We start from the raw sequence: 57,671 nt of genomic DNA on the forward strand, positions 1-57,671 counted from the left end.
TAAGAATCAAAACAATGGCACATAAGGAGGCCATGACCCCAATGATAGCTACGATACTATTCCCTTCAAAAGGATTTTCATAGTCTATTAGTGTTACATTATAGGCGATAAGGGCAACGGCACAAACCACCAATATAATTGATAAAGTCTTGTTCATTTCAATTACTTTAAGTGATAAAAATAAAATCTTTTTTATTGATTGAAAAGCTCGTTTATATTGGCAGCGAATAGCTTAACGGCGATGGCCATTAAGATTACACCAAAAACTTTACGTATAACGTTCACACCTCCCTTACCAAGAATTTTTTCAAGTTTTACGGAGGATTTTAGGACAAGATATACGAAGATTATATTAATAATGATGGATACGATGATATTCTCAACGTAATATTCTGCTCTTAAAGAGAGCAAGGAAGTCAAGGTGCCTGCACCTGCAATCAAGGGAAAGGCAATAGGTACAATGGAGGCACTTTCCGGCTCATCGTCCTTATAAATGGTAATGCCTAATATCATTTCAATGGCTAGAAAGAATATAATAAAAGCACCGGCCACGGCAAAAGAATTCACATCGATACCGATGAGGTTTAAGATTTCTTCACCTAGGAATAAAAAGGCTACCATGATACAGGCAGCTACTATCGAGGCCTTTTCAGATTGAATATGCCCCACTTTTTTTCGCAGGCCAATGATAATAGGGATGCTTCCCAAAATATCGATAACGGCAAACAACACCATACTTGCAGTTGCAATCTCCCTTAAGTTGAAATGAAATGTCATTCTTAAAAATTTATGCAAATCTACGTTTATAAAAGATTTTTGGATGTTATTAAATGGATAATAATAAGGGAGGCAAAGTAAATGGTGTATCTTTCGGGCCTAAATTTTTCACATGTTTCAGTTAGGGAAAACAATTGTGTCAGAAGAAATCATTGAAAATGACTTTGTCTGTAACCTTAATGCCTGTAAGGGTGCTTGTTGTGTGGATGGTGATGCCGGTGCTCCGTTGGAGGAAAGGGAAACAGAGATTTTGGTAGATATTTATGCAAGAGTAAAACCCTTTTTAAGACCAGAAGGTATCTCGGTCATTGAAAATGAAGGAGCTTTTGTAAAAGGGGAAGATGGTGAATGGGAAACTCCTTTGATTAATGGGAGTGAATGTGCTTATGTGACCTTTGATCAAAATAATATCGCAAAATGTGGTATAGAGGAAGCCTATAACCAAGGAAAAATTAAGTGGAAGAAGCCAATTTCCTGTCACCTTTATCCAGTAAGGATTAGAGAGTATACAGAGCTTACTGCCGTAAATTATCACAAATGGCAAATCTGTGACCCTGCCTGTGCCTTGGGGGAGGAACTAAAGGTTCCTATTTACAAATTTGTTAGGGAAGCTTTGATTCGAAAATTTGGAAAGGATTGGTATGATGAATTGGAACAGGTAGCGACAGAACATCTTAAATAGTAGGAATACGTAATAGTATCTTGGTACCCGATGGTTTATTGTCATCGTCATAGATATCGATAATTTCAACATGGAAAGAGTTTTGATAGTCCTTTGAGAAATTTGCCAGTCGCTCTTTTGTAATATTTATTCCTACCGATTTTCTTTTAAGAACCTTTCTTTCCTTAATTTTTTCAGCTGCATCACGGCCCACCCCATCATCCGTAATGGCGATATTGATAAAGCCTTCCTGTCCCTTTGTGACGTCCGGATGTATATTTTTTTCCCCTTCTTTAGAGGAGAGACCATGCCAAAGGGCATTTTCCAAGAATGGTTGAAGAATTAAGGATGGAATTTTTATGCTATGGACATCGATATCATCGGCAATATTTATTTTGAAACTAATTTCGTTTGAGAAACGAATGTTCTCTATGTTCATGTAAAGTTCTACGGTCTCCAATTCCTCGGCCAATGAAATTTCACGTTGGGAAGAGGCTTCCAAAATCTTTCGCACCAGTTTGGAAAACTTGTTCAGATAATGGACTGCATTTTTCTTTTCGTTGTTTATGATGTAAAGTTTGATTGAATTCAAGGAATTGAAAAGAAAATGCGGATTCATTTGGCTACGTAACATGGTCTGTTCCAATGTAAGTAGTTTCTTTTCGCTGCTTAGCTGATATTGTCTATACAGGATATACAAAATCCCGGCTGCTAAGGCTAGTCCTATAAATGTCACAAGCAACATGGTCTTGTTCTTTCGTAAGGTAATGGCCTGGTTCTTTACTTCCTCCTCCAGTGATTTAAGCTGGTCACTTTGCTTTTCGGCCTCATACCTAACGATCATATCGTTTACATACCTAACGTTTAAATTATTGGTAACCTGTTCTTCGTATTTTTTGAATTCCATGTAGAAGTCCATCGCCTTTTTAAAGTCATCTTTTTTCATCCATAATTCGGACAGAAATTTATTGGCCTCTGAAATTTCCGATGGGTAGTTATACATTTTTGCAGTTTTAAGGCCCTCTTGTAAATAAGCCTCTGCTTTTGAAAAGTCTCCTATATTTAGATTGGCCCAACCAAGATTGTTTAAAATAGTAGCAATAATTTCTTGATCTCCCAATGCTTTGGCTCTTTCTAAAGATGATGTAAGCATTGTCAAGGCCTCGTCCATTCTTTTTTGATGGACATAAACATGGGCAATACTGTAGTTGCAGATTACTTTCCCTTTCTCTGAATTTATTTCTTCATTGTAGGAGAGCGATTTTTGAAAACTTTCCAAAGCGGGTTCCAACTTGCCCGTAGCTTCATAACATTCACCTACATTTTGGTGGTTAATGGCAAGGCCCAATTTATTGTCCAGTTCTTCTTCCAATTTCATGGACTCGTTGAACTTTTCTATAGCTAGGTCATACTGTTCCAATAGCTGATAGATGTTTCCAATAGAGTTTAAGGATACGTTGATACTTCTTTTCAAACCTTTGGAACGATCTTCCGGCTTTATCGTTTCTGCCAATTCCAGGGCCTCCTGGCTATAATCCAGTGCCGATTTAACTGCCTCGGTCCTTCTGTAAACTACACTTATCATGTTAAGACTGTATATCCTAAACTCGAGGTTATCGGCTTCAATAGACAATCTTAGTGCTTCTTGAAAAAGATCAAGCGCCTTTGGATAGTTTGAAATATCCCTATAGGCCCTACCTAGATGATTAAGTGCATATATTTCTGCATCTGGATATTGGTTTTTTTTGGCTTGCTCTATTACAAACTTCATTAGGACGGTATCCTTGCGTGAACTTCTAAGAAAACTGTCAATCCTTTCATAGGTTCGGGGAGCCTCATCTATCAATGCTGCAACCTCATTTTTGAATTGATCTGAAATTTTTTGTGATCGAGCGGAATAAAAGAAAAGTAAAACCAAGCAAAATGTGAAAAACCTTCTTAAAAAAAGCGAAGGTTTTAGGTACGGCAAATTCCAATGATTTTTAGACTGGTTCAAAACCATATGTACTTATAATAAATCCAAAAAGTCCGATTTCTTTTGTCTCGGAAACAGGAATCTTGTGATTGGATTTTAAAACCACATATCCATCAGTTTTCAGGAATTCCTTGATCTTGTTTAAGTTGATGATATATGAATTGTGAATTCTGAAGAAACATTCTTCAGGCAACAACTGGTTCACCTCCTTAAGTTTTTTGGTGAGGACTATTTTTTGACCATCTACCAAAAAAATGGTACTATAGTTTCCATCGGATTCGGCATATAATATTTCATCACTTTCCGAGAAAAAGTAATTTACCGTCCGTGTTTAGGGTAATCCTTTTATTGGTAGATCTGGAATTGAAATTAATCAATATCTGCTCCAGTTTTTCAGCGGTAAAGTTCTTTGAATTAAATTTTTTGATTTTTGAGATGGTGTCTTCCAAATCATCGGAATCAATAGGTTTCAATAAATAGTCTATTGCCTCGTTTTTGAGGGCCTTAATGGCATATTGGTTATAGGCTGTGGTAATTACTACGGGAAAGTTTTTATTGGTAAGTTTTTGAATAAATTGAAAACCATCCATTGTCGGCATTTCAATATCTAAAAATAGGCAGTCTGGAGTATTTTTTCCCAAATATTCCAAAGCTTCAAAAGGATTTGTAAAGGAGGCCATCACATGAATTTCTTCGCTGAAATTTGTGAGTTCCCAAGAAAGACTTTGAAGTGCTTTTATTTCATCGTCAACGATAACGGCTTCTAACATATGTACTCTTTACACTTAGGGGAAGTTAATCAAAAATAGCACTTAGAATATAACCGTAGGGCTAATTTGTATCAATGGAACTTATTTGAGTATAACTGGTATAAAATATAAAATTAGCTGTTTATACTAGTGAAAACCATCAAAATATAAGAAAATAACTACAAAATTTTACGTTTTTGCAATTATAGAGATAAACCTCTTCCCGATTATACAAAAAAGAATGCAGATTATACAAGTTGACCTTAGTGGCGTTAAACTTGTCTTAAATTCGTTCTTGCTACTAATTTAGTAGTGTAAAGAATATGATTATGAAAAGATGTTTGCTAATGTTCGGGATTTTGTTGATTGTAGTAATTGTGGCATCTATACTGGAACAAAAAAACTCAGAGCAGATTTTAAATGAAAACTTGGCTATGGGACAAAATGGGCCAAAAATCGTAATAAACCCAAATAACTAGATAATGATGTACGGTCTTGGCATTAAAATTAGCAAGTTTGTTTTCTTGGGTATTATGCCTTTACTATTGATTTCCAGTTCGGGAAATAAAATGGATTTGATCCTTAATCAGGCTATAAACGAAAATTTGATTCCCGCCTATATCGATTTTGAAATGGATTTGGCGGAAACAGAAAATGTGGTCAAATCTAAAAAGTTGAGGCTTCTATTTAGTGATGAAGAGAACCATGGTACGATTGAACTAGTTGTAAGTGCTAAAAATGGGAATACCGATTTTAGTGAAGGTGACTTTATCGTACAAAAGATAGACGGTTTCTTGAATGGTTTTGAAGGTGTGTTTGGGTACTTTACACATAAAGACTTTGGAGAGAAACCATTTTTTGCAAATAGCGGTTTTGTAAAGATATCTCGTTTAGACAATAATCATATCCAAGGTCAAATGGATATAACATTGGTAAACGACTATGGAAGAACAATTAGGATTTCGGATACATTTCGAAATTTTTAGCAATATACGACCCTAGGAATATCTTTATTCCGGTCAATGTTTTGAGCGCCAAAGGTAACCGTAATGCACGGAGCATTGCGTTACAAGTCTAAGAATAGGTTTCGGGGGAACTACCTAGATTAGCACTTGGTGGGCATTTTCATATAATGGAGCATTGAGGGTCGTATTTTTAGATTTAGTTCTGTATTTAGGAGACCAAGCAGCAAAACTCCTTGGTCTTCTTTTTTTATAAAGTAGTCCTGTTACATAACTGGGATACTTTGAAACATAATTGATATTGTCTGTTTCTGTACTTTTTTAGTTTTGGACAAGAAGTAATAATAACCTAAACAACTAAATTATGAGAGTATATCTTTTTTTTAAAATTGCCATGGTTTTCTTAGCCTTGGATTCTTGTGGCGGCTGCGAGCCTGAAGACTTATTGGATGAAGAATGCCTGGCCCAAAAGGATGCAGATATTAGGAAAGCTGAAGATTTTGCTGAAAGTGAAAGGCAAGATATACTAAATAATGATGAGCTTAGTGAAGAACAAGTTCAGTCTTTGTTGAATCTTATTGAAATTGACTTAGAATTGGAAAAGGAAGAAATATTATTTGAATCATGTAAATAACCCAAAAACAATTGGTTTATGTAAACTTTTTGGATTTCGGGAATTGGATTCTATATAATGGAAAAGCCTTTAGTTGAAGTTTGATCCTTTAGTAAACCTATAATACCCCAATTTCTATATTGTTTTTCAACGATGGGGCTAATTGAATTGATATTCTCAACTTCTAAATGTTCAATACAACTAAATAATTGGGGGAAATACAGGTATATTCTCAGCTGGTTCAAATAAAACTGTCCACCTCTTTGTATGCGTTGATTACGGCCGTTTCTCCTTCTTTACCGGATTCCGAATTTCCATGTTCCATACCTAGAACACCATCAAATCCCTTATCATGGATAAATTTAAAGACGTTTTTATAATTGATTTCACCAGTAGTGGGTTCATTTCTGCCAGGGTTGTCCCCAATTTGGATATAAGCGATTTCGTCCCAAGTAAGATCCATATTATGTATTAAGTTCCCTTCTGTTTTTTGCATGTGATAGATATCGAAGAGAATTTTACAAGTGGGGCTGTCCACTCCTTTGCAAATCATATAGGTCTGATCTGAGTTTTGTAAATACAGGTCTGGAGAATCCGATAATGGCTCTAAGACCATTACTAAGCCATGGGGCTCCGGAATCTCTGCTCCGCGTTTTAATGCTTCTATCACGTTACCATCCTGTACTCCTATGGGAAGTTTTCTTTCGAAGCCACCGGGAACTACGGTCATCCATTTGGCATTGACTCTTTTGGCCACCTCAACGGCCCGCTTGCATCCATCCAAGAAGATATCTACATGTTCTTGTTTGCCAGCGGCCAAGGTATTGGCCATATTACCACCCTTATCCACAACAAAAACGCCCATGGTCATTCCTCTTTGGGCAAGGGTCTCACCAATTTTGGTTTGCATGGATACCTCCCTGTTCATGAGGCCATTATCTTCAAAAGCCATAAATCCTTGATCGGCCATGAAGTTTATTTGGTCGATGGGGTCATCACCGGCATGATGTTTAAACATACCTAGATGGGGAGCATATTTAAGATTGAATGTTTCCGCTGTTTCAAGGCCTTTTTTTTGCGATGCATAGGAAAAAGCCCCTCCCAATGAAATGACTCCACTGGAAAGGGCTGTATTTTTTACAAAACTTCTTCGATTCATATTATAAGGACCAAGCTTTACCACCTGTTAACTCCTGAGTATCCGCACAGGCAATATATTCTCCAGGTACAGGAAGGTAGGCCATAACCTCCTCGCCTATATATTCGGAAGTCTTATATCCCCAAATGGTAAGCCCACGTACGTTGTTGGCGAATGCAAATCGAGATGTTTCATCGTCTAGAGTAGCTTCTTTGCCTTCGGCCACCGCTTCTGTATAGGAGGTAATGGACTCGAACATTTTGGCTTCATCTTCTTTACTGTACTTGAGTGAACTAGCCAATACGGGTTCTAAATCCTCCGTTGTAAGATCCTCTACTTTTGATTTTCCGAATCTTGTAATGCCTTGTCCGTGAATTTGCCCATTGCCATTCTAAGAAAATCCTGCTGGTCTTTTTCCAAAACGTCCTTGGCAAACTTATCTATGAAAATGTCTACCTGTAGCTCGGACGCAGATGGTGTATCTGTCTTTGGAAGAATTACATCAACTACCTTGGTCAGTACCGCTCCTTCAGAAGAAGTGAGAAATTCCGGTGTCCATGTCACTACTGGTTCCCCCTTACAACTTTGCATAATACTTATAAGGGTTGGAGTGGCCACAGTATATCCCATAGCCAGCCCCATATTTTTGAGTGCTTTTCTTCTATCCATTATATATTTCCTTTTTTAAGTTCTTCAACGGCATGATTCGCGGCTCTCGCTGTAAATGCCATATAGGTCAACGATGGGTTCACACAACTTGCGGAGGTCATAAAAGAGCCATCCGTTACATAGACGTTTGGCACGTCATGTAAAGCATTGTTTGCGTTGAGTACGGAAGTTTTCCGATCTTTACCCATCCTGGCGGTACCCATTTCGTGAATACCAAGTCCAATAGCGTGGGAAGCTGTGTTGTCATACCCAACAACATCCCTAAGCCCTGCTTTCTCCAACATCTCAACAGCAGAATCCTGCATATCCTTACGCATATTGTATTCGTTTTCCTTGAATTCGGCATCAAAAGTTACCGTTGGAAGTCCCCACTGGTCCTTTTTATCATAATCCAAGGTAAACCTATTTTCCTCATAGGGTAAAATTTCACCAAACCCACCAATTCCAAAGGTCCACCCACCTGGCTTCGTAATCGCTTCTTTCAAGCTCTTGCCATGGGACATTTCTGCTATCATATCTTCCCAGTTGCCACGGCTGGCACCACCTTGATACCCAAACCCACGTTTGTAATCTTTTCTATCAGAATCACCACCTAGGTTTCTGAACCTTGGGATGTAGACACCGCTAGGCTTTCTTCCTTTATAATACTTATCCTCAAAGCCATCGAATTTACCGGATGCACCAACTCCTAAATGGTGGTTCATGATATTGCGACCTAATTGGTCGGAGTCATTACCCATTCCATTTGGAAATCTATCGGATTTGGATTGCATCAAAATAGAAGTAGAGGCTATGGCCGAAGCACAAAGGAAAATTACTTTCGCCTTAAATTCATGGGCCTCTTTGGTAACCCTATCGATTACTTTGACTCCAGTGGCTCTTTTTGTATCCGGGTCGTACATGACCTCATGAACAATGGAGTCCGGTCTTAGGGTCATATTCCCAGTTGCCTCTGCAGCCGGTAATGTTGAGGATAAACTACTAAAGTAGCCTCCAAAAGGACATCCTCTGATACATCTATTTCTGAATTGACATTTGGTTCTGCCATCAAATTTTTTGTCTCCGGTAATGTGGGCAGTTCTACCAGCTGTAATTACACGACCATCAAAATTTTCCGCTACCTTTTCCCTTACATGCTGTTCCACACAGTTCAATTCCATCATAGGAAGGAAATCACTATCCGGTAATTGGGGAAGGTTAAGTGCCTCGCCACTGACTCCGATGTAATTCTCCACCTTCGAATACCATGGGGCGATATCCTTGTAGCGTACAGGCCAATCGACAGCAATGCCATCCCTTTGGTTCGCGGTGAAGTCAATATCGCTCCAGCGATAACTCTGTCTGCCCCATTGAAGGGAACGTCCTCCTACATGATATCCGCGCATCCAATCGAACCTTTTAGTTTCATTGTAAGGATGTTCTAGGTCGTTAACAAACCACATATGGCTAGCCTGACTGGTAGTATAGCCAGTTCTGTGCTGTTTTGGTTGTTGCTCGATAATTTCTTTGGTGGCAACACCTCCATTAGGAAAATCCCAGGGGTCTTTGTTAGCAGTTTCGTAATCCTCAATGTGTTTTACCATTCTTCCTCTTTCAAGGATCAATGTCTTTAAACCATTTTCACAAAGCTCTTTAGCAGCCCAACCACCGCTAATACCAGTTCCAACAACAATCGCATCGTACGATTCTTGTTCCTCGTTATAATAAAATTTACTCATAGAAATTGTTTATTCTCTAAATTTATTAAATATAAAATTAATTCTATACATTTAATCCTTAAACTTATTGAGAATCTAATACTCTATCGTTGTAGAAAGTTTAAAAATTCTATGACTCAAAGCCGAGAACCGGATTAAAATCAATTATATAACCAAAAACATCCATTTGATTTATGAGAAGAAGAAATTTTATTACCAAGACGACAGCCGCTGGTGTTGGTGTAACCTTTTTGGGAGCCTATGCCTGCAAGGAAGCTAAGAAGGATGAAAAAACAGCATCGGAAGTGGAGGAATCTTCAAATGAGGCCAAACCTTTTTTTGAGCTTTCCTTGGCACAATGGTCCATTCATAGAATGATTAGGGAAAATGGGGTTGATCCATACACTTTTGCGGAAAAGGCAAAAAACTGGGGATTCAAGGGCTTGGAATACGTAAGTCAATTATACAATCCTGAATTGTCCGACGCTGATTACTCCGAAGAGGCAATGGCTGCCTTTGTTGAAAAAAGCAACGCCGAGGCACAAAAGCATGGGATGAAAAATGTGCTGATTATGATTGACGGTCAAGGAAATCTAGCCGTAAACGACGAAGCGGAACGTAACGAAACGGTAGAAAAGCATAAGAAATGGGTGGATGCTGCTGCAGCTATGGGTTGCCACGCAATTCGCGTAAACTTAAATGGCAGCAACGAACCAGGAGGAATGGATTGAGAATTCCGTAGATGGATTAACCAAATTGGCCACCTATGCCAAGGACAAAAACATAAATATTTTAGTGGAAAATCATGGTGGGCTCTCATCGAATGGTGAGTTACATGCCCAAGTCATGGAAAAAGTGAATATGGACAACGTAGGGACGTTGCCGGACTTTGGTAATTTCTGTATGACCGAGAAAACCGGATAGTTGGGAATGTGAGGTCATGTATGACAAGTATAAAGGCGTTAAGGAATTAATGCCATATGCTAAGGCGGTAAGTGCAAAATCCAATGTATTCGATGCCGAGGGTAATGAAGAAAATATTGACTATGTGAAAATGCTACAAATGGTCAAGGACAATGGTTACACTGGCTTTGTAGGGGTGGAATACGAAGGTCAGGACCTAAGTGAGGAAGAAGGAATCATTGCTACTAGGGACTTGTTGTTGAAAGCGGCAAAGGAAGTAGTATAATTATGGGGTCTTTTTCAGTATGAAAGCATTTTTTAACGAACTGTTCGATTATAATTTTTATTGTAATAAAAAGATAATCAGTGAATGTATAGAGATACACGATGTTCCAAATAAGACCCTAGAATTGTTTAGTCATATTCTAAATGCCCATCATATTTGGAATGCCCGTATTACGGGGAATTCTTCAAAGTTTAATGTCACGGCAAATTCATGATATAAAAGATTGGTCAGATATTCATTATGAGAATCAAAGGGACTCTTTTGAAATTATAACCAATGCGGACGGTTTTGATAAACGCATCGATTATGAAAATTCTGAGGGGAGATTGTTCACGAATAATATAAAGGACATTCTTTTTCATATTATTAACCATTCAACGAATCATAGGGGCCAAATTGCGGTAGATTTTAGGAACAATAATTTAGAACCCCTTGTTTTGGATTATGTTTTTTATAAAAGATAAGTTGTCATGAGCCTAGGTGTTAGAATGCAACTTTGTCTAATGATGTTCCTTGAATTTTTTATTTGGGGTGGGTGGTTCGTTACCCTTGGTACTTTTCTAGGTAACAATATTAATGCGTCGGATGGGGAAATTGCTTTGGCCTTTTCCACGCAATCTTGGGGGGCTATTATAGCTCCTTTTGTTATAGGATTGATTGCCGATAGATATTTTAATGCCGAACGAATATTAGGAGTGCTTCATTTAATAGGAGCTGGCCTTCTGTTCTTAATGTATAAAACTACATCTTTCGATGTTTTTTATCCCTATGTATTGGGCTATATGATTTTGTATATGCCTACCCTGGCGTTGGTAAATTCAGTCTCATTTAACCAAATGGCAAATCCAGCCAAGGAGTTTTCGTTAATTAGGGTTTTTGGTACCCTTGGGTGGATTATTGCCGGAGTTCTTATTAGTTATTTTTTTAGGTGGGATACCAATACTGGAATTGCTCAAGGACTTCTAAAGAATACTTTTTTAATGACCTCCATAGCTTCGGTGATTCTAGGGGCGTTTAGTTTTACATTGCCGAAAACGCCTCCTAAGGCAAAGGATAGTGGTACAAAGCTAACTGCGCGAGATATTACGGGTCTAGATGCATTAGGACTTTTTAAGGACAGGAATTTCCTGATTTTTTTCATATCCTCCATTTTAATTTGTATCCCGCTTGCTTTTTACTATCAAAATGCGAATCCGTTTTTAGTGGAGGTTGGGATGGAGAGCCCCACTGGAAAAATGACTTTAGGGCAACTATCGGAGATTCTTTTTCTGTTGTTGTTGCCATATTTCTTTACACGGTTTGGATTTAAAAAAACCATATTAGTGGCCATGTTGGCCTGGGTAGTACGCTATCTTTTATTCGCTTATGGGGATGTGGGAGAATTGGAGTTCATGCTGTTAATAGGCATAGCGTTACATGGAATCTGTTATGATTTCTTCTTTGTTTCAGGTCAAATTTATACAGATAGCAAAGCAGGTCCCAAGTACAAAAGCTCAGCTCAAGGATTGATTACATTAGCCACCTACGGTGTTGGGATGTTAATAGGATTTTGGATTGCAGGTGAGATATCCAACACCTACCTTTTAAGTGATGGTATGCATATTTGGGACACTATTTGGTTATATCCAGCGAGCTTTGCCCTAGTTGTGTCGATTTTATTTGCTCTTTTGTTTAAAAGAGAAAAAATCGATTATCAGTCTTAGATTTTTTACATAAATTGAAACCCTTTTAACTTAAAATACGATTACAACATGCCAAAGAAAATTAGATTAGGAATATTAGGAGGAGGAGGAGATTCTCTTATTGGAGTATTACATAGGGTAGCATCCCATATCAATGATAACTATCAGATTACGGGGGCGGTATTCAACCCGGACTATGATGCCAACATGGCTTTTGCTAAGGAAATAGATGTTCCTTTGGACAGAATCTATAAGGACTTTGATACCTTGGTAGAAGAGGAAATGAAATTACCGGAAGATGAGCGTATTCAAGTATGTTCTATTCTTACCCCTAACTTTCTCCACTTTCCAATGGCCAAAAAATTGTTGGACAATGGGTTTCACGTAATCTGTGAAAAGCCTATGACCACCACTTTGGAAGAGGCGAAAATACTGTTGGAGGCCCAACAAAAATCGGGAGCAGTATTTGCGTTGACCCATACCTATACCGGGTATCCTATGGTGCGCCAAATGAGGGAGATGATCAAAGCAGGCGCTTTAGGTAAAATCCATAAGGTCGATGCCGAGATACTATCAAGGATGGATCAATGAAATCATCCATGATAAGGAAAAACGAAATTCAGTTTGGAGATTGGATCCTAAAAAAGCTGGAATCAGTTCTTGTATGGGAGATATTGGGGTACATGCCTTCAATATGGTGGAATACACTACAGGTCTTAAAGTGAAATCCGTATTGTGCGACTTCAACTACTTATACGATGATAACCAAATGGATGTAGATGGTACTGTTCTTATTAGAATGGGTGACCATGTTAAAGGAGTAATTCGGGGTAGTCAGGTAGCTACTGGTGAGGAAAACGGGCTGGCAATACGTATTTATGGAGAGAAAGGTGCTTTTGTTTGGGAACAGGAAAAACCCAACTTCCTCTACAAAATGAGCGACACAGAACCAGTTCAGATTTATAAGCCTGGACATGCCTATAATACCGAATTATCTTTGGATGGCACAAAATTACCGGCAGGACACCCCGAAGGTATTTTTGACTCTATGGCGAATATCTATTTAGGTGCGGCAAGAGCTATCAGAGGTGAAAAATATAATGATGGAGAATTCCCAACGATTATAGATGGCGTGAGAGGTATGGACTTTATTGTTTCTACCGTGGAATCCAACAAAAATGGAAATACTTGGGTGAATTTAGAGGATTAATTAATAAACCCATTTAAAAAAGGACCGGCATTTGCCGATCCTTTTTGCTTAAAATATTTTTTCGAATTCTTGGCATACCACAATCATACTTTCCCTAGGTACTCGCCCAAACGGCTCAAGTTCCCTTGTATAGTAATCCCAATGTGTTTTTTTCCAATATTCTAGACTTTTGTCACCTTCACCTTCCTTTTGTGCATAAGCGGTATCAATACTAAAAAAGGGTTTTAACTTTACAGAAATTAATTTTATAATACATTGAGCCTCGCCCTCCCAATTGGTAACTACCTTAAAATCACCGATTTTCGGTAAGGGTTCATTTCTGTATTGAAGTCCTAAAAGAGAATCTGTCGTGGCTTTTTTAACCCCTTTCTTAACCAAATCTGCACAGATGTTGGCATCGACCTCGTTATCGCAAAAATGTATGACTTCCGGTGCTTCGTGAAAGGCATCCTCTAGATGCTTGTCCAAATAATCTCCCCACATATTTCTCGGCAGAGGTATTTTCCATAATCTTTTGGCTAATGGTTAGTTAGAATACAGTTACTAAAGAACAGGTATTAAAATAAAATCAGTAATTAAATCGGTACATTTTCCAGGTTTCCCGATATATGGTTCTTCCTATGAAAATGAGCCCGACTTAAATTCCTTGGCTGCGTGATTTGCCGCCCTTGCCGTAAAGGCCATATAAGTCAATGAGGGATTAACACAGCTGGAGGAAGACATAAAGGCTCCATCGGTCACATAGACGTTGGGTACCAAGTGCACCTGGTTGTTCTTGTTTACGATAGATTCCTTTGGACTATGCCCCATTCTTGCACCTCCCATTTCATGTATTCCCAAACCTGGTCCTGTTTCTTCGTCATAGGCACTCACATCCTTAAAGCCAGCCGCCTCGAACATGGCTACGATCTGTTTTTTAATATCCTCCCGCATATTATATTCGTTTTCCTTGAATTCTACATCAAAGGCCAATTGGGGCAATCCCCATTTATCCTTTTCAGTGGGACTCAAAGTAACCCTATTGTCATCGTAAGGCAGAAATTCGCCAAATCCTGTGGCTCCAATTGTCCAATTCCCTGGTTTTACGAGGGCATTTTTCAGCTCTTTTCCATAACTCAATTCGCCTATTTCTTCGATCCAATCACCTCTACTTGCCGTACCTTGAAAACCAAAGCCTCTTAGGTAATTTTCGGTTTTGGTTTTTTCATCCAAGTTTACAAACCTTGGAATGTAGAATCCGTTGGCCCTTCTACCTTTATAATATTTATCCGAGATAGCCGTCCACTTTTGCGGTGGCCCCTAATTTATAATGATGGTGCATGATACCCCTACCCAGGGCATCCGAGTCGTTTCCAAGCCCGTTTGGAAAACGCTCGGATTTGGACTGAAGCAAAATACCTACGGATGCCATGGCTGAGGCGCATAAAAAGATAACCTTGGCATTGAATTCCAGTTTTTCATGGGTTTCAGCATCAATCACCTTAACACCCGTTGCCAATTTCGTTGCATCGTCATAAATAACCTCATAAACAATAGAATTGGGCCGTAAGGTCATATTTTCAGTCCTTTCGGCAGCAGGCAATGTGGAAGAGTTGCTACTGAAGTATCCACCGAAAGGGCAGCCCCGTGAGCAACGATTTCGGTTTTGACAAGTGTTTCGACCTTCAAATTTGGCATCCGGGTCAGTGATATGCGCCGCTCTTCCGATGGTGACCAGTCGCCCGTCATCAAATTTTTCGGAAGTTGCCTTTTGAAAAGCCTCTTCTACACAATTCAATTTCATGGCTGGCTGATATTTACCATCGGGTAGTTGTTTCAATCCTAAGTTTTGTCCGCTCACCCCAATGTATTCCTCCACCTTGTCATACCAGGGAGCAATATCCTTATACCTTACTGGCCAATCCACCCCTATATTCTCTTTTTTGTTCGCCTCAAAATCAATATCGCTCCACCTATAACTTTGCCTTCCCCAGGTGAGGGATCTGCCACCTACTTGATATCCACGAATCCAATCGAACCGTTTGGTTTCCACATAAGGGTGTTCCAAGTCGTTTACGAAAAAATGCTTGTTGTCATCTTTCGGGGCCCAATTGACCCTGCTTTGAACATGGTACTTTTTTTTGTCGTCTGAGGAAAGCTCTCCTTTGTATGGAAAGTCCCAAGGGTCATCGTTCATGGTGGGATAATCCTTTATATGTTCTACCATGCGCCCCCGTTCCAGGATCAAGGTCTTTAGTCCATTTTCCGTAAGTTCTTTGGCCGCCCAACCACCACTTATTCCTGTACCTACGACAATGGCATCGTACGTTTCGTCTTGATTCATCCTTGTATTTTTATCTTTTTCTATTGGTATTTCCTATATTTATAGATTGACTATTGATAAATAGCAAATTGTGTAATTAATTCTTAAATATAAGATTAATTCACATATTTATATTGGCAAGATTAACAACGAATTAAACAACAGAATCAAAGATTAAACATGAAAACAATTAAAGGGCCAGGAGTATTTTTAGCACAGTTTGTAGATAGCGAGGCACCGTTCAACACCTTGGACGGGATATGCAAATGGGCGGCGGATTTAGGGTATAAAGGAATTCAAATACCAACATGGGAGAGCTTTCTCATAGATTTGGACAAAGCGGCAGAAAGCCGGACCTACTGTGACGACCTAAAAGGTAAAATAAATTCCTACGGACTGGAGATTACCGAACTTTCTACCCATTTGCAAGGCCAATTGGTTGCTGTGCATCCTGCTTATGATTTGATGTTCGATTCCTTTGCTCCTAAAAATGTACATAATAATCCCAAGGCTAGAACGGAATGGGCCATAGAAACGGTAAAAAAAGCGGCCACTGCCAGTAGAAGGTTGGGCCTTACATCCCACGCAACGTTTTCAGGTTCCCTTTTATGGCATACCATGCACCCATGGCCGCAACGACCTGCTGGTTTGGTAGAAATGGGCTTCGAAGAGTTGGCGAAGAGATGGATGCCCATATTAAATCATTTCGATAAGGAAGGGGTTGATGTATGTTACGAAATCCACCCTGGCGAAGATTTGCACGATGGGGATACTTTTGAACGATTTTTGGAGGCGACCAATAATCACAAAAGAGTGAATATCCTTTACGACCCAAGTCATTTTGTATTACAACAGCTAGATTATATAGAATACATAGATTTCTATCACGAGTTTATAAAATCCTTTCATGTAAAGGACTCGGAGTTTAATCCTACCGGAAAGAAAGGTGCCTTTGGTGGGTATAACGATTGGGGCAACCGTGCGGGAAGATATCGTTCCTTGGGCGATGGGCAGATAGATTTTAAAACTATTTTTTCCAAATTGACCCAATATGGGTGTGATGTTTGGGCCGTGATGGAATGGGAATGCTGTATTAAAAGTCCTGAGCAGGGAGCGAGGGAAGGTGCTATCTTCATCAAAGACCACATTATTGAGGCTACCGAAAAAACATTTGATGATTTTGCAGGTGCAGAAATTGATGAGCAAATGCTAAAAAATATATTGGGACTTTAATCATTAAAACTATAAACACATGAAAAATATACTAAGTACAGCTTTTCTCGCCCTTTTGATTATGGGCTGTAAGGAGGCAAAAAAGGAAACCACGGAGGCCGTTGAGGAAATGGAAGAAGCGGTGGAAATGACATCAGACAATGAATGGACTATGATTTTTGATGGGGAATCCTTCAACGGTTGGCATGAATATTTGAAGGAAGGTGTTTCCGAAAATTGGAAAATTGAGGATGGCGCCATGGTGTTGTATCCGCCGGAGACACGCGAGAACGGAAGTCAATTTAACCTAGTTTCTGATACTGACTATACCGATTTTGTTTTATCTATGGATTGGAAGATATCCGAGGGTGGTAATAGTGGTGTCATGTGGGGTGTAATGGAAATGGAAGATTTGGGACAACCTTATCTAACAGGCCCTGAAGTTCAGGTCTTGGACAATGAGGGCCATCCGGATGGTAAAAATGGGACTAGCCACCAATCGGGGGCGTTGTATGATATGGTGTCGCCTTCAGATGATGTTACCAAACCTATTGGGGAATGGAATAACATGGTAATTACCATCAACCATAAGACGAACGAGGGAAACGTTGTTCTCAATGGAGTAGAGGTTGTTAGTTTTCCAGTGCAAGGTCAGGAATGGCAGGACATGGTTTCAAAATCGAAATTTGCGGATTGGGAGCATTTTGGCAAACACCCTACCGGTAAAATTGCCCTACAAGATCATGGAAACCAGGTTGCTTTCAAAAACATCAAAATAAAGGAGCTTTAATCAACCGGATAAATTATGAAGAGATTATGTATTAGCGGACTGCTATTTTCAGTTTTATTTACCTCATGTCAGGAAAAGGCCAAAGAGGAAACAAAGAATCCTGAAACACAGTCCAAGGATGAGGTGATTGTATATGAGGAATATAGTGGAACCGAACCGACCACTCCGGAAGAAACCGAGTTTTATGAGCCAAAGGTTCCAGTAGTAAACCCAACTTCTCAAAGCGGCGCTCCAAGTGATGCCATAATCTTGTTCGATGGCAGCAGCTTGGACAACTGGATCTCCGCCAAGGATAGTACTGCGGCCAAATGGCATTTGAATGATGATGGCAGTATGACCGTAAACGACAAAACGGGCGACATCCAAACAAAACAAAATTTTGGGGACATTCAATTGCACATTGAATGGAAATCGCCTCTTCCAGTGCAAAGGGAAGGTCAGAATAGGGGCAATAGCGGTATTTTCCTTAATGGACTGTATGAAGTTCAGGTATTGGACCAAAACAACAACCCAACCTATGTCAATGGTCAGGTGGCTTCTATTTATAAGCAACATGTGCCTTTGGCCATGGCCTCAGTACCAACTGGAGAATGGAATACCTACGATATTATTTATCATGCCCCTGAGTTCAATGAAGAGGGTGGTAAAATTAAATCAGGTACCATAACGGTTATCCATAATGGTGTTCGGTACAGGACCATATTGAAATTAAAGGCACCACACCTTATATAGGGTGGCCCAAAAATCCCGCACATGGCAAAGGTCCTTTAATTTTACAGGATCATGGAGACGATAGTCGTGTAAGTTATCGCAATATTTGGGTCAGGGAGCTATAGAAACTATATACCCGTTCAAATAAGTTACCTTTACCGCAAATTAAATTTGATCTATGATTCAATCCATGACTGGATTTGGAAAGCATGTGGTACAGCTTCCAACAAAGAAAATCACCGTAGAAATAAAATCATTGAACAGCAAGAGCATTGATTTGAATGCTCGGATGCCTTCCGCTTATCGAGAAAAGGAGTTGGAACTTAGAAAAATGATTGCTAACTCCTTGCAACGTGGAAAAGTTGATTTTAATTTATATGTGGAAATCACGGGGGATGATGCTTCCGGACAAGTAAACGAAAGTGTGGTAAAGCAATACATGAAGCAATTAAGGGCCATAGCAGACGGAAAGGATATCGAACTGTTGGAAATGGCCTTGAGATTGCCGGATGCCATGCGAACCGATAGGGATGATATAGCTGATGAAGAGTATACAGCTATCTTGAATGCTTTGAATGGGGCACTTGCCGAAATAAATTCATTTATATCCGAAGAGGGTAGCGTATTGGAAAAGGACTTTTTAGAAAGAATAAGCGCATTGAAGGTTTTGTTGGACAAAGTTGTTTCGATGGATCCGTGAAAGGCAGTCGAACGTTAGGGAGCGACTGGAAAAGGCCGTACAGGATATCAAAGCCGAAGTAGATGAGAATCGTTTTGAGCAGGAGCTTATTTATTATTTGGAAAAATACGATATTACAGAGGAAAAGGTTCGTTTGGCCAATCACTTGGAATATTTTGAAAAGACCTTGAAGTCCAATGATAGCAATGGTAAAAAACTGGGCTTTATCTCACAGGAAATGGGACGTGAAATCAATACCATTGGATCCAAGGCCAATTACGCCCCAATGCAGCAATTGGTGGTGCAAATGAAGGATGAATTGGAGAAGATAAAGGAACAAATGCTAAACGTGTTATAATGGAAGGTGGAAAACTCATCATATTCTCTGCCCCGTCCGGAAGTGGAAAAACGACCATTGTCCGTCATTTATTGGGGTGTCCGAACTCAATTTGGCATTTTCTGTGTCTGCTACCTCCGGACCTAGAAGAGGAAAGGAGAAAAACAAGGAGCACTATTATTTTATGACAGTTTCCGAGTTCAAGAACCATATCAAAAATGACGATTTTTTGGAATGGGAGGAAGTGTATAGGGACAACTTTTATGGAACCTTAAAGAGCGAGGTGGAGCGTTTATGGGCCCAAGGCAAGAATGTAATTTTTGATATCGATGTTGTTGGGGGGCTTCGCATAAAAAAGAAATTTCAGAGCGTACCTTGGCCGTTTTCGTAAAGCCGCCAAGTGTGGATGAGCTTAAAATTCGATTGAAAAAGCGCAGTACGGAAAGTGACGATAAAATCAATATGCGAATAGCTAAGGCTTCCGTGGAATTAGCGACCGCACCGCAGTTTGACAAAATCATCAAAAACTACGATTTAAAAGTGGCATTAAAAGAGGCAGAAGAACTGGTTGCAGATTTTGTAGGTGCCAAAAAAAAGGAATAGTACTTTCAGATGTCCTTCTATTTTAAAATCGTATCAGCAAAGCTCATATAGGTCATGAAAAAGGTAGGTCTCTATTTTGGTACTTTCAACCCGATTCATATTGGCCATATGGTCATTGCGAACCACATGGTGGAGTTTTCCGATCTTGATGAGGTTTGGTTCGTAGTAACCCCCCAAAGCCCGTTTAAAGTCAAGAAATCCCTTTTGGACAATCACCATAGATATCAGATGGTACTGGAAGCTACGGAGGAGTATCCAAGATTAAAACCATCCAAAATTGAATTTGACCTTCCACAGCCCAATTACACCATTAATACACTGGTCCATTTGACTGAAAAGTATCCAAATGGGCATCGATTCTGTTTGATTATGGGGGAGGATAACCTAAAAGGTTTTCATAAGTGGAAGAACTATGAGGAGATATTGGAAGGATATGACTTGTATGTATATCCCAGGGTCTCTGAGGGTACAATTGAAAGTCAATTCAAGGAGCATCCTAGAATCCATAGGGTAGCGGCACCTATTATGGAAATTTCTTCCACCTTCATCCGAAGGGAACATAAAAAAGGTAAAAATATTAGGCCAATGCTACCACAAGCCGTATGGAAATACATGGATGAAATGAATTTTTACCGATAAAGATTAATTCAATGTGTTGGCCTTTACAAGATCGTCCGTGCCTAAATACTTGTCATCCTTATTGTAATACCAGGCCCTAATTTTGGGCATTTTTATATCATTTACCGTGATTTCTTCGGAAAGCAGTATGTATTCGCCATCGTTTTTAGATTCGTCATGGTAAAATTGATATACTTCCATGTTGTAATTTGATGGGTCAAAATAAAAGTACCAAGTGTCGCTTCCTACCTTTTCATCGTACGTGACCTTTAGTACCAAATACTCCTTCCCCTTGAAGGATTTTTTACGAACCTTGGGGTCTATTTGGGTACCAGGATCTTTTAGTTTCATTGGAAGGCCATAGAGATACGTATAATAATCTTTCATCCTATTGGCTCGGTTACAGGTAATCTGTAGACTGTCCCTATAATGGTCAGCAATATCAGGACTATTATTAAGTAATAGCTTACAATTACCTTTGTCTATAATATAATCTACGGTATGATTTCCCTTTCTAACCGAAGACTTAAAATAACTTGCAGAAAGATTTAAATCTAAGTGTGTTCTTCTAGGTACATTATCCGGAGTAGTCATTATTATTGCCATTTTGCCTTTAAAAGATTTCCAATGACCATTTGGGTCATGATAGGCAATGGCTTTCTCCGAAGTTGGGAACCGGTTAATTGTCCCTGAGCTTGTATTCCAAGAACTAGCATAAGCATAATTACAAGAATCCTAAGTTTAAACATAATAGTTATGTAAATTCTTACTATGCAAGTTATCCCAAATATATTAGTATTTGTTTTTAATTGATGGTTTCTACCATTTTTGCAGGGGCCACTGTGCTGTCATGTTCATTGTAATATTGCTCCAACAATTCCATTGTGGCAGTCATTAAATCTTTTGTTTCCAACAATAATGAGAAATATAAAGTTGTATTTTTTGGGCTAGACTCCTCTGTTCGCGTACGTTCTACTTGTCGCTGTATTTTTTCGGATACCAGATCAAACAACTCCTGTTTCTTAAGCAATACGTCCCCAATCTCTTCAAAAGATTTATTATCAAATGATTTTTGGGTAAGACTCAGTACTTCGTCCAATTTAGAGTCGATTTGTTTAAGTTCCTTTATCTGATTGTATTTTAATTTCTTGTGGTTATTGTTCACATGTTTGTGGCTTACCTTACCTATATACTCCAATGATTGGGCAATATCCGTAAGATGGCCAAGAACGGTTATATAAAAGTTACTTGCGCCTACACTGTTTTCATCCAAGTTTTTAATGAAAAAGAAAATGTTGTCCCTTAGGGAATCTATTTCATTGCTTAGTTTTGCACCTTGTTTTTTGTTTTTCTTCAATAAATCCAAGTCTTGAACCGCCAAACCGTTAATGGTGTTAGTATAGATTTTATTAGTTCTTTTAAGAACATTGGAGATATTGTGGGCGCTTTCTTCAATGACTCCTTGTATTGAGCTACTTTCTGCTTTGTTCAAGGAATATTCCGCCTTTATTTCCTTAGATTTTTTCTTGTGCGAAATGTAATTTCTTGCCAACAGTAGGATTGCCGCGAATAATAGAATTGCAATTGCAGCACCTTTTCCAAAACTAATAAGGGCCAAGATGGTTCCTGAGGCAATAAATGCGATTAGTGCGGTTCCAAACCATCCTCCAATTACATTTAAAACCCCGGCAACCCTATAAACGGCACTTTCTGCCCCCCAAGCCCTATCCGCGAGCGAGGTACCCATGGCTACCATGAAGGTTACATAAGTAGTGGATAATGGTAGTTTATAGGATGTAGCAATGGAAATCAAAATACCCGCCACCATTAGGTTCACTGCTGCTCGTACCATATCAAAAGCTGGCAACTCATGAAATTTATTTTTTGAAAGAGGAATTACTGGCTTCTTAAATCGTTCCTCTATCTTTGCTTGCCAACTTTTAGGTAGAAGATTTGTGGTTACTTCCGAAAGGCCCATAGAAAATCGAACAATACTTCTTGATAAAAAGTTAGGTTGAAATCTTTCTTTTGCCTCACCTTCCCTGGATAGATTTATTTCCGTATCTGCTACATACCTGGCTTTTTTGGATAACCATAGGGTCACCACCATAATGATGCCTGATAAGAATAAAAGAAGGGTGGGGGTAGCTACTGTATTACTTAAAATTTCCATACTGAATTCGGTTGCAGGAATTCCTGAGGATTCCCATTCAATATACGATTGCCAAGCAGCTATAGGTACTCCTATAAAGTTCACAAGGTCGTTACCGGCGAAGGCTAAAGCCAAGGCGAATGTTCCAACTCCAATAATCAATTTGTAGATGTTGGTTTTGGCAAATGTCATTAAAAAGTAGGATATGATTGACCATATCACAAAGTTTGCAGATATGACTGAAATCCATTTTTGTTCTAAAAAGTCCTTTATGGTAACACCACCAATCAAATCAAAACTCTGATCCGCATAAGGTGTTCCTTTGATGCCCTTGAGTAAAATGAAATAAGTAATGGAAGATAGTGCAATACCTCCAAAAATAGCGCCTACCCAAGCTGACTTTTTTTGATAATCATACGACAGCAGAAGTCTCGGATATAAACTGAACTAGGGCACCAATGGTAAAAGCCACCACCACGGATAATAATATTCCCGATATTATTTGAAAAGCCTTTTCGTTATTGATATATTTTACTACTTCTGCTATGCTTCCACTGCTCGCTGCTATTTTTATAAGACCCATGGCAACAGCAGCTCCCAATAAGTTAAAAACGATGGAGACCGTTGTAGAGGTAGGCATTCCCAAAGTATTGAAAAAATCTAATAGTAGAATATCAGTAATCATCACAGCCATAAAAATGAACATGATTTCGTCAAAATAAAATTCTCCAGGATTGAATATACCTTTTCCGGCCACTTCCATTAAACCACTCGAGAATACGGTACCACAAATTATCCCCAAACTAGCTACGATCATAATGGTCTTGAATGAAATGGCTTTAGAGCCAATGGCGGAGTTCAAAAAATTAACCGCATCGTTGCTAACCCCTACCACCAAATCTGCAACAGCCAACGCTGCTAAAGCAATGACAATCAATAAGTAAATGTTATCCATAATTCAAAAAATAATTTTACAAATATCTATAAGAGTACTACTGGCAATGTTACCAAAATGTTATTTTTAAACTAAAAGTGAATATCAAACTGAAGTCTACCCATGAGTCTGTTAGTGTCATTTTCAACAGATAAATAGCTTACGTCCGTCTGTACTTTTAGTTTATGACCAGCAATATACTTGGATAATCCCAAAGTGTATTGATTTTCCGGATTTTTACCCGTGACTATTTCATCCAAATGAATATTTGTAAACCTTCCGGAAACCTCCCAATTATTTTTGAAAAGATAACCGCTCTGCAGGTTAAGACCGGTTCCTACTTGAACCTCGTCACCTGTAGGAGTACCATCAGAATTTTTTGCGATGGGATCTTCTGCAGTTCTATTAGCATATTCGCCCATCAGTGAAAACCCCCTATACTTGAACATGGCGTCAATGAAAATGGTATTGATGTCCGTCCGGTAAAAACCAGTATCATTGACCATATAGGATCCTAGATTGCTCCTGGTCTTTACAGCGTCCTGGTTTGTATCAAAGGTAGCGGCCAACATTAGTTTGGGTGTTTCTTCCCTCTTTAGATCGCTTCCAAAGTAGTCTCCCTTGCTTTTAAAGGCCCCAAAAGGGAGCAGTTCCAATCTTGCCGTATGTTGGTAACCACCTAAATTTCCAGTAGTAACATTCCTTCCTTCACCCATGGAAACTGCTAATTTTTCACGAACCAAAAAGGTATCCGTAAGATTAAAATGATATCTTAACTGTATGCCAAGGTCTCGATCAATGTTAAAACGACTGTTCAGCAATGAGCGGTCTACTTGTTGGAGGTTGCCGGAAGAGATAACGCGTTCAATATTACCCGGTAACTTGGTCTGTCCCATCCAAAATTCAAAATTCCCATAGAAATTCCACATAATAACAGCATCCAATATGTAGCGGGGGGCATTATTGGTAAATTCAGAAGCTCCACCAATGTCCCTATTGGAAAGTCCAAGTTCAATTTTGTATTTTAATTTAGGGGAGTAGGCAAAACCATCGAATTTTAGACGTGCCCTACGGACCAAGAAACTTTGTTCGGGGTCTACCAAGCCATTTTCGGTATCGTCGTCCCAGGTGGCGATTGTAAGGAATTGCATTCTAGTGCCAATCTTCATGCTCCAAGTACTGTCTTTTCCAACTAGATCGAAAAGACCCTTTCCAAATGCTGGTGCATTTGTTTCCTGGGCATTGGAAAAATTAAGACAAAGTGTAAGAATCCCTAGGGATATAAATTTGAATTTCATGAATGCGGGTAATGATTTTTGTCGCTGCAAAGAACTATATCCAATGTTAAGTTAAAGTTGCTTGATTGTTATATGTTTGCTTCAAAAACAAAAAAAGCTACCTTGAAGAAGGTAGCCTCGGAATTCTAGGAAAAAGTCGACAAAAACCATTATCCCTAAGAAATCCTTATGTTTTTAGCATTTTCGAGAATCCATCGAACCTAACTTAACATGATTTTTTTGAATGTTAAGTTTTTGTTAACCGAACTAAAAGCTTGTTTTATTGCGCGAAAAGTGCGATTGTTTTATTTATCCATTTTGGCGCTATCATCCATCATCAAATCAACTGGATTGATAGATTTACCATACAAGGCCTTTTGTAAGTAAATGCTCTGGTCGGCGTTTATTTCTACCATTTGTTCCAGGGTTTCATAGCCAGGGAAGCTTATTTGAAGGATATATTTACCAGGTTCAATAGCTTCAAATTCAAAATTGCCATTAAAATTGGTTCTCGTTTGCCATTCAGTATTCTTTAGCTGTAAGTTGGCCATCATTAGTGGCTCGTTAAAAACTTCAGCATCTAAAACCTTACCTTTTAAGACTCCCGTATTTTGGGCTATTGAAAGAAATGGAATCATAAAGAAAATGCCAATAATCATTACTTTCATATTAATTTGATTTATTTATTGACAAAATAACTTCAACAAGGTTAAATTAAGGTTACGTACTGGTTATCTCTTTATTTTTAAAAGGTTAAGGTATTGGTGTCTTTGCTCAATTCTTAAGTACTTCTACAGCACAAAAAATGTATCTTGCAAGGATTAAATGAGTAACATGAATTGGGAGCAATTACTATCATTGCGAAGAAAGGGCGATGTCAATAAAAGGATAAGGAACGAGCAGAACGAGACCCGTTTGGGTTTTGATGTGGATTACGACCGAATCATATTCTCTGCGGCCTTTAGAAGCCTACAGGACAAAACTCAGGTAATACCTCTTTCTAAAACTGATTTTGTTCATACTAGACTGACCCATAGTTTGGAGGTTTCCGTAGTGGGAAGAAGTCCGGGTAGGTTGGCCGGCCAAAAAATCCTGGATAAACACCCTCATTTAAAAGAGATACATGGCTACAAATTCAATGATTTTGGAGCTATCGTAGCTGCGGCGGCCTTGGCACATGACATTGGCAATCCTCCTTTTGGCCATAGCGGTGAAAAAGCCATAGGCGAGTTTTTCAAGAATGGAAAGGGAAGGATGTTCAAGGAACAATTGACACCTAAGGAATACCAGGACATCATAGATTTTGAGGGCAATGCCAATGGTTTCAAACTATTGACACAGGATAGGGCGGGAGTCTCCGGAGGCTTACGTTTAAGTTATGCCACCCTTGGTGCCTTTATGAAATACCCGAAGGAATCACTACCTAAAAAGCCTACGAAGCATATTTCCGATAAGAAGTTTGGATTTTTTCAGTCAGAAAAGGATGCTTTTTTTGAAGTCGCCAAGGATCTAGGATTATTACAAACCCGTAATGGTGAAGAGATATCTTTCGCTAGGCATCCATTGACCTATTTGGTAGAGGCTGCAGATGATATTTGTTATACCATCATCGACTTTGAGGATGGCATAAATCTCGGTTTAATTTCAGAGGATTACGCCTTGGAATACCTTATAAATTTGGTAAAGGACTCTATAAATACCAAAAAGTATAATACACTTGAGTATAAGGAGGATCGTATCAGTTATTTACGGGCCTTGGCCATAAACACCCTTATTCAAGATGCAGTATCCATTTTTATGGACAATGAAGAAAATATACTAGATGGTACATTCGATGTGTCCCTAATGGACAAAAGCAAGTATGATGCCCAAATACGGGATATTATAAGCTTAAGCGTGGAAAAGGTGTACAAGGATCAAGAAGTTATTGAAAAGGAGATTGCAGGGTATAAGATAATAGCGGACATTTTGGAGGTATATACAGATGCCCTTGTTAAAAAAATGCAGAGCACCGCGTCCAATTATCATCATTTGGTTCTGCAGACGTTACCGGAATTTTATCGAAGAACGAATTTGTCGCTATATGAAACCTTATTGAATACCTGTTGTTATGTGGCAAGTCTATCCGATAGTTCAGCCGTGCATATTCATAATAAAATTACGGGCAAGCAACTTTAAAAATCAACGGCGACACCTACTCCCAAAACTTGTTTAAATTGTATTTTAGGGATACCTGGATCGGTAACGATGCCCGCATCGTTTTGTACTTCGTCAAAAAGGATATCGTCATCATAGATTACATGGGTACCCAAGGTGGTTAATATGTATTTATTGACACGCATTTTTACATTTAATTCCCAGTCAACATCCACATTTCCGAAACTTTTAAGATAATCTGTATATAAATTTAGGCGGCTATTGATATCAATATTCTCTGCAATATTGACTTCCCATTTATGGGTAACCAAGATACCTAGCTCTAGCCGATGGTTTTCCCCTGGTGTAATTACATTTCCATTCGCATCCAATATGGCTTTCTCTACACCAAACGCTCCTTTATCCGCCAAATCTTGATCCAGGACAAAGGTGGATTTTTGGGTCAAAGGGGACATGTATAAGTTGAACTTTTGATTTTTACTGATGTAGGCCGTACCCGCACCAAAGAAGAGATATCCCGGGGCCATGAACCTTGAGATCGGGTTATCCCTATCGGGATATTTATAACCATTGGAGAATTGTGTGTTAAAGTTTAATTGAACGGAATAATACCAATTACTGATCGTATCCCTTCTATAGCCTACGTTGGAACTTAAACGTATCACATCTTCTGTCTTTCTTATTTTTCTACCTTCCTGGGCATTGAGTCCGTACCTAAGTTCAATATTATTATCCCATTTGAAATATCTAAACTTATAGTCCCGAACAAATTTTAGAAATCCCAGTCCGCTGACCGCATTGTCACCCCCCGCGTTCCAATTGACAAAGGCTACCTCGCTTAAGTTGATTCCCAGCATATTTTCCTTGATCCAAAAGGAGGGTACGCGAAATGGATCGTATTTGTCTTTTAAGGGTCTCGTACGTTTAAAAGAGATGACGGGGTTCGTTAGGTTCACTCCCCTGGGAATATGTTTTATTTTTTCCTGGGTTTTTCTAATGACAATGGTATCCACAACTGTAGTATCGATGATAACGGTATCCGGGACTATGGGAGAGGGTATCGTATCCTGTGACAAGGCCATAGTCGAAAAAATAAATAGTAGGCAGAATGTTAGTAGTGAATTGCCTTTAATTGAAATTTTCATAAAAGGTTTTCTATATATGATTTTATGGATTGATTGTCAATGTGTACCAAACGGTACAATTCTTCTTGAGTACCATGAGGGATAAATTCATCGGGAATTCCAAACACCTTTATCGTTTTTTGGATACCTAAACCATTGGCCACTTCCAAAATGCCGCTTCCAAACCCACCAATGGCCGAACCATCCTCTATGGTAATAATATGTTCATAATTATGTAATACCTGTTGTATGCGTTTTTTGTCAAGAGGTTTGATAAACGGAAAGTGGTAATGCCCCACAGTTTTACCTTGTTCAATATTTCCCGTAAATTCTGTGACCTCATTTCCAATGGGATCGGTACTAAGAATGGCGATTTTTGTTCCTTTTTTGATTTCAATAGAAGTCCCAATTGTCATTTTTTCAAAAGGTCGTTTCCAATCCAATAAGACGCCCCTACCTCTTGGATAGCGAATAGCGATAGGATGTTGTAATCCCAATTGGGCCGTGTACATGATATTCCTAAGCTCTACCTCGTTCATTGGCGAGCAAAGCATGAGATTTGGAATACACCGTAGATAGGCAATATCAAAAACTCCATGATGCGTGGGTCCATCTTGCCCCACTAATCCCGCTCTATCCAAACAAAAAACGACCGGTATATTTTGTAAGGCCACATCGTGGATGACCTGATCATAGGCACGTTGCAGGAAAGTGGAGTAAATATTGCAAAAAGGAATCAACCCCGCCGCGGCCATCCCAGCAGCCATGGTTACAGCATGTTGCTCAGCAATTCCCACATCGAAGGCACGTTCGGGATAGTCTCCATCATATACTTTAGGGAACTACCGGTGGGCATAGCAGGGGTAATACCCACGATTTTTTCATTTTTTTGGGCTAGTTCTACCAAGGTATATCCAAAAACATCCTGAAATTTTAGGGGTTGGGGTTGGTCACTTTTTTTAATAAGCTCCCCAGTTCTTTTATCAAATTTGCCTGGGGCATGATAGGTTACCTGATTTTCTTCGGCTTTTTTAAGGCCTCTCCCCTTGGTGGTGATGACATGCAATAATTTAGGCCCGGAAACTGATTTTAAGCGCTCCAGTTCGTTTATTAGCATATGAAGGTCATGCCCATCCACAGGACCGGAATAATTAAAGTTGAGACATTCAAAGATATTCTCATCCTTCGCGGTACCCTTTTTTACATTGGTAAGGTATTTTTTTAATGCGCCAACACTGGGGTCGATTCCTATGGCATTATCATTTAGGATAATGAGGATGTTGGTATCTGTAACACCGGCGTGGTTAAGCCCTTCAAAGGCCATTCCGCTGGCAATGGAGGCATCCCCTATGATGGCAATATGTTGTCTATCTTTTTCTCCTTTTAATTTTGAAGCCAGTGCCATACCCAATATGGCCGATATGGAAGTGGAGCTGTGGCCGGTACCAAAGGCATCATACTCGCTTTCCGCCATTTTTGGAAAACCACTGATGCCGTTAAGCTGTCTATTGGTTTCGAATATTTCCTTCCTGCCCGTAAGAATCTTATGCCCATAGGCCTGATGTCCCACATCCCAAATGAGTTTGTCCTCAGGGGCGTTAAAAACATAATGTAGGGCCACTGTGAGTTCAACTACCCCTAAACTAGCTCCTAGATGTCCTTCCTTTGTAGCTACAATGTCAATGATAAAAACTCGTAGCTCCTGTACCAATTGAGGTAATTGATCCACAGATAACTCTTTTAGATCCCGGGATTGTCTATATGTGCTAATAATGAAGCCACTGGAATATAATTCGTGGCAAAAATACTTCTTTTACGCACCAAAACAATTGTTTTTAAAAGCTAGTGGCCCAGTTCATCTTATTGTATTTTTGAAGTATGATAACACCCTTCGATGATTCGTATTTCATGAAGAAGGCCCTACAAGAGGCCGAGCATGCTTTTGAACAAGATGAAATCCCTGTGGGGGCTGTCATTGTTATCAAGGACAGAATTATTGCTCGAGCACATAACCTCACTGAAAAACTGAACGATGTTACGGCGCATGCAGAAATGCAGGCCATAACGGCGGCAGCCAATTTTTTAGGAGGTAAGTACCTAAGGGATTGTACCCTATATGTAACTTTGGAGCCTTGCCAAATGTGCGCCGGCGCCCTATTCCGGAGCCAAATTTCGAAAATTGTATATGCCGCGGCGGATCCCCATCGTGGTTTTAATGCCATGGGCACCCATTTGCATCCAAAGACGGAAGTGGTAAGTGGTATACTTGAACATGAGGCATCGGATCTTTTGAATAGATTTTTTGAGAAAAAACGTCGATAAATAAGGGGGTATTCATAAAAAAACCACGCAATGCGTGGTTCCAATTCTTCCAAAATGTAATACTTATAATCAAAGAACAGTTACCTGCCCTGCAACTATGCCTTTTCTACCTTCTTGTTCAACGTATTCTACTTTGTCTCCTTCCCTGATCTCCGTTCCGTTAAGAGCGGTCGCATGGACAAATATGTCCTTTCCCGTGTCGTCATTGGTAATAAATCCATAACCTTTGGATTCATTAAAAAATTTTACTGTGCCAGTCATTCAAATAAAAAATTAAATAATTAATACCCTAAAATAATCATTTTTGGGTCAAATTGGGAGAAAATATTAATTTTTGTCTTTCGGAATAGCTTGATTTTCAGTGTTTTTTATCGATTTCCCCTGCATTTTACGAATGTTTTCCTCGGTGAGCATATAATCGTTCATTTTTTTACCGCGGCTTTCCTTAATCAAGAACAAGGGCATGGCCACCAAAAAAAGTCCTACAGTTCCACCCCCTATAAATTTATGTGCGGTGGCTTGTTTTGAATCATCCATGTTAAAACCATAGATGATGCATCCAAATGAGGCGAGGACAATCAGTGTTATAAGATACTTCATGGGACAAAGTTAGGAATTACCTCATTAATAAATGGAATAAGATCGGTATATCAAAAACTGGAAAGCCTAATTGAAATTCTTGATAAGTTGATAGGAGAACTGAACAATTTCCTTGTAGTTTTCCTTACTTATTTTTTCGTCTATTCCGTGAAAGCGAGTCATACTATCCGGGCCTAAGCGTATTGGGTAAAAACGGAAGACATCGTCTGCAACCTCATAAAAATAACGTCCATCGGTGCCGCCACCTACCAAACCTGGTACTACCACACTATTTGAAAATTGATTGCGAATTGTCTGTTCTAATGTTTTATAGGCATCGGAATCTATACTTGAAACTTTTGAAGGGTTTGTCAAAAACCCCACGGGTTCCACCCTAATTTTATCGGAAATGATACTTTCTATATGGTCCTGCACGGATTCAATGGATTCGCCCGGTAGAATTCTAAAGTTAATGGTCGCTTCGGCTACGGTAGGTATTACGTTATTCTTGACCCCTCCGCCAATAATTGTGGGAGCTGTTGTGGTATGGGCGTTCAATGCCTCAAGGATTGGGTCTTTAAATAACCAGGGATTGGCAAATGCCATTCTCTTGAAGAAGGGTAGTTCTGCTCCCATATATTCTAGCTGATAGTCAATAGGTTTGACCAATTTATAAGGTAGTTGATTGTTTTCCAGGTCCACAATGGCCTTTGCAAGCATTCCAATGGTGTTTTCCTTGGGCGGTTGCGAACTATGGCCTCCGTTTGTTTCAACAATCAATCTAAAGGAAGCGAATCCCTTTTCAGCCAAATTTACCATAGCGACGGGATTCTCTATACCTGGTACCAGGTTTTCAGCTAGAAATCCCCCTTCGTCCAAGGCCATAGTGGCATGTATACCTTTTGATTTTAAATATTTTGCTATTTCAGCGGCACCTTTACCGCCACCAACCTCTTCATCGTGTCCAAAGGCAAGATAAATGGTTTGTGAAGGAACGAAGGATTCCTCCAATAATTTTTCCACCGCCTCCATGAGGCCTATCAGGGTGCCTTTATCGTCCAAGGTACCCCTGCCAATGATATGGCTATCCGTAATCGTACCTTCAAACGGTCCTGCTTCCCAATCTTCCAACGTTGGCTGGTCTACAGGACCACATCTTGGTGCGACATTAAAATGAGGGGTTTTTTGGAAAGATCTGAACCTTGCCATGTATATAATAAGCTATACGTGTTTATTTTTTCCAAGTAAAGCTTTTCGTGTACCCTAGGAAAGGTTTCTTCCAAAAACTGATGAAAGCCGAAAAAGGCCGTGGAATCGGGTATAGCGTCCTCACTATAGGAAATAGTCTTGTATTGCAAACCTTTGGATAGGTTCTGATAAATATCATCAGGAAGTTCAACATTTTCAACGGATAAAGGGGCAACTTGTTTGGAACTAAGTTGAAAGGTATTGAACACCAAAATGCCCACTACAACCAGTAGCACGAGCAGCAAAATCAAAAGTATTTTTTTCATAGGGTTGGTTTATTAAGGATAACTAGTTTGGCCTTTTTAAAAGTAAGCAATTTTAATTGGGATTCTAACAATTATTGGGGTGCACCATAGGCAAGTTTATGGGCTTAAATTGGCTTGAAAAATGTTGATTTGAACCTAGACCTATTCTGAAGTAGCCGATTCTTTTGAATTTTTTAAACCTCTTAGTAATAGTTCCATCCCCCATTTTAAAAGCTCTGTCGATTCGGTATTATCCAATCCGCAAACATCCTTGGTAACGATAAGGGGTTCAATACCCATTAAGACGGTAAGTAGATTTGAAAGGTCCTTTTTCAGCTTGGGTGAGAAATCCGTGTCCTCCAGGACCATTTGCAAGGTTTTTTTCCTCCTGGCACCTCTTTTGGGAGTTGAGGTGCTAGAGTCCAAAAAGGTGCTAATGTATTTACGAAATAACTTTTCATGATCTACCGCAAGGGTGTTGTAGTAGTCCTGAACACCAAAAATTTTATCATCTAAAGTTTTGCCTTGAAGATTATCATAAATCATTTCTCGGACTTTTGGTGCTTACATCAAGGGCTGCTTCTGCCGCCAATACATCCGCATTTGAAAAATATCTATAAATGGTGGCTCGGAAATACCTGTTTTTTTTGCAATGTCTTCCAAATTGAATTCCAATCCCTTGTTCAAAAAATTCGGGCACTTTTTAGGATTTTAGCCCTAGTCTCCATCTTTTGATTGGTTCTACCCTTGTTGATGTATTCCTGTTTCATAAGACAAATATCTCATAAAATTTGGTAAAATAAAATATACCCTTATGTTTGTGAGACAAAAATCTCATAAAATGAAAACAACCAACACAAAATGGGTGCTAGGCCACAAGGTGACGCCCCATGACACTACCGGGAATTATGACCTAATGTTTGCAGAAACACCTGCTGGTGTGCAAGGTCACCTCCCCATGTGCACAATTCTTTTAAAGAATCATTTCTAATCATTGAGGGCGAAATGGAGTTTATGGTCAATGGTGAAGTTATGAATGTGAAGGCGGGAAGTTCTGTTGATATTCCGCCAAATACGTTGCACACTTTCGCCAACAGAAGTGAGAATACCTGTAAATGGATAAACATACATAGCCCTAAAGGCTTTAGGGATTTTTTTGAACAATTGGGAGTTCCTGAAAATGAAGAAAATGCAGTTGAAAAGTCGGTTGCGCCTGAAATCATCAATAAGGTCATGGCTACTGCAGCTGATTATGATATGATTATTAAAATTTAGGGTAGAAGGTTTTAGGCAAAAAGATTTTATTTGACTTTTTCGTTAGCAAACAGATAAAACCATTTGTTACTTTAATCCTATTTATCAAATGAGATAAAGCATATGTGAAATTCGAAGTGTATTGTAGATTAAAAATTTAGGAGAACACGTTCCAGCCTATCAAAATTTTCTTCATTTTTGGGCTCGGCAAAGGGCCGTATTTTATCGCATTCCTCAACAGTTTTAAAAATCATCCGAAATGATATCTCGCTTTTTGAATCGGAGATTTCTTTAAACCCCAATTCCATATCGAACAAGGGTTGGGAAATCCTTTTCCATCTCACAAGTTCATTCGGCTTTATAATTTCAAAGACAGAGGCATTCTCATAGTTACCTTTTTCGGGGCCGTGCATGGTCAGAATCCAATTACCGCCAGGTTTTAGGTCAAATTCATGAATGGTGTTGGTAAACCTATGGGATCCCCACCAATTTTTTAGGATTGACGGCTCCGCGAATGCATTATATACTTTGGCTACGGGAAAATTTAAAATTCTTGAACTAAAAATTTCTAGATCGGAGGATGGGTTCATGGTATTTTATAGAATTTTAATTGATGCCGATGGCGTTACGGGTTCGCTATGATTAGTTGCGGACTTTTCTTTTAGGCTGAGCGTAGCCGAAGCCAGGGAAATGTCCGTCTGACCCTAAAGATAATTGATTGCAGGAATTTCCAAAATAGGCAAGAACAAGCAATTATTGATGGCCATTGTTGTACTTAATTTTTATTTTCAAAATCGCCATCCTTTTCTAAGTGTTTTTTTCTTAAACTTTCTGCGTATTGAATAAAAGAGCCGTCAAAAAATTGTTTATTAGGACTTTTTAAAAGTGCTCCAAAGCCAGGAGTTAGTACCATTCCATCAACTAATGATTTTCTAGATTCCCAACTTTTTTTACTCAACATTTTGTTTTCGTTCTGTAAAAATAGATTTTCAACGTGCCTTATTTCCGCAGCAAACAAGTGAAAACCATAATTATGTTCTTCTTCGGTCAAGGCATCTGGATTCGTTCGGAAAGTTGAAATTATTCTAGATGATTCCTTTGAAGAACCTAAACTTAGAAGTATATGAATATCTAGGGCCGCAATCTCATGAAAAGTTGAAGCTTGTGTTGCTTTCGTATTACTTCTTATTTGTAACCCAACAAAGATCAATGAAATAATAACAGCAAGGGCTGATATGATTTCAGCAATCAAAGCATATTCTTCAAGTATTTCTTTCATAATTATCTTCTTTGGTTCTATTATTAAAAATTCAACATGATAATTTGCTTGGGGTAATTTTTCCCATTTTCTGAAATTAAGCATGACGGCTTTGTATAAAATCCGTTTTAATGGTTTTTATACCTTGTTGGCATTTGTTTCATTTATTTTTATCCCGAAATATCCATTAATTACATAAAGGAACATTACAAGCAGCATTGCTTTTTGAGCTGTTGCTGGATCAATTATATTCAAAAATCCAGCTGTAAAAGAGAGAAAGGCTAGTGTTGCTAATATCAAGGCAGAAACCTTTAACCAATTATTTAAAACACGAGAGTTCCAATGCAAGATTATAAATCCTGCTAAGCTTACCATCATCCCGAAATTTACCATTTGATGCGCGCCCTTACCAATTAATGAACTAAATTCATAAGTAGCATTTGGCGTGATGCCAATACTAACTGGCATGGCCATGGCAAAAAACAATTGACCTACACCAATAATTATAAATCCTGGATTTTTTGAGTATTTGGAAAAAAGAAATGATGAAATTGATAACAAGGTTGTCATCATTAATTCGGCTTTCCATTGATAATCATAGATTCCCCAGTTTTTTATAATAAAATCAAATCTCTCTTGTCCACCAGTTGGTGCATCTTTTAAGATGACGATGTAGAAAAAGCCTATTACTAATAAATAGAAGGAGGCAATTGTCCATAAATATTTAGCTAATTTCATTATAGTTCATGATTTTAAATAAATGCCTAAGGTTTTGTACCATTAATTGCGGACTTTTCATGCTAGCTGAGCGAAGCCGAAGCCAGGAAAATGTCCGGGAGAAATCGGGCCCTGTTAATGGTTGATTGGTTTAAATTTAGTTAGAATAAAGAAATGAATTATATCCAGTGTTGTACAGCGTTTTTATTTTATTCCACAATAAACTTCTCATAATTTTCGCGGATATATTCGATTTGTAAACTTTCCCAACTTTCAAAATCATAATATTCTACGTCCAAATTGTCAAAATCGGGATTCCGTTTATTTTTAAATTCCGAATCCTGTTTTTTGAAAATCTCAATCGCCTTTTCAGTCAGAGTTGCGAAATTTTTTGCGCCAATTCTTGTAAATCCGTTGACAGCTTCTTTTCCGTATTCAAGTCCGTTGTTCAGAAAGAATTGGTCGAATCCACCATTTTTTACTTCCGAATCTAATGTCCAAATAACCAAAAAATCAGAAAGTGCTTTATCCGCTATGTCAAGACTTTCTCCGAAAGTGCCAAAATATAGTTCACAGGCTTTATCATAAATCAGTTCAACTAACTCTTGGTCGGTCGAATTTTTCAGTTCCGCTATTCCATATTTTACTTTTCGAATCATTTTGTTAAATGCTGTACAACAATTGTATATGTGTACAATTACACATATTTCTTTTATATCTGTAATATAAACTAATTCCCCGTAAAGTTGATCAGCTCCCTACGGTAGGCGGTCAATAATTTGGATTTGGACACAAAGCCCATGTACTTCCCGTCCTTGACCACCGGAAGGTTCCACGCCCCACTATCCTGAAATTTTTGCATGATGGCCTGCATATTGTCCTGGTCATAAAAAATGATTTCAGGGGGCTTTTGCATAAAGGTGATGGCCTTGGTGCTTTTATAAAGCGCCGTATCGAACATAAACTCCCGTATATCGTCCAAAAGAATAATGCCCACCAGAGCTTCATGGGCATCCACTACAGGAAAGATATTTCGGGTGGATTTCGCCACGGATTCATGCAACATTTCGCCCAAGGTCATGTGCTGGTTGACCGTTTTAAAATTCATTTCGATGAGGTCGTCCAGTTGCATAAGGGTAAGTACGGCCTTGTCCTTGTTATGGGTAAGCAAGTCGCCTCGTTCGGCCAGTTCCCGGGTATAAATGTTGTAGTCGATGGTGTTTTTGGTAATCAGATAGGAAATGGAGGCGGTAATCATCAAGGGCACAAAAAGGCCATAGCCACCTGTAATCTCCGCGATAAGGAATATAGCCGTTAAAGGGGCGTGTAACACCCCGGAAATCAACCCTGCCATACCGATCAGCGTAAAATTACTTTCGGAGACGGAGAAGCCCAATCCCGGATTATTGATGACCTTGGCCACTACATTGCCCAAAGCACTGCCCATGACCATGGTAGGGATGAAGATTCCACCTGCCCCACCGGCCGCCAAGGTCGTGGTCATGGCCACTGCCTTGAATATCGTAATGCCGAACAATAGGGCGATGACCACCCGGATATTGTCCATAAAGGCATCGAACGGGGTTTTTCCCAAAGCCTGGATATGATCCCCTATGAGCAGGCTGTTGATAAAGCTAAAACCTTCCCCATAGAGCGGGGGAATCATATATAGCATGATGCCTATGGCCAACCCACCCACCGAAGTCGGTATTTGGGGCTTTTAAGGGGTTTGAACAAGTTCAGGATACCAAAATACATTTTGGTAAAGTAAATGGAAGCTACCGCCGTTCCTACACCCAAAACGATGTAGAACAACGTGTCCTTGACCTCAAAGGCACGTGAAATATTAAAAGTGAACAAGACCTCGTTGCCCAAAAAGAAGTAGGAGGTAAGCACCCCGAAATAGAGGCCAACAAAAGGGGCAACATGGAAATCATGGTGAGATCCATGCTAAAGACTTCCACGGCGAAAATGATGGCCGCGATGGGCGATTGAAAGATCGAGGCAATGGCGCCTGCCGAGGCACAGGCAATCAAAAGGGAGCGTGTTTTGGCACTGATGTGGAACAAACGGCCCAAGTTGGAACTTATGGCGGCCCCCGAAGCTACGGCTGGCCCCAATAGCCCAACCGAACCCCCAAAACCGACGGTCAACGGGGCGGCCACCAGTTGCGTCAAAATCTGTTTTCGGTCAATAATCCCCTTCTTTTTGGAAAGGGAGAAGAGGATGGAGGATACGGCATGTTTCAAGCGTTCCTTATGTACAAACTTTACATACAGGTAGACCAAGGTCAACCCGATGATGGGCAGTATAAAATACAATTGGTTACTGGAGAAAATGATACCGCGTTCCAGGGAGGCCTCAATAAAATAGGTAATGTTTTTAAGGGTTACCGACGCCGGACCTGCCAGCAGACCGACAATTACACTAAGGATATAGATGAACGTTTTCTCGGAAATATTTTTGTACCTCCAAATGAGCAAACGCTTTAAGAATGATTTGTTTTGGGTTGGCATTCCTGAAAAACTTCATTTAAAGGTATATAAAAATCCCGCTTCTAAAAGCGGGATTTTTTATTTCCTAAATATCGAGTTTCAAATGAAGTTCCTCCAACTGTTCCGCATCGATAGGGGCGGGGGCATCTATCATAACATCCCTACCGCTATTGTTTTTGGGAAATGCGATAAAATCGCGAATCGTTTCCTGCCCGCCCAAGATGGCTACCAATCGGTCCAAGCCAAAGGCAATTCCGCCATGGGGCGGAGCACCGTACTGGAAGGCATCCATCAGGAACCCGAACTGGGCCTTGGCCTCCTCTCGGGGTAAATCCTAAATGCTTGAACATGATGGATTGCGTCTCCTTGTCATGGATACGAATCGAGCCTCCACCTATTTCGTTCCCGTTCAACACCAAATCATAGGCATTGGCACGAACCGCTCCCGGATCAGTATCCAACAATTCTAATTGACCGGGTTTAGGTGAGGTAAACGGGTGGTGCATGGCATGATAATGTCCAGTTTCCTCATCCAATTCCAATAGCGGGAAATCGACTACCCACAACGGTGCAAATTCGTCCGGTTTCCGTAGTCCCAAACGTTGGGCCAGTTCCATACGCAAGGCACTCAATTGGGCCCTTACCCTATTGGTTTCCCCGGAAAGTACGCAAATCAAATCCCCTGGTTTGGCGCCGGTCACTTCGGCCCATTTGGCAAGGTCCTCCTGGTCGTAAAACTTATCTACAGAGGATTTGTAGCTACCATCCTCATTGCAACGGCTGTACACCATGCCCAGGGCACCCACTTGTGGTCGTTTGACCCAGTCAATGAGTTGGTCTACTTCCTTTCCGGTATAGGCGTTTCCACCGGGTACCGCGATACCCACCACCAATTCTGCATTATTGAATACATTAAAGTCTTTATGTTGGGCGACCTCGTTCAATTCCCCGAATTCCATTCCAAAACGGATATCCGGCTTATCATTACCATATTTCTTCATGGCCTCGTCAAAGGTCATCCTAGGGAATTTGTCAACTTCCACCCCGTTGATTTCCTTTAAAAGATACATCGTCAGCCCTTCAAAGACATTCAAAATATCTTCCTGCTCCACAAAGGCCATTTCACAATCTATTTGGGTGAATTCACGGTTGTCTATCGGCCCTTAGATCTTCGTCCCTAAAACACTTTACGATCCGGAAATACTTATCCATACCACCCACCATCAGCAATTGCTTAAAGGTTTGGGGGGATTGGGGAAGGGCGTAGAACTGGCCTTCGTTCATTCGGCTAGGGACGCACAAAATCGCGGGCACCTTCTCGGGGTAGATTTGATCAAATAAGGGGTCTCTACCTCTATGAAACCTTGTTTCGACAAATAATTCCTCACCTCCATGGTTACTTTACTCCTAAAGATAAGGTTGTTTTTTACGGGATTTCGGCGAATGTCCAGGTATCGGTATTTCATACGTAGGTCCTCACCACCATCGGTGTCGTTCTCAATGGTAAACGGGGGAGTTTTGGACGTATTTAGCACTACAAGCTCTTTTACCAATACTTCAATGGACCCCGTAGGTATTTTATCGTTTTTTGAAGCTCTTTCTATTACGGTGCCCTTCACCTGAATAACGAACTCCCTGCCAAGGTTTCGCGCATTTTCCAAAAGTTCGGAAGAAGTGCGATCCTCATCAAATACCAATTGGGTAATCCCGTATCGGTCACGTAAATCTACCCAAACCACAAATCCCTTGTCGCGCGTCTTGTGTACCCATCCGGACAGAACGATATCGGTATTAATATGTGAATCCCTTAATTCCCCGCAGGTATGGCTTCTATACATAGTACTTATATTATAAAAAGAAAGGGCAAATTTAAGAAGTATCGTTCGATTAGAAATCTATTTATAGAATACCTTTTTCAAAATGTAAGGGAAGGTATAATTGTTAAAGTTAACAATGTAAAATACTAAAAAACAGTTAATTAAGCTTTCAATGTAAATTTAATGTTAAGTAAACGTTACCTAAATATTGATTTATGGTAAGATAATTCTATATTTGTAACGTTAATGTTATGTCGAAGGTACTTAATTAAAAAGTATATACTATGAAACGTTTACTGATAATCGCAATTTTAGCATTTTCCTTTGGTGTAAATGCACAACAGATAGCTCCCAAGTTTGAAAAAGTAGGGGAAAAGGTGAAAGCGACCTATTTTCATGCCAATGGAGAAATTTCGCAACAAGGTTTTTTCCTAAATGAAAAATTACAGGGAGAGTGGACTATGTTCGATACCAAGGGTGAAAAGATTGCCATGGGTAACTATGATAAAGGTGTTAAAACCGGTAAATGGTTGTTCGGGAAGGCGATATCGTAAAAGAGGTCAATTTTGATAATAACAGGATTGCCAGCGTAGAAAAAATGGATGCAAAGGAATCCGTCGTGACGAACTAGTGATTTCTTCTAAAAAATATAAAGCCCGATACAACTGTATCGGGCTTTTTTTGTTGTGTGCTATTTGTAGCACTATTGCGAAATCAATGCACTTTCGTTTTTAACTTCTGCGGAACGAAGTCCCCTTAGCTTGATCTTGATTCTATATACGATGTTGAACAACACCGGTACAATGATCAAGGTCAAGAAGGTAGCGACCAATAGTCCAAATATTACCGTCCAAGCCAAGGAATCGCGAACACTACGTTGTCCCCCCCAATATAGATATGTGGGTTAAACTCTGAGAAAAGGGCAAAGAAATCAATATTCAATCCTATGGCCAATGGAATTAAACCTAACACGGTTGTAATGGCCGTTAGGATTACCGGACGCAATCGAGCCTTTCCACCTCTTACAATGGCCTCTGTGGCCTCAGATAGGGTCAATAAATCTTTATCATCCATTCCCAATTTCACCTTTTTTCGGTCTACCAAAATCTGGGTATAATCCAGCAGCACCACCCCATTGTTCACCACGATACCCGCCAGGGAAATAATTCCCATCATCGTCATCATAATCACAAAGGACTACCCGGTAATCATCAATCCACCAAATACCCCGATAAAGCTTAGGAAAATAGCGATCATAATGATCAAGGGTTTGGAAATTCCGCCAAATTGAAAGATAAGAATCAACATAATAAGGCCTAAACCGGAGAAAAAGGCCCCGATCAAGAACATTTGCTGCTTGTTCTGTTCCTCGATTTCACCCGTATAGTCCACCTTTATGTTATCCGGCATACCTTCAAACTGCTTCATTTCGTCTTGGATCTGGGCCACGATGGCCGCTGCATTGCCTCCGGCCTTTAATCCGAGTATACAGTTACTACTCGGTTTCCATCCCGGTGTTTTATGGCACTGAATCCGGAGGTATTGGTTTCCTTAGCCACGGCAGATATGGGGATCTCTTTGATCCGGCCACTGGCTGGATCTCTAAAAATGATATTCTGGTTGAACAAGGCACTTTTATTATACCTCAAATCCTCATTAAACCGTACGTTGATGTCATAATCCTCCCCATCCTCTTTAAAAACCCCTGCTTTTTCGCCGAAAAGGGAACGACGTAATTGGTTACCAACCTGACCTACGGCCACACCCAATTCTCCCGCTTTTTCGCGGTCTACATTTACCCGCATGGCAGGTTTACTTTTGTTGACATCTATTTTCAATTCCTCGATGCCCTCAATGTTCTTGGTATTTAAGAAGTTGCGTATGTCCTCTGCCGTATTTATCAGTTGGTCATAATCCCTTCCTTCCAATTCAATATTGATAGGTGGACCTGCTGGCGGTCCGTTCGCCTCTTTTTCAACGGATATGGCTACCCCGGGATAGATTCCGGCCACGGCCTCCTGTACCCTGGCACGTATGTCCTCGGTATTCACTCCGTCACGGTATTTGAACTCCGCAAAGTTTACGGTCACTTTTCCCTTGTGTGGCATTTCTGCAGATGAACCACCGTCGGTCAATGGATTTCCGGCACCTTCACCCACCACCGATACGGCCGAGGTAACAATGAAGTTCTCCCCGTTCTTTTTATAGGCCGGGTCGTCCATGAGTCCGTATACCTGTTTTTCTACCTCCTTGGTAATCTCATTGGTCTTTTCAATAGCGGTACCTTCCGGATATTCTATATAGACATAAATCTCGTTCGGGATATTGTCCGGGAAGAACTCTACTTTGGTTCGTCCGGTACCCAAGGACGCCCCAAAGAGCATGAATACGGCAATCAATAAAAGAAAAGTCAAACCAAAATACCAATATACGTTTCTACCTTTTAAGGCATGCACCAAGCGTCTTTCATACCAATCCTCAAAACGGGACATGGTCCTCTTTTGAAAACGTATCGCCGCTCCCTTAATGACATATTTGTATACCCAAAACATGATAGCAGTAAGAATCATCACAGATCCCAACCCGCGCATGGCTCCACCAAAAATCAATATTAAGGCACCAAGGCCTCCCAAAATGATGCTCAGGCGGATCAATTGCTTCCTTGTAAGCTCCTTTTCGCTGGTATTCATGAATTGGGAAACCAACATGGAGTTCATGAAAATGGCCACCAATAGGGAAGACCCCAATACAACGGAAAGCGTAATAGGGAAATATTTCATAAACTGCCCAAAGATACCCGGCCATAAGCCCGGAGGAACAAAGGCCGCTACGGTGGTAGCCGTAGAAATGATAATAGGATACGCTATTTCTCCAATACCCTTTTTGGCCGCTTCTATTTTGGGCATGCCCTCGTCCATAAGGCGGTACACGTTTTCCACAACTACAATACCGTTATCCACCAACATACCAAGACCCATGATCATACCAAACAGGATCATGGTATTGAGCGTATATCCCAATGTAGAAAGAATCATAAAGGACATGAACATGGACATAGGGATGGCAAATCCAACAAAAAGAGCATTCCTAAATCCTAGGAAAAACATCAATACCGTTACTACCAGGATAATCCCGAAGATGATATTGTTTACCAAATCGTCCACTTGATTTAAGGTTCTCGTAGAAGAGTCGTTGGCGATGGATATGTGCAAATCGGCAGGAAAGTAGTTGGCCTGCTCCTGTTTTACGATTTCCTTGATCTTGTCCGCTGCGGAAATGGCATTTCTACCAGCACGTTTCTTCACGTCCAACATCACCACATTGTCACCAAATTCCCTTGCATACGTAGTTTTGTCCTTCTCCTCAAAAGTGACTTCGGCAATATCCTTCAGGTAGACTGCTCCATTTTCGGATTTTACCACGAAATTGTTGAGGTCGCTAGGGTTTTCAATTTCACCCAAGACCCTAATAGTTCTCCGCTGTCCGCTAGCCTTTAAGTTTCCAGCAGAAATGGTCATATTACCGTTTCCGATAGCGTTCAACACATCTTGAAAGCTAATCTTGGCGGCCATCATTTTATAAATATCCACGGCAACCTCCACTTCTTTTTCCTGGGCGCCACGGATGTCCGCTTTTTTGATTTCACGGAAGGTCCTCTATTTCATCCTGCAGGTATTCCGCGAATTCCTTTAACCGCTCTACTGGATAATCCCCTGTAAAGTTGATGTTCATGATGGGTACTTCCTCGGAAAAGTTCAGGTCGAACACATTGGGTTCCACTTTGGCCCCGTTAAAGGTTGGCCAATCCTCACTGGCCTTTTCAGAATCTACTTCATCCTTTACGTTCTGTTTGGCCTGCTCTACGGTAATCTCCTCGTCAAACTCTACCGTAATGATGGCATAGTCCTCTTGGGAGGTGGAAATAATTTCGACGACATTACTCACGTTTCTGAGACGGTCCTCCAGTGGGTCCGTTATCAATCGTTCAATATCCTCAGCGGTATTTCCGGGGTAGGGGGTACTGATGTATACTTTGGTTTCCACAATCTCTCGGAAAGTCCTCCCTTGGCATGGCCATATAGGCAGAAAAGCCCAACCATAGGAATATGGCAATCATTACATAGATGACCGATGGATTGTCAATGGCCCACGAGGATAGCTTAAACTCCTTGTCGGCGTTTTTCTTTACTTTATCGCTCATGGAAATTTACTTTTGAATTTTTACTTTTTGACCATCCTTCACGCTACGGGCACCTTCCTTGATTACCTGGTTGCCTGCTTCCGGACCGGATAAAACCTCTACCAGGGCCCCTTGTGTTTTACCAATGGTGATTATGGTTCTTTCTACTACGGCTTCATTTTCAGGATCGGGTTCCCCGGCCACAAATACATATTGCTCACCTTCCGCATTTTCGGAAATGATACTCGATGGAATCAAGATGGCATCTTCGCTTGTGTAATCGTTAAGATTTACTTTAGCGGTGAGGTTCGGTTTTATTTGTCCGTCCTTGTTGGGAACCGGTATTTCTACGCTAAAAGATCTATTGGCCGGATTGATGAAGTTTCCGGTTTCCCTAATTTTTGTTTGGATGCTATCGCCCAACACAGGGAAATATACCAAGGCCTCTTTTCCTTTAGAAATAGAGCCCGGATAGGTTTCAGGTACATCTACTTCAATGTACATATCGGATAGGTTTACAATCCTGAACACCTCGGAACCGGGACCTGGGGAAACCACTGTTCCCTGATCTTTAATGACATCATCTATGATACCGGAAAAAGGGGCTCTGATGTTGGTTTTTCCCAGTTGGCTGCGGGCCTGTTTTACGGCATCTTGTCTAGCTTCGAACTCTGCCTTTGCGGAGAGGTACTCGATTTCCGAACCTATTTGTTGCTCCCAAAGTCTTTTTCTTCTTTCAAAGGTAGTTTCGGCTAGTTCCGCCTGCGTTTTTAGCTGGGAAAGTTGACTTCCCATACCACCATCATCTATAGTTGCCAAAAGTTGTCCTTTGGTGACCCGTTGTCCTTCTTTGACATATACCTTTTGTAAAGTTCCGGACATCTCAGGGTAAATCAGTACATTTTGTTTGGTACTTACGTCGCCTTGAAGTTCCAAATAGTGGTTAAATATCCGGGGATTTACGGTAATCGTATTGACCAGCGGAAGTTTTTCTGCCGTACCGAATTTTGAAATGGCGGAATCCAATTGGGACAATTGACTTTCCAACTCTTTTTGCTGGCTGACTATTTCGTTCTTCTTCGCTCTTAGTGCCTCTACATCCCCACTTTCGATCAACCCGTAAACGGATTGATTATCACCTACGCAGGATAGGAGACCCAAAGGAATGGCTAAGAATAGTAATTTTCTCATAATTGTATATTTAATTGATTGATTGCTTAGGATTGTTCGTTTAAAATGATTTCCAGTTCTGTTTTTTTGTTAATGACATCTACCATGTATTGTAGATATTCTTGTTGTGCGGTATACAATTGTGTCTGTGCCTGTCGTAGTTCAAAACTACTGGCGAGACCTTCCGTATACTTTATTTGATTTTTGTTCTCTATGCGCTCGGCAAGTGCCGATTCTCCTTGGAGGTCCGGTATTGTTCAATGGCCAAAACATAATTGCTTTTGGCGTTTTCCAATTGCAAGCGTATCTGTTGCTCCGCTTCGGTCAATTGGGTCTTTGCCTTTTCCATGGCGATTTTGGCCCTTTGGGTACTGGCACTTCTTTTCAATGAGCTGAAAATGGGAATACTAAGGTCCAGCACCAAAGGAAGAAAACTCAAAATAATCCTGTCCACGGTCAAAAAATGTAAACTCGTTCCCAAAAGAAAGAGCTCCATAGCTTACAAAACCATTTAGGGTTGGAAGGGCCCTGCTCTTGGCCAATTTCCATTCAAAATAACGCTGCTCATTAAGGTTGAGGGCGATTTTGTAGTCCACGTTGTTTTCAAGATTCAAATCGGATTCCATGATTTCAAGGTCGATTTGTTCTTGGGTAAGGTTTTCCAAATTATCTTTTAGTTGGGTTGGGGCATCCAAATCCAATCCCATGACCACGTTCAGCATTTGAAGTGTTATTTCCTCTAAGCGAATGGCGTTCTTAAGCTGGTTTTCTATGGAAGAAAGGGTAATCTTTAACTGGTCTACACTTTCTTCGTCACTAAGTCCGTTTTCAAAAAGCTTGGTAGTCTCATAAAGGTTTTTGTCCAAGGTTACCTTGTTTCTATTTAAAATTGCAACGCTTTCTTTTGCCGAAGGACATTTCCATACGATTCAACCACTGCTTTCCTTACATCCTGCGAGGTTTTTTCATTATTGTTGGCACTATATCGAAGAAAAGCCTTAGTGGCTTGGACTCCAACTATATAAGATCCATCAAAAATTTTCTGACGTAGGGTAGCAGAGGCATTGACCTGTTGGGGTTGCCCAAAAACCACTTCTACGAAAGTCCCAGGTTCACCCCCTGCTATTTCACCTGGTAACTGGATCACCTGTTGGATCAATTGATTTTGATAGCTAACGGCCCCTGAAATCTGAGGTAGCCCGTCCGCAATGGTCTCCCATTTTTGTTTTCGGGCATCGATAAGGTCCCTATCCGCATTGATAGCACTATAATTATTTTCCAGTGCGAAGGCAATGGCCTCGTCTAATGTAAAGCTATAGGTTTCTTCCTGCGCATGGCCAAATAGAACTGCCATGAACATACATAAAGTGATTAGTTGATTGCGCATTTATTGTTGATTTGAATTGATGATTTCGTTTAACTTTTGACGGCCTTCGGGAGATACAATGCCCCTTAGGTGATACTCCAAATAGGTTTCCATTAAAAAGATGGGGGAAAAACGATCCAATGGAAACATGTTTTGGTCCTTGATACTGTTCATTCCGGCAAAGTAGATGCGTGAGATAAATTCAACATCTAAATTCGGTCTGTAGAGCCCCAATTCCATACCACGCTCAATATTGGAAGTGACACAAAGCTGCATCATGTCAAATTGCATATCCTTTAGTTTACCGTGTATTTTGGGATAATATTTCATTAATTGATACTGCGGAGAGGACTTTTCGTCCTTTAAATGGCTCAGGACATATTTTTTTATTTCAAAAAGTTCCTCGATGGGGTCTTTTTCCGGAGCCGTAATTTGATTGATGCCATCACTCATCGTACAGAATTTGCCCATAACACAGTCTTCCACCAAAGCGGTTTTGTTACTGTATTCTGAATAAATGGTTTTTTTGGATATTCCCATGGTGTTCGCAATATCATCCATGGTAACGCTCTTAAAACCGAAGTTTAAGAACATATCTGTCGCCTTTTCTCGTATCTTATTTTTCATAATGGGCGACAAATATAGTCCAGGAAACTTTAAAAACATAAAAAGTTTCCAAAGTTTTACAATTTGTTAACAAACGACATGGATTTAGCCATTTCCCTCATTGGTGACGATTGGAAACTGAAGCGTTCCACCTGTGTCTTCTTTTTTGGAAGGGGTAATGTTCAGGCTCCAAAAGAAGGCCTTGTTTAAAAAGTGATATCTTTTTTTAGCCCTGATTTCCTTCTCCATCTTGATTCTGTTTAATCCTTTCAACATAGTTTTTATAGGCCTGTTCACCTTCTTCTTTCCAAAACTCATCGTAATGGGCCCATTCAGAAAAATCCCTTCGCATTGTTTTACATCGATTTTCAAAAAACTTCTTTTTATGGGATTTCTTTGTTTTATCATGACCTCCACCGCCACCTCCAAATCCAAAGATTATTTTGGATAATAGAAGAATACCTATGGCTTGCCAGTAGCCCACCTTTGGTAATCCAAATAATTCGGGCATCAACCAATTCCATAAGTGCATTACGATATATCCAAAGAGGAAGGCGACCGCTATTCCCAAGAGTGTAAAGAAGAAGATCTTCACTCCTTTTTTTACCGATTTCTTCACAGTATTTTCCACCTGTTTTTCAATGTTTTTAGTCGTTTCCATAATTCATTGTTTTTATTTTTTTTCAGTTTTTAATTTTTTCAATAGAAGGGACATTGCCCTGTGTCTTCTAGACATCAATGTACCCGGTGATATACCTGTTTGGTTTGCGATTTCCTTATAGGTATAGCCTTCGAAGTCTACAGCGATTATTATATCCCTGTAGTCTGCTTTTAAAGATGAAATAGCTTCTTTCAGTTTTTCTTTAAGTTGGTCTCGGATATGCTTCTTGAAAATCATCATGGAACATTGTTGCGAATTCCGTCCATAACACTTCCAAGGTTTCCTCCTCATCGATTCTTTCCTTTTTGGTACGCATGATATCAATGATCCTATTCCTTATGGCATTGTAAACAAACCCCCCAATATTTTGAATGGGCAATGCATCCAAGGGCCTAGAGAAAATCCGAAGTGCCACATCCTGTATAATATCCTCGGCATCACTTTCGGCCGTATGCTTTATTTTGGAGCGCACATATCCCTTAAGAGAACTATACTCCTCTTCAAAGAACTCGGTTAGGTTGTTATTCTGTTGTTTTTTTGAAACCACTCGTGGTTTTTCTTTTGGTCTTCACTTATAGAGACGATGATTTTAGAAAGTATTGCATTTTTTTCAACTTTCTTTTTAAATGGACGTGAAAGTTCCGGTTTTGTAACAATAGACCCAGTGGAAATTTAGAGTTAGGAGGTAATGTTTATGAAATCTATACCAACAATTTTAGTCAGTAACTGGAGCAAAAGCACATTATTTATTTTTAAGTGACGGTGGGGGGGATTGACGGAAATAATGGATTCGTTTAGCGCAACCTAGGGACAATTTTGTATCTATTTGCTAAAAAATGCAATGAAGAATCTAATAACCCACCTTTCAATACTTATGTTGTTGGTGATTTCATGTGATAAAGATAGTGAGCGTGAAAACCAACAGGCCTATCAGGGATGCGATGAGTCCAACTTAGTACGGGAATCTAAAGAGTTGAATGAATTATTGATCGGTAATTGGAGATTGACCGATGCCGCTTGCGGAAACTGCGCTCCTAATACAAGCTTTGACTGGGTGAAAGAAAAAACCATAGTTGCATCATTTGCGAAAGAGGGGACTTTTTCGGTTGTCGAAGATGGCATCGAAGTCGACCGAGGTTTATGGCGAATAAAAGAAACTAATGATTGGACAATTATTGAGATTGAAGGAGAATCCTATATATATTTTTCAAGTTTAACTGAATCAGCCATAATTTGTGATGGCTGGTTGGTCTCAGATGGGATCCCAGCTGATGGATTAGGGTATTTTTACAGAAAGTTGGATTAAAGCGGGTTTTTCCTTTTAGCTAGGATGTACCAAGCCATTAAAGCTACAATCGTTATAAAAATTGCAACATACCATTTGAAACTACTTTGCTCGGTTTCAGTTATGGTTAGTGATTGATTCACATTTTGATTTAGGAGTATTTGTCGATTACCCCCTGTCCAATCTACTATAATGGAATCTACTTTTGTGCTATTTCCCAATCCGAAATGACTTATAACGGAATTACGGGATAGATGACTGGACCCTCCTCCGTCTATTTCCCTAATCAATTTTTTGCCATTTGCAATCACAGTTACTCTAGAACCTATACCTGAAGTTTCGGAGGACATCCCTTTTAATGCTACCTTTAACCAATTGCCATTTGAAATATCATTTCTGAACAATTTTGTAGCCGATTCTATGGGATAATCTAAAATGGGGATTTGGTTCACTACCAATAAATCTTGATCTCCATCATTATCCATATCAAAAAGTACAGAGCCCCTTCCAATGCCATAATCATTCACCTCAAGTTCCCGTCCGCGCTCAACGAACTTATTTTCCTGGTTCTCAAAGTAGAAGTTTCCCATGGGGGTACAATTAGGGTTCAAGTCACCATTGGATACGAAAAGGTCCAAATCCATATCGTGATCAAAATCCGCGAAATTGGCACCCCAGCTTATTGCCGGATTATAGGTCCCAATTCCTTTGCCCTATCTACAAAGGGCTTTCCCTTACCTTGGTTTTCCATTAACCAATTGAATTTGATATTGGTGACATAATAGTCCATCCAACCATCCCCATTATAATCCCCAACAGCAGATCCCATGGCGTTTATGGTTAAATCCATTCCGGTTTCTGCACTGGCATCACGGAAGGATTGCCAAGGGTACTCATTTTCATATAGAAAATTGGGTACTGCCTTATATCCAAAATCTTGATTGACCAGTAGGTCTTGGTCTTGATCATTATCAAAATCTGTAAATACACCACCAAATCCAAATCCTTTATGACCTAGGCCATAAGACTCGTAAACATCCTCAAATTTTTCTCCATTTTTGTTTAGCAGTAGGTAACTTTTAGCCGTTTGATTGGCACTTACAATAGTTGCATCCTTTATAATACCTAGTTTTCCCTTGAATTCTTGAAAATAGTTGCCTATGAAAACATCTCGGAAAGCCATCCGCATTGATATCCCCAAAACTAACACCGGTGCTAAAGGAATTGAGGTCTTCCAAACCATAGTCTTTGGTAGCATCCCTAAAAGTTGAATCCCCATTATTTATAAAAAGAAGATTTTCCGCTCTTGGGATTTTATTGGAACCATCTGTGGTGGTAATAGTGGTTATAAAAAGGTCTCTAAACCCGTCCCGATTCACATCCGCACTGGCAGCCCCTTGTGTAACATATAGATTGGATTTTCCCAAACCAGATGATGCGTATATATCCTTAAATTTTCCATTTCCTAGGTTCAGGTACAATGCATCTGAATTCATACCACCTGTTATAAAGACGTCTTCGTAACCATCGTTGTTGAAGTCAAACACTGTGGCGCCCCCACCAAAGGTACCTTCGTACACTTTATATTTGTGGTCAATACCGGCGGAATCGGTCACATCCTTAAAAACGTTTTGCCCCTTAGTGTTGGCATAAGGAAAGACAAAGATGCATAGTATGAGAATTCGAAGTATCAATACAAAGTGTATTCTTAATTTTTCCATTTTAGATTGTTCACATTGGTTGCAATTTCTGCACCTTTGGCAAGTCCAACTTCATTGTCAATAGGAGTGTGTATGCCCCCATAAAAACGCGAATCTGCCGTTTCTTGGGCAGCTTCCCGAAAGAGTCAAAGCTCCGAATGGTAAAATCAGTATCCCTCACCTTATCCCTTTCCCTTCCTTCATGGGCCCTATCCGTAAATTTGAAATTTGTCCCATAATTGTTTTCTAGGGCCGTGGCAGCCGCCGCCGCCTGTATGGCATGCCCGGAGAGGGGAATGCAGGAAAAGGAGGGTCCCGCCAAAAGGACTCCCACTCCTCATCTATATATTTAGGGACGAACGTATTGGGTCTTTCTGTAAAGAAGGCATATTTCCACTTCCAACATTCAATAAACGCATCCGCCACCGAAATACCTGTTTGTGCATAGGCTTTTGCCACTGTGATCAAATCGGCCCCGCTGGATTCCGCAGCTAGTGTAGCAATGTAATAGGAATGACCTGGAGGGGTAAAAGAAACATCCGGGTCATCTCCCCACCGGATGGCTGATTCTTTTTCCGCCCTGGTAAGTTCGCGTTCCTTTTTATAAACGGCCTCAAACTGCTTGTAATAAGGAGAGCCAGGGACTGTGTCATATGGTAAAAATTCAGGGTCCTCAACTTCTGCATTTACCGCTACAAAAGTTCTATTTTCTCCCCAATGCGGATGTAAGGGATGATGGCTGAATGATTGTGCAAAGAGAGGAGGCTTCCATGAACCAGGAAAATCCGGATGTATAATTTCTTTATCGAAATTATGCAGATAACCTCGGTGTCCACCATCTGTCTTGGACCATTCAAAGATAGCTTGGGCTACCTCCTTTCCAAAAGAGATGGAATTGGTAACCATATCCTCCTTTAGGTTTTTGGAATATTGTTCATAAATTCGGCGCTCCGGAGAATCAATTTTTAGGACATTTTCCTCCGAAGTTTGTATATAAATATCCCTTAATATGGATGCTTGAGCAGCATTTAGGGAAAGTACCCAATCGTATTGCTTTTCGGTATCTGGTTTGGGTAAACTATCCAATTCGTTTAGTTGTCCTTCTAGACTATGATAATCCTCGTATCCGTGAACAACACTTTCATACATTGTAAGACCAATGTAACCAAAGGCTCGTGAGGCAAAAGTTGGTGAGTTGGATGGTGTATGTTGGGTTATGAACAAGGTTAATTTTGCCCAGGCTATCGCTACTTCATTTGGTTTAATTGGTGCCGGTTTCGGTTGATTTTCGCACCCTATAATGGCAAAAAAAGTAATTCCCACCAGTAAGATTATTAGATGCCTGTAGTATCTTTTTCGAAACATGGTTAATTCACTAGTTTATAGGTCTCCAATGGTTTTCCATAGGCTTGGATCAAAAGATTGTCATTCATAAGTACACCGTTTACTTGACTACCCCTAATGTCCAGGCCGGACTGGTTTTGAGAGATATACTTAAACCCACCCTGAGTATCTTGAAGAAGTAAGGTTCCGTAATTAGCATCAAATTTTCCAATTCTTAACTTATAATAATCATCATTTCCTAGTAATAGGAAATCCTTTCTACCATTTTGGTCAAAATCATGGATCAAGATTTTTGAGATAGGTGAAAACTGGGCCTGAATAGGTAACTGTGACTTCTCGAATTGCCCAGTACTAGTATTTATAAAGAGCGAATTTTCCGTAAAATTTACGTTTAATTTATGTGCACTTGACACTACTTCTTCTGAAAATATATCTGTGAGCTTAGCCCCTGAATAGTCTTCGTAGCTGGTATATTTTTGTTTTAAGTAGGCAAGTTGCCCTAAAAGCTCATCTCTCGGTAAGATATGGGTAACTGGTTTCACCTACATAAAAATTTAGAATAGGATCAATGGCACCGTTTTTGTCAAAATCATCATATACAAGGGTCGCAGGATGTTTCTCATCTATTTTGAATTGGATATTGGTTCCTAAATTACCAGCGACAATATCTAAACGGCCATCATCATTAATATCTTGAATTTCAATGGTAGTCCATAAACCCTTATATTCTTTATTGAAGTATGATGAGGTTTCGTTCTTAAAGTTTCCGTTATGGTTTATGAAAATACTTATGGGCATCCATTCTCCAACAACAAAGAGATCAAGGGCACCATCTCCATTTATATCCGCGAACTTAGCATCTGTTACCAAGCCTGGAATTTTTAAAATCTCATTGTTAGCGTTATCCCCAATTTGGAATTTTCCATTTCCATCATTTACTAATATATAATTTGGCGAAGTCTCGGGGTATCTCCCTGGAATAATACCTCCTCCAACGAAAATATCCGGATGGGAATCATTATTGATATCACCTATAGCAATGGTACTAGTATTTTCTAATAGTTGGGGGAGAGCCTGATTATCCTTTTTAAATCCTCCCATTCCATCACCAAGGTAAATTCTATCTTGAAAATGTATGTCATTTGGATTGAAGTTGTGATATCCGCCGCTGGCAATGTAAATATCCAAATTGCCATCCTTGTCAAAATCCGAGACGGAAATGTCGGTGTCTAGACTTTGAGTGTCCAATGAAAAATCGGGAATCTTTTTCCCTATCATATTCCCATTTTTTTGTTGTAGGAATAACGAAGTTTGCTGTCCCACGCCACCACCTATTATAAGGTCTTCCAAACCATCATTGTTAAAATCTCCCATCTCCATGGCCGGACTTCTATGTGATAGTTGCTTGGGAAGCAAAGATTGTCTTTTAAAGTCGTTTATGTTTGAGGCTTTGTTGGAGTAATCAACCAAGCTTGAGGTTTTCTGAAAAAATTGACGGTTTTTCTTTTGGATGTTTTTTGAATTTCGGCATCCGCCTCATTTAAAAGGATTGTTGAATTGCCCTTTACATCATATTGGGTTTCAACTTTACCGGAATTCCAACGTACAATTAAGGAGTCGATAGTAGTCGAATCGCCAATCCCAAAATGCAGTACTTGGGATACTGTTGAAAGATAACCACGGTTGGGTATTTGTTCAAGAACCTGCACAAGGCCATTAGAATAAACGCTAACTTTTGAACCGATACCTTGAGTGTTTTTATCTTCCCCTTTCAACTTTACTCGCAGAAAGGTGTTTTCTGTTTTTTCAGAAATATTTTCATAAACAAAGGCGGTTTTATTGATGTTGTTGACTATCAATTCTAAATCACCATCATTGTCCAAATCGGCATAGGATGCCCCATTACTATTCGAAGGATGAAGAATACCCGCGTTCTTGGTATTATTGGTAAAGGAAATTCCATTATTATTGGAAAAATAATAATTGGTAAGGTCTGATGAAGGCATTTGCTCAATTAGCTCCAAAACATCTTGTCTTTTTAAACGCCCCTTGGATTGTACAAAATCTTCCATATAATTTATAAAATCCAAATTGGTATAGTCTCTGTAATAACCGTTTGTAATAAAAAGATCTTTGAAACCATCATTATTAAAATCGGCCAATAAAGGGGCCCAGCTCCAATCCGTATTGGAAGTGCCGGATAATTGTCCTACCTCGCTAAAGCTATTGTTGCCATTATTGAGTTGCAGCATATTGCGCATATATTGATGGTGGAATCCACTTCGGAGATTTAGATCAAACTTTTCGTAATTATCAGGGGAAAGCAGCAATTTTTGCCTTCTATTGTCCTCCGGTAACATATCCAGGGTATATATGTCCTGTAAGCCATCATTATTAACATCTGCAATATTGTTACCCATGGAAAAATGGCTTGTATGTCCCATTTGTTTCCCGAGCTCATCAGAAAATGTACCGTCCTTATTATTTATATAGAGATAATCCGGAATGGTGTAATCGTTCGAAACATAAAAATCCAACCAACCATCATCATTTATGTCACTTATACCAATACCTAGTCCATAACTAAGTCCAGATCCATTTACTCCACTGGTAAGTGTAACATCTTTAAATATTCCGTTATCCTGTCTATAAACCCTTAATCCTTGTAAAGGGTCATCTTTTTTCAAAATTTCCTTAGTGAGGGACTCATTAAGCACAGGTAGGGATTTAGGACTGTGATTCAATAACAACATGTCCAAATCACCATCTTTGTCGTAATCCGAGAAAATAACCTTGGTTGCTATATGCGGGACTATCAAGGCCAAAAGCGTTTGCTTCTTCTTTAAAGACTGGAATGTTATCCTCGTTATTTCCTTGATTGATAAAAAGTTGATTTTTTCTTTTCTCATCAGGTAGGGCACCTGAGTAGCATAGGTAAAGATCAAGCCTGCCATCACCGTTCACATCTGCCGCGCTGATTCCTGTTTTCCAAGATCCGGGTCTACCTTCTACGTTTGAAATTTGCGAGACTTCCTTAAAGGTTAAATCGCCTTGGTTGAGATAAAATTTATTGTCCCCCATGTTTGAAGTAAAATAAATATCTTCCAAACCATCATCATTAAAGTCACCTACCGCAACGCCACCACCATTATAGAGATACTCATAGACAAGTACATTGGCATTGAGTCCTTCTTTTAGGGTATTTTGAAAATGAATATTCGTACGATCCTCAGGTAGCAGATTGAAGAGAGAAGTTTCCACCGTTAAGACCTCTCTAGATTCATCCGCGTTGGTTTTTTGTTCCTCTGATGGGTTACAACCCAATAAAGAAACAAAAAGCAAAAAAAATGGTACAATTTTCTTTTGAAGCATACCCCTAAAATAAAAAAATCTATCCCCCTAAAGGGATAGATTTTTATCGGATTTCAGTATTATTAATATCCAGGATTCTGAATAAGTAAATTGTTACGGTTTATCTCATTCCTGCTAATGGGCATAAAGTACATTTTGTCGTCCCAAGACCTGGTTTCATTGTCATTATTATCAACAACATTATATGTATAATCATATACTGCTGGGTCATATCGATATGGCACGTGTGGTGTGGCACCAGCTTTTAAAGTGGCGGTAGCCTTCATCACTTTAATGCCCCTACCTAAAGTTTCCTCAGCGATCATCCATCTTCTCGGCATCATGATAACGATGTTCTTCATAGGCCAATTCAATTCGTCTCTCATTGATATAGGCATCCAGCAAGTCACTTCCGAAACGGTTAAAGCGGGCATTCCAGCCCTGTAACGGATTTTATTCAGCCAATTTAAGGCTTCACCTTCATCCCCAGTAGCTATGGAAGCTTCCACATAATTCAATACAATCTCGGTATATCTAATAAATGGCCAAGGTACAACTTGAGCACTGGATTGGTTATCTACAACGGCTGGATCCGGGTCGATAAACTTCCTTACATAATAACCGAGACCTACTTCCGTTCCAGTTTTCAATTGGGGAATCCCTTGTATCAACACCTGCAATAATGCCTCCACTACCATCTGCATATGAACCTGATTGAATTTGGTCATAAGGGTCAATTCCTGCAACATCACTTGGTCTTGGCTTCCAATCAGCACCATCATAGAGAATAGTTGCCTTTAATCTTGGGTCCCTATTGGTATAGGGAGCTGCAGCATGTTCTCGGATTGTTCCAATCAAAGTCAGAACCATCCATCATTTGATAGTCGTCCACTAATTGCTGTATAGGTGTATTACCTGCCCAGTTATGATATCCGTTTGGATCGTTGTTAATACCTTGATGTATTCCACCCAACGGCCAGTTACTTTCGACCGTGAACAAAGGTGTGTGCGTTCTTTCAAAAAGTAATTCTGAACGAGCGGCAGGGTCACCAATTGCCGAACCTCCTCCCATACTGATAGATATATGATTTTGAACAGCTTCCTCTTCGGAAACAGGTGCGTTCAAATCCAATTTATATCCCATAGTCTCATCCAACACTGCTTTTGCAGCATCTTTAGCAGCGTTCCATCGAGACATTCTATCACCTGAAGTATAGGCAACTAATTCTAGGTTAGGATAACTTGATAATACGGAAGATTTTGCACTTGCGGTTGGGCCATCGCGCAAATCACTGGCTGCATACAATAGAACTCGCGACTTGAGCCCCATGGCACTTAATTTAGAAGCCCTACCGGGAGTGTATTCCTTTCCATCCAATAGGGTAATGGCCTTGTCCAAATCACTTGTGACAAAATCTACGTTTTCGGCATAAGTGCTTCGTGCAATGGAGTAATCCTCGTTTAAACCGTATGGTCTATCTATTAATGGCGCCCCTCCATAATATCTCATCAATTGATGGTAGTAATAGGCTCTAAGAAAATGGGATTCCCCCAAAAGCCTGTCTCTAAGGCCGTCATCCTCAAAGGTAGAATTTGGTAGCTCCTGAATGGCGATATTTGCTTGCCTAATAGCCAAATACAATTCATCCCATTGTGGAACGATACGATCATTCCCAGTTCCTGCAGGTGATAAAGATCCCTCAGTAATTACGTTGATGCCCCTACCAGAGTGGGTAAACATAGCTTCATCAGTTAATGATGCCAATCCTTCTTCTTCAAAACCACCATACCCCAAAAAGGAATACACGTTGAAAACAAAGGCTTGCGATAAAGCACCATCAGACCATGTGGCATC

53 protein-coding genes and 13 pseudogenes (2 of these 66 cut by a window edge) are annotated in these 57,671 nt (G+C 39.9%); 21 read left to right on the forward strand and 45 right to left on the reverse strand.

From position 1 onward, the window contains the following. Window positions 1-157: the 5' portion of a hypothetical protein gene (locus NYZ99_RS00305; protein WP_260572979.1), read on the reverse strand. 47 nt of this gene lie to the left of the window's left edge; only the first 157 of its 204 coding nucleotides appear in the window; its start codon is at window positions 155-157; its stop codon lies off the left edge, out of view. Window positions 158-192: 35 nt separating this feature from the next. Further along, window positions 193-777 carry a MarC family protein gene (locus NYZ99_RS00310; RefSeq protein WP_260572980.1) on the reverse strand — a complete coding sequence of 195 codons (585 nt, stop codon included), beginning with the start codon at window positions 775-777 and terminating at the stop codon, window positions 193-195. Window positions 778-889: 112 nt separating this feature from the next. Here NYZ99_RS00310 and NYZ99_RS00315 point away from each other — a divergent pair, with 112 nt between their 5' ends. Continuing rightward, window positions 890-1,459, forward strand: coding sequence for a DUF3109 family protein (locus NYZ99_RS00315; RefSeq protein WP_260572981.1), 570 nt, complete (start codon window positions 890-892; stop codon window positions 1,457-1,459). Here NYZ99_RS00315 and NYZ99_RS00320 read toward each other — a convergent pair. Both NYZ99_RS00320 and NYZ99_RS00325 read right to left on the reverse strand, forming a co-directional pair. Beyond that, a complete protein-coding gene (locus NYZ99_RS00320) occupies window positions 1,452-3,356 on the reverse strand; it encodes a tetratricopeptide repeat-containing sensor histidine kinase (RefSeq protein ID WP_260572982.1) in 1,905 nt (634 codons plus the stop codon). The genes NYZ99_RS00315 and NYZ99_RS00320 overlap by 8 nt on opposite strands. Window positions 3,357-3,446: 90 nt before the next feature. Continuing rightward, window positions 3,447-4,183: pseudogene (locus NYZ99_RS00325) on the reverse strand (LytR/AlgR family response regulator transcription factor). Between the two features lie 461 nt (window positions 4,184-4,644). On the opposite strand from NYZ99_RS00325, the gene NYZ99_RS00330 reads away from it, so the two are divergent. Both NYZ99_RS00330 and NYZ99_RS00335 read left to right on the forward strand, forming a co-directional pair. Beyond that, entirely contained in the window at window positions 4,645-5,148 is a 504-nt protein-coding gene (locus NYZ99_RS00330; protein WP_260572983.1) for a hypothetical protein, read from the forward strand. A 340-nt stretch (window positions 5,149-5,488) separates the two neighbouring features. After that, window positions 5,489-5,758 (forward strand): hypothetical protein, encoded by a 270-nt coding sequence (locus NYZ99_RS00335; RefSeq protein WP_260572984.1) that lies wholly within the window; start codon window positions 5,489-5,491, stop codon window positions 5,756-5,758. 220 nt (window positions 5,759-5,978) lie between these two features. Here NYZ99_RS00335 and NYZ99_RS00340 read toward each other — a convergent pair whose 3' ends face one another. The 3 genes and pseudogenes from NYZ99_RS00340 to NYZ99_RS00355 form a co-directional block, all read right to left on the reverse strand. After that, window positions 5,979-6,896 (reverse strand): hydroxypyruvate isomerase family protein, encoded by a 918-nt coding sequence (locus NYZ99_RS00340; RefSeq protein ID WP_260572985.1) that lies wholly within the window; start codon window positions 6,894-6,896, stop codon window positions 5,979-5,981. Between the two features lies 1 nt (window position 6,897). Further along, a pseudogene (locus tag NYZ99_RS22620) lies at window positions 6,898-7,544 on the reverse strand (gluconate 2-dehydrogenase subunit 3 family protein). Next, complete coding sequence (locus NYZ99_RS00355) at window positions 7,544-9,262, reverse strand: GMC oxidoreductase (protein ID WP_260572988.1); 1,719 nt, start codon at window positions 9,260-9,262, stop codon at window positions 7,544-7,546. The pseudogene NYZ99_RS22620 and the gene NYZ99_RS00355 overlap by 1 nt, the downstream one beginning before the upstream one ends. Window positions 9,263-9,435: 173 nt before the next feature. Between NYZ99_RS00355 and NYZ99_RS20850 the strand changes: the two genes are divergently transcribed. The 6 genes and pseudogenes from NYZ99_RS20850 to NYZ99_RS00375 all read left to right on the forward strand — a co-directional run bounded on the left by NYZ99_RS20850 (window position 9,436) and on the right by NYZ99_RS00375 (window position 13,322). Then, window positions 9,436-9,972 carry a sugar phosphate isomerase/epimerase family protein gene (locus NYZ99_RS20850; protein ID WP_338039199.1) on the forward strand — a complete coding sequence of 179 codons (537 nt, stop codon included), beginning with the start codon at window positions 9,436-9,438 and terminating at the stop codon, window positions 9,970-9,972. Then, window positions 9,941-10,165 (forward strand): sugar phosphate isomerase/epimerase family protein, encoded by a 225-nt coding sequence (locus tag NYZ99_RS20855; RefSeq protein ID WP_338039200.1) that lies wholly within the window; start codon window positions 9,941-9,943, stop codon window positions 10,163-10,165. Before NYZ99_RS20850 ends, NYZ99_RS20855 begins: the two co-directional genes overlap by 32 nt. Before the next feature lie 16 nt (window positions 10,166-10,181). After that, the gene (locus tag NYZ99_RS20860; protein WP_338039201.1) at window positions 10,182-10,430 is read left to right on the forward strand and encodes a hypothetical protein; all 249 of its coding nucleotides are present in this window, start codon (window positions 10,182-10,184) and stop codon (window positions 10,428-10,430) included. 143 nt (window positions 10,431-10,573) lie between these two features. Beyond that, window positions 10,574-10,894: a DinB family protein gene (locus NYZ99_RS00365; RefSeq protein ID WP_260572989.1), complete on the forward strand. Its 321-nt coding sequence runs from the start codon at window positions 10,574-10,576 to the stop codon at window positions 10,892-10,894. Window positions 10,895-10,900: 6 nt separating this feature from the next. Further along, window positions 10,901-12,133 (forward strand): nucleoside permease, encoded by a 1,233-nt coding sequence (locus NYZ99_RS00370; protein ID WP_260572990.1) that lies wholly within the window; start codon window positions 10,901-10,903, stop codon window positions 12,131-12,133. A 48-nt stretch (window positions 12,134-12,181) separates the two neighbouring features. After that, window positions 12,182-13,322: pseudogene (locus NYZ99_RS00375) on the forward strand (Gfo/Idh/MocA family protein). A 48-nt stretch (window positions 13,323-13,370) separates the two neighbouring features. Here the strand turns inward: NYZ99_RS00375 and NYZ99_RS00380 are convergent. Continuing rightward, window positions 13,371-13,805 carry an ASCH domain-containing protein gene (locus NYZ99_RS00380; protein WP_260572991.1) on the reverse strand — a complete coding sequence of 145 codons (435 nt, stop codon included), beginning with the start codon at window positions 13,803-13,805 and terminating at the stop codon, window positions 13,371-13,373. A gap of 135 nt (window positions 13,806-13,940) precedes the next feature. After that, window positions 13,941-15,645: pseudogene (locus NYZ99_RS00385) on the reverse strand (GMC oxidoreductase). A gap of 159 nt (window positions 15,646-15,804) precedes the next feature. On the opposite strand from NYZ99_RS00385, the gene NYZ99_RS00390 reads away from it, so the two are divergent. The 6 genes and pseudogenes from NYZ99_RS00390 to nadD all read left to right on the forward strand — a co-directional run bounded on the left by NYZ99_RS00390 (window position 15,805) and on the right by nadD (window position 20,595). Further along, entirely contained in the window at window positions 15,805-16,857 is a 1,053-nt protein-coding gene (locus NYZ99_RS00390; protein ID WP_260572992.1) for a sugar phosphate isomerase/epimerase family protein, read from the forward strand. Between the two features lie 19 nt (window positions 16,858-16,876). Beyond that, window positions 16,877-17,626, forward strand: coding sequence for a 3-keto-disaccharide hydrolase (locus tag NYZ99_RS00395; protein ID WP_260572993.1), 750 nt, complete (start codon window positions 16,877-16,879; stop codon window positions 17,624-17,626). A 15-nt stretch (window positions 17,627-17,641) separates the two neighbouring features. After that, window positions 17,642-18,462: pseudogene (locus NYZ99_RS00400) on the forward strand (3-keto-disaccharide hydrolase). 53 nt (window positions 18,463-18,515) lie between these two features. Beyond that, a pseudogene (locus NYZ99_RS00405) lies at window positions 18,516-19,374 on the forward strand (YicC/YloC family endoribonuclease). Further along, window positions 19,374-19,956 (forward strand): annotated as a pseudogene (gene gmk, locus NYZ99_RS00410) (guanylate kinase). Before NYZ99_RS00405 ends, gmk begins: the two co-directional pseudogenes overlap by 1 nt. Before the next feature lie 54 nt (window positions 19,957-20,010). After that, window positions 20,011-20,595 (forward strand): nicotinate (nicotinamide) nucleotide adenylyltransferase, encoded by a 585-nt coding sequence (nadD, locus tag NYZ99_RS00415; protein ID WP_260572994.1) that lies wholly within the window; start codon window positions 20,011-20,013, stop codon window positions 20,593-20,595. 3 nt (window positions 20,596-20,598) lie between these two features. On the opposite strand, the gene NYZ99_RS00420 is transcribed toward nadD, so the two are convergent. The 4 genes and pseudogenes from NYZ99_RS00420 to NYZ99_RS00435 all read right to left on the reverse strand — a co-directional run bounded on the left by NYZ99_RS00420 (window position 20,599) and on the right by NYZ99_RS00435 (window position 25,605). Beyond that, complete coding sequence (locus NYZ99_RS00420) at window positions 20,599-21,180, reverse strand: DUF6503 family protein (protein ID WP_260572995.1); 582 nt, start codon at window positions 21,178-21,180, stop codon at window positions 20,599-20,601. A 199-nt stretch (window positions 21,181-21,379) separates the two neighbouring features. Beyond that, window positions 21,380-23,681 (reverse strand): annotated as a pseudogene (locus NYZ99_RS00425) (inorganic phosphate transporter). A 71-nt stretch (window positions 23,682-23,752) separates the two neighbouring features. Beyond that, a complete protein-coding gene (locus NYZ99_RS00430; RefSeq protein ID WP_260572996.1) occupies window positions 23,753-24,958 on the reverse strand; it encodes an OprO/OprP family phosphate-selective porin in 1,206 nt (401 codons plus the stop codon). A gap of 284 nt (window positions 24,959-25,242) precedes the next feature. Then, window positions 25,243-25,605, reverse strand: coding sequence for a carboxypeptidase-like regulatory domain-containing protein (locus NYZ99_RS00435; protein WP_260572997.1), 363 nt, complete (start codon window positions 25,603-25,605; stop codon window positions 25,243-25,245). Between the two features lie 166 nt (window positions 25,606-25,771). Between NYZ99_RS00435 and dgt the strand changes: the two genes are divergently transcribed. After that, window positions 25,772-27,115: a dGTP triphosphohydrolase gene (dgt, locus tag NYZ99_RS00440; RefSeq protein ID WP_260572998.1), complete on the forward strand. Its 1,344-nt coding sequence runs from the start codon at window positions 25,772-25,774 to the stop codon at window positions 27,113-27,115. Here the strand turns inward: dgt and NYZ99_RS00445 are convergent. Together NYZ99_RS00445 and NYZ99_RS00450 are read right to left on the reverse strand one after the other, a co-directional pair. Beyond that, window positions 27,112-28,176, reverse strand: a complete 1,065-nt coding sequence (locus tag NYZ99_RS00445; protein ID WP_260572999.1) for a DUF3078 domain-containing protein — start codon at window positions 28,174-28,176, stop codon at window positions 27,112-27,114. The two genes, dgt and NYZ99_RS00445, sit on opposite strands and share 4 nt — an antisense overlap. Before the next feature lie 59 nt (window positions 28,177-28,235). Next, window positions 28,236-29,992, reverse strand: a pseudogene (locus tag NYZ99_RS00450) (1-deoxy-D-xylulose-5-phosphate synthase). Window positions 29,993-30,096: 104 nt separating this feature from the next. Here NYZ99_RS00450 and NYZ99_RS00455 point away from each other — a divergent pair. Further along, on the forward strand, window positions 30,097-30,540 hold the full coding sequence (locus tag NYZ99_RS00455; protein WP_260573000.1) for a nucleoside deaminase: 444 nt from the start codon (window positions 30,097-30,099) through the stop codon (window positions 30,538-30,540). Window positions 30,541-30,609: 69 nt separating this feature from the next. Here the strand turns inward: NYZ99_RS00455 and NYZ99_RS00460 are convergent, their stop codons facing one another. The 6 genes from NYZ99_RS00460 to NYZ99_RS00485 all read right to left on the reverse strand — a co-directional run bounded on the left by NYZ99_RS00460 (window position 30,610) and on the right by NYZ99_RS00485 (window position 33,312). After that, on the reverse strand, window positions 30,610-30,801 hold the full coding sequence (locus NYZ99_RS00460) for a cold-shock protein (RefSeq protein WP_260573001.1): 192 nt from the start codon (window positions 30,799-30,801) through the stop codon (window positions 30,610-30,612). Window positions 30,802-30,867: 66 nt separating this feature from the next. Next, entirely contained in the window at window positions 30,868-31,140 is a 273-nt protein-coding gene (locus tag NYZ99_RS00465; protein WP_260573002.1) for a hypothetical protein, read from the reverse strand. Window positions 31,141-31,206: 66 nt separating this feature from the next. Further along, on the reverse strand, window positions 31,207-32,250 hold the full coding sequence (locus tag NYZ99_RS00470; RefSeq protein ID WP_260573003.1) for a M20/M25/M40 family metallo-hydrolase: 1,044 nt from the start codon (window positions 32,248-32,250) through the stop codon (window positions 31,207-31,209). A gap of 11 nt (window positions 32,251-32,261) precedes the next feature. Then, on the reverse strand, window positions 32,262-32,633 hold the full coding sequence (locus tag NYZ99_RS00475) for a zinc-binding metallopeptidase family protein (protein ID WP_260573004.1): 372 nt from the start codon (window positions 32,631-32,633) through the stop codon (window positions 32,262-32,264). 141 nt (window positions 32,634-32,774) lie between these two features. After that, complete coding sequence (locus tag NYZ99_RS00480) at window positions 32,775-33,158, reverse strand: hypothetical protein (protein WP_260573005.1); 384 nt, start codon at window positions 33,156-33,158, stop codon at window positions 32,775-32,777. Further along, entirely contained in the window at window positions 33,148-33,312 is a 165-nt protein-coding gene (locus NYZ99_RS00485; protein ID WP_260573006.1) for a hypothetical protein, read from the reverse strand. Before NYZ99_RS00485 ends, NYZ99_RS00480 begins: the two co-directional genes overlap by 11 nt. 141 nt (window positions 33,313-33,453) lie before the next feature. Between NYZ99_RS00485 and NYZ99_RS00490 the strand changes: the two genes are divergently transcribed. Beyond that, a complete protein-coding gene (locus tag NYZ99_RS00490; protein ID WP_260573007.1) occupies window positions 33,454-33,603 on the forward strand; it encodes a hypothetical protein in 150 nt (49 codons plus the stop codon). Between the two features lie 14 nt (window positions 33,604-33,617). Continuing rightward, the gene (locus NYZ99_RS00495) at window positions 33,618-33,887 is read left to right on the forward strand and encodes a cupin domain-containing protein (RefSeq protein WP_260575302.1); all 270 of its coding nucleotides are present in this window, start codon (window positions 33,618-33,620) and stop codon (window positions 33,885-33,887) included. Between the two features lie 128 nt (window positions 33,888-34,015). On the opposite strand, the gene NYZ99_RS00500 is transcribed toward NYZ99_RS00495, so the two are convergent. From NYZ99_RS00500 to aspS, 6 genes and pseudogenes are all read right to left on the reverse strand, one after another. Continuing rightward, window positions 34,016-34,456, reverse strand: coding sequence for an SRPBCC domain-containing protein (locus NYZ99_RS00500; RefSeq protein ID WP_260573008.1), 441 nt, complete (start codon window positions 34,454-34,456; stop codon window positions 34,016-34,018). Between the two features lie 185 nt (window positions 34,457-34,641). Further along, the gene (locus NYZ99_RS00505; RefSeq protein WP_260573009.1) at window positions 34,642-35,229 is read right to left on the reverse strand and encodes a hypothetical protein; all 588 of its coding nucleotides are present in this window, start codon (window positions 35,227-35,229) and stop codon (window positions 34,642-34,644) included. A gap of 33 nt (window positions 35,230-35,262) precedes the next feature. Next, window positions 35,263-35,862 (reverse strand): hypothetical protein, encoded by a 600-nt coding sequence (locus NYZ99_RS00510; protein WP_260573010.1) that lies wholly within the window; start codon window positions 35,860-35,862, stop codon window positions 35,263-35,265. 188 nt (window positions 35,863-36,050) lie between these two features. Continuing rightward, complete coding sequence (locus NYZ99_RS00515; protein WP_260573011.1) at window positions 36,051-36,500, reverse strand: DMP19 family protein; 450 nt, start codon at window positions 36,498-36,500, stop codon at window positions 36,051-36,053. A 71-nt stretch (window positions 36,501-36,571) separates the two neighbouring features. After that, window positions 36,572-38,357, reverse strand: a pseudogene (locus tag NYZ99_RS00520) (chloride channel protein). Window positions 38,358-38,421: 64 nt separating this feature from the next. Beyond that, window positions 38,422-40,174, reverse strand: a pseudogene (gene aspS, locus NYZ99_RS22625) (aspartate--tRNA ligase). A gap of 263 nt (window positions 40,175-40,437) precedes the next feature. Between aspS and NYZ99_RS00545 the strand changes: the two are divergent. Next, a complete protein-coding gene (locus NYZ99_RS00545; RefSeq protein WP_260573015.1) occupies window positions 40,438-40,707 on the forward strand; it encodes a toxin-antitoxin system YwqK family antitoxin in 270 nt (89 codons plus the stop codon). 149 nt (window positions 40,708-40,856) lie between these two features. On the opposite strand, the pseudogene NYZ99_RS00550 reads toward NYZ99_RS00545, so the two are convergent. From NYZ99_RS00550 to NYZ99_RS00585, 8 genes and pseudogenes are all read right to left on the reverse strand, one after another. Continuing rightward, window positions 40,857-44,354, reverse strand: a pseudogene (locus tag NYZ99_RS00550) (efflux RND transporter permease subunit). Between the two features lie 6 nt (window positions 44,355-44,360). After that, window positions 44,361-45,524, reverse strand: coding sequence for an efflux RND transporter periplasmic adaptor subunit (locus tag NYZ99_RS00555; protein ID WP_260573016.1), 1,164 nt, complete (start codon window positions 45,522-45,524; stop codon window positions 44,361-44,363). 26 nt (window positions 45,525-45,550) lie between these two features. Next, window positions 45,551-46,890 (reverse strand): annotated as a pseudogene (locus tag NYZ99_RS00560) (TolC family protein). Continuing rightward, window positions 46,891-47,496: a TetR/AcrR family transcriptional regulator gene (locus NYZ99_RS00565; RefSeq protein WP_260573017.1), complete on the reverse strand. Its 606-nt coding sequence runs from the start codon at window positions 47,494-47,496 to the stop codon at window positions 46,891-46,893. A gap of 84 nt (window positions 47,497-47,580) precedes the next feature. Next, window positions 47,581-47,724, reverse strand: a complete 144-nt coding sequence (locus tag NYZ99_RS00570) for a hypothetical protein (protein WP_260573018.1) — start codon at window positions 47,722-47,724, stop codon at window positions 47,581-47,583. Further along, the gene (locus NYZ99_RS00575; RefSeq protein ID WP_260573019.1) at window positions 47,702-48,136 is read right to left on the reverse strand and encodes a hypothetical protein; all 435 of its coding nucleotides are present in this window, start codon (window positions 48,134-48,136) and stop codon (window positions 47,702-47,704) included. The genes NYZ99_RS00570 and NYZ99_RS00575 overlap by 23 nt, the downstream gene beginning before the upstream one ends. A gap of 12 nt (window positions 48,137-48,148) precedes the next feature. Then, the gene (locus tag NYZ99_RS00580; protein WP_260573020.1) at window positions 48,149-48,376 is read right to left on the reverse strand and encodes an RNA polymerase sigma factor; all 228 of its coding nucleotides are present in this window, start codon (window positions 48,374-48,376) and stop codon (window positions 48,149-48,151) included. After that, window positions 48,339-48,683 (reverse strand): RNA polymerase sigma factor, encoded by a 345-nt coding sequence (locus NYZ99_RS00585; RefSeq protein WP_260573021.1) that lies wholly within the window; start codon window positions 48,681-48,683, stop codon window positions 48,339-48,341. The genes NYZ99_RS00580 and NYZ99_RS00585 overlap by 38 nt, the downstream gene beginning before the upstream one ends. 294 nt (window positions 48,684-48,977) lie before the next feature. Here NYZ99_RS00585 and NYZ99_RS00590 point away from each other — a divergent pair, with 294 nt between their 5' ends. After that, window positions 48,978-49,442, forward strand: a complete 465-nt coding sequence (locus NYZ99_RS00590; protein WP_260573022.1) for a hypothetical protein — start codon at window positions 48,978-48,980, stop codon at window positions 49,440-49,442. Here the strand turns inward: NYZ99_RS00590 and NYZ99_RS00595 are convergent. The 10 genes from NYZ99_RS00595 to NYZ99_RS00645 form a co-directional block, all read right to left on the reverse strand. Beyond that, entirely contained in the window at window positions 49,439-50,065 is a 627-nt protein-coding gene (locus NYZ99_RS00595; protein WP_338039202.1) for an ASPIC/UnbV domain-containing protein, read from the reverse strand. The two genes, NYZ99_RS00590 and NYZ99_RS00595, sit on opposite strands and share 4 nt — an antisense overlap. 35 nt (window positions 50,066-50,100) lie before the next feature. Continuing rightward, on the reverse strand, window positions 50,101-50,604 hold the full coding sequence (locus NYZ99_RS00600; protein ID WP_260573023.1) for an FG-GAP repeat domain-containing protein: 504 nt from the start codon (window positions 50,602-50,604) through the stop codon (window positions 50,101-50,103). Then, window positions 50,501-51,001, reverse strand: a complete 501-nt coding sequence (locus NYZ99_RS00605) for an FG-GAP repeat domain-containing protein (RefSeq protein WP_260573024.1) — start codon at window positions 50,999-51,001, stop codon at window positions 50,501-50,503. Before NYZ99_RS00605 ends, NYZ99_RS00600 begins: the two co-directional genes overlap by 104 nt. 366 nt (window positions 51,002-51,367) lie before the next feature. After that, on the reverse strand, window positions 51,368-52,444 hold the full coding sequence (locus tag NYZ99_RS00610) for a phosphatase PAP2 family protein (protein ID WP_260573025.1): 1,077 nt from the start codon (window positions 52,442-52,444) through the stop codon (window positions 51,368-51,370). A 44-nt stretch (window positions 52,445-52,488) separates the two neighbouring features. Then, window positions 52,489-53,007: a hypothetical protein gene (locus NYZ99_RS00615; protein WP_260573026.1), complete on the reverse strand. Its 519-nt coding sequence runs from the start codon at window positions 53,005-53,007 to the stop codon at window positions 52,489-52,491. Beyond that, the gene (locus tag NYZ99_RS00620) at window positions 52,973-53,881 is read right to left on the reverse strand and encodes an FG-GAP repeat domain-containing protein (protein WP_260573027.1); all 909 of its coding nucleotides are present in this window, start codon (window positions 53,879-53,881) and stop codon (window positions 52,973-52,975) included. The genes NYZ99_RS00615 and NYZ99_RS00620 overlap by 35 nt, the downstream gene beginning before the upstream one ends. Window positions 53,882-53,901: 20 nt before the next feature. After that, the gene (locus tag NYZ99_RS00625) at window positions 53,902-55,290 is read right to left on the reverse strand and encodes a CRTAC1 family protein (protein WP_260573028.1); all 1,389 of its coding nucleotides are present in this window, start codon (window positions 55,288-55,290) and stop codon (window positions 53,902-53,904) included. After that, window positions 55,226-55,837, reverse strand: coding sequence for an FG-GAP repeat domain-containing protein (locus tag NYZ99_RS00630; protein ID WP_260573029.1), 612 nt, complete (start codon window positions 55,835-55,837; stop codon window positions 55,226-55,228). The genes NYZ99_RS00625 and NYZ99_RS00630 overlap by 65 nt, the downstream gene beginning before the upstream one ends. A 62-nt stretch (window positions 55,838-55,899) precedes the next feature. Further along, window positions 55,900-56,598, reverse strand: coding sequence for a RagB/SusD family nutrient uptake outer membrane protein (locus NYZ99_RS00640; protein WP_420845155.1), 699 nt, complete (start codon window positions 56,596-56,598; stop codon window positions 55,900-55,902). A 29-nt stretch (window positions 56,599-56,627) separates the two neighbouring features. Continuing rightward, window positions 56,628-57,671 carry the 3' portion of a RagB/SusD family nutrient uptake outer membrane protein gene (locus tag NYZ99_RS00645; RefSeq protein WP_260573030.1) on the reverse strand. 108 nt of this gene lie beyond the right edge of the window, so 1,044 of the gene's 1,152 nt are visible here — the last part of the coding sequence; the start codon falls outside the window, past its right edge — the gene reads right to left on this strand; it ends in the stop codon at window positions 56,628-56,630.

Origin of the sequence: Maribacter litopenaei, assembly GCF_025244665.1 — a bacterium.
In the GTDB taxonomy this organism is placed as follows: Bacteria; Bacteroidota; Bacteroidia; order Flavobacteriales; family Flavobacteriaceae; genus Maribacter; species Maribacter litopenaei.

Excerpts from the sequence above, each read along its gene's own strand:
- NYZ99_RS00595 (WP_338039202.1), bottom strand. The coding sequence starts at position 50,065 with ATGGATTTGGACCTTTTCGTATCCAATGGTGACTTGAACCCTAATTGT.
- dgt (WP_260572998.1), top strand. The coding sequence starts at position 25,772 with ATGAATTGGGAGCAATTACTATCATTGCGAAGAAAGGGCGATGTCAAT.
- nadD (WP_260572994.1), top strand. The coding sequence starts at position 20,011 with ATGAAAAAGGTAGGTCTCTATTTTGGTACTTTCAACCCGATTCATATT.
- NYZ99_RS00490 (WP_260573007.1), top strand. The coding sequence starts at position 33,454 with ATGAAAACAACCAACACAAAATGGGTGCTAGGCCACAAGGTGACGCCC.
- NYZ99_RS00335 (WP_260572984.1), top strand. The coding sequence starts at position 5,489 with ATGAGAGTATATCTTTTTTTTAAAATTGCCATGGTTTTCTTAGCCTTG.
- NYZ99_RS00570 (WP_260573018.1), bottom strand. The coding sequence starts at position 47,724 with ATGGAGAAGGAAATCAGGGCTAAAAAAAGATATCACTTTTTAAACAAG.
- NYZ99_RS00465 (WP_260573002.1), bottom strand. The coding sequence starts at position 31,140 with ATGAAGTATCTTATAACACTGATTGTCCTCGCCTCATTTGGATGCATC.
- NYZ99_RS00575 (WP_260573019.1), bottom strand. The coding sequence starts at position 48,136 with ATGGAAACGACTAAAAACATTGAAAAACAGGTGGAAAATACTGTGAAG.
- NYZ99_RS00515 (WP_260573011.1), bottom strand. The coding sequence starts at position 36,500 with ATGATTCGAAAAGTAAAATATGGAATAGCGGAACTGAAAAATTCGACC.
- NYZ99_RS00310 (WP_260572980.1), bottom strand. The coding sequence starts at position 777 with ATGACATTTCATTTCAACTTAAGGGAGATTGCAACTGCAAGTATGGTG.
- NYZ99_RS00390 (WP_260572992.1), top strand. The coding sequence starts at position 15,805 with ATGAAAACAATTAAAGGGCCAGGAGTATTTTTAGCACAGTTTGTAGAT.
- NYZ99_RS00355 (WP_260572988.1), bottom strand. The coding sequence starts at position 9,262 with ATGAGTAAATTTTATTATAACGAGGAACAAGAATCGTACGATGCGATT.
- NYZ99_RS00480 (WP_260573005.1), bottom strand. The coding sequence starts at position 33,158 with ATGATTTATGATAATCTTCAAGGCAAAACTTTAGATGATAAAATTTTT.
- NYZ99_RS00395 (WP_260572993.1), top strand. The coding sequence starts at position 16,877 with ATGAAAAATATACTAAGTACAGCTTTTCTCGCCCTTTTGATTATGGGC.
- NYZ99_RS00340 (WP_260572985.1), bottom strand. The coding sequence starts at position 6,896 with ATGAATCGAAGAAGTTTTGTAAAAAATACAGCCCTTTCCAGTGGAGTC.
- NYZ99_RS00545 (WP_260573015.1), top strand. The coding sequence starts at position 40,438 with ATGAAACGTTTACTGATAATCGCAATTTTAGCATTTTCCTTTGGTGTA.
- NYZ99_RS20855 (WP_338039200.1), top strand. The coding sequence starts at position 9,941 with ATGGCAGCAACGAACCAGGAGGAATGGATTGAGAATTCCGTAGATGGA.
- NYZ99_RS00330 (WP_260572983.1), top strand. The coding sequence starts at position 4,645 with ATGATGTACGGTCTTGGCATTAAAATTAGCAAGTTTGTTTTCTTGGGT.
- NYZ99_RS00435 (WP_260572997.1), bottom strand. The coding sequence starts at position 25,605 with ATGAAAGTAATGATTATTGGCATTTTCTTTATGATTCCATTTCTTTCA.
- NYZ99_RS00580 (WP_260573020.1), bottom strand. The coding sequence starts at position 48,376 with ATGATGATTTTCAAGAAGCATATCCGAGACCAACTTAAAGAAAAACTG.
- NYZ99_RS00370 (WP_260572990.1), top strand. The coding sequence starts at position 10,901 with ATGAGCCTAGGTGTTAGAATGCAACTTTGTCTAATGATGTTCCTTGAA.
- NYZ99_RS00365 (WP_260572989.1), top strand. The coding sequence starts at position 10,574 with ATGCCCATCATATTTGGAATGCCCGTATTACGGGGAATTCTTCAAAGT.
- NYZ99_RS00460 (WP_260573001.1), bottom strand. The coding sequence starts at position 30,801 with ATGACTGGCACAGTAAAATTTTTTAATGAATCCAAAGGTTATGGATTT.
- NYZ99_RS00640 (WP_420845155.1), bottom strand. The coding sequence starts at position 56,598 with ATGATGGTGCTGATTGGAAGCCAAGACCAAGTGATGTTGCAGGAATTG.
- NYZ99_RS00495 (WP_260575302.1), top strand. The coding sequence starts at position 33,618 with ATGGAGTTTATGGTCAATGGTGAAGTTATGAATGTGAAGGCGGGAAGT.
- NYZ99_RS00505 (WP_260573009.1), bottom strand. The coding sequence starts at position 35,229 with ATGCTTAATTTCAGAAAATGGGAAAAATTACCCCAAGCAAATTATCAT.
- NYZ99_RS00475 (WP_260573004.1), bottom strand. The coding sequence starts at position 32,633 with ATGAAAAAAATACTTTTGATTTTGCTGCTCGTGCTACTGGTTGTAGTG.
- NYZ99_RS00455 (WP_260573000.1), top strand. The coding sequence starts at position 30,097 with ATGATAACACCCTTCGATGATTCGTATTTCATGAAGAAGGCCCTACAA.
- NYZ99_RS00445 (WP_260572999.1), bottom strand. The coding sequence starts at position 28,176 with ATGGCCTTGTCACAGGATACGATACCCTCTCCCATAGTCCCGGATACC.
- NYZ99_RS00630 (WP_260573029.1), bottom strand. The coding sequence starts at position 55,837 with ATGCTTCAAAAGAAAATTGTACCATTTTTTTTGCTTTTTGTTTCTTTA.
- NYZ99_RS00315 (WP_260572981.1), top strand. The coding sequence starts at position 890 with ATGTTTCAGTTAGGGAAAACAATTGTGTCAGAAGAAATCATTGAAAAT.
- NYZ99_RS00590 (WP_260573022.1), top strand. The coding sequence starts at position 48,978 with ATGAAGAATCTAATAACCCACCTTTCAATACTTATGTTGTTGGTGATT.
- NYZ99_RS00510 (WP_260573010.1), bottom strand. The coding sequence starts at position 35,862 with ATGAAATTAGCTAAATATTTATGGACAATTGCCTCCTTCTATTTATTA.
- NYZ99_RS00500 (WP_260573008.1), bottom strand. The coding sequence starts at position 34,456 with ATGAACCCATCCTCCGATCTAGAAATTTTTAGTTCAAGAATTTTAAAT.
- NYZ99_RS00420 (WP_260572995.1), bottom strand. The coding sequence starts at position 21,180 with ATGGCAATAATAATGACTACTCCGGATAATGTACCTAGAAGAACACAC.
- NYZ99_RS00565 (WP_260573017.1), bottom strand. The coding sequence starts at position 47,496 with ATGAAAAATAAGATACGAGAAAAGGCGACAGATATGTTCTTAAACTTC.
- NYZ99_RS20850 (WP_338039199.1), top strand. The coding sequence starts at position 9,436 with ATGAGAAGAAGAAATTTTATTACCAAGACGACAGCCGCTGGTGTTGGT.
- NYZ99_RS00380 (WP_260572991.1), bottom strand. The coding sequence starts at position 13,805 with ATGTGGGGAGATTATTTGGACAAGCATCTAGAGGATGCCTTTCACGAA.
- NYZ99_RS20860 (WP_338039201.1), top strand. The coding sequence starts at position 10,182 with ATGTATGACAAGTATAAAGGCGTTAAGGAATTAATGCCATATGCTAAG.
- NYZ99_RS00555 (WP_260573016.1), bottom strand. The coding sequence starts at position 45,524 with ATGAGAAAATTACTATTCTTAGCCATTCCTTTGGGTCTCCTATCCTGC.
- NYZ99_RS00600 (WP_260573023.1), bottom strand. The coding sequence starts at position 50,604 with ATGGCTTTCCGAGATGTTTTCATAGGCAACTATTTTCAAGAATTCAAG.
- NYZ99_RS00430 (WP_260572996.1), bottom strand. The coding sequence starts at position 24,958 with ATGAAATTCAAATTTATATCCCTAGGGATTCTTACACTTTGTCTTAAT.